This is a genomic window from Streptomyces sp. NPDC126510 (assembly GCF_040302345.1).
Taxonomy (GTDB): Bacteria; Actinomycetota; Actinomycetes; order Streptomycetales; family Streptomycetaceae; genus Streptomyces.
Genome location: NZ_JBEORR010000011.1, coordinates 229122 through 285534, shown reverse-complemented (window position 1 = coordinate 285534; position 56413 = coordinate 229122). Strand labels below are relative to the sequence as shown.

49 protein-coding genes, 1 tRNA gene and 1 pseudogene (2 of these 51 only partly in view) are annotated in these 56413 nt (G+C 70.3%); 28 read left to right on the top strand and 23 right to left on the bottom strand.

Translation table 11 applies throughout. The features are described from left to right. Both ABTX60_RS18475 and ABTX60_RS18470 read left to right on the top strand, forming a co-directional pair. Positions 1-935 carry the 3' portion of a PucR family transcriptional regulator gene (locus ABTX60_RS18475; protein ID WP_352098082.1) on the top strand. 547 nt of this gene lie to the left of the window's left edge, so the window shows 935 of its 1482 coding nt (coding positions 548-1482); the start codon falls outside the window, past its left edge; the stop codon is at positions 933-935. 112 nt (positions 936-1047) lie between these two features. After that, positions 1048-1836, top strand: a complete 789-nt coding sequence (locus ABTX60_RS18470) for a phosphatase (protein ID WP_352098081.1) — start codon at positions 1048-1050, stop codon at positions 1834-1836. Here ABTX60_RS18470 and ABTX60_RS18465 read toward each other — a convergent pair. The 3 genes from ABTX60_RS18465 to ABTX60_RS18455 all read right to left on the bottom strand — a co-directional run bounded on the left by ABTX60_RS18465 (position 1829) and on the right by ABTX60_RS18455 (position 5175). Continuing rightward, positions 1829-2710: an acyl-CoA thioesterase gene (locus ABTX60_RS18465; protein ID WP_352098080.1), complete on the bottom strand. Its 882-nt coding sequence runs from the start codon at positions 2708-2710 to the stop codon at positions 1829-1831. The genes ABTX60_RS18470 and ABTX60_RS18465 overlap by 8 nt on opposite strands. A 35-nt stretch (positions 2711-2745) precedes the next feature. Next, the gene (locus ABTX60_RS18460; RefSeq protein ID WP_053674038.1) at positions 2746-3903 is read right to left on the bottom strand and encodes an acyl-CoA dehydrogenase family protein; all 1158 of its coding nucleotides are present in this window, start codon (positions 3901-3903) and stop codon (positions 2746-2748) included. 669 nt (positions 3904-4572) lie between these two features. Next, positions 4573-5175, bottom strand: a complete 603-nt coding sequence (locus ABTX60_RS18455; RefSeq protein ID WP_352098079.1) for an SACE_7040 family transcriptional regulator — start codon at positions 5173-5175, stop codon at positions 4573-4575. 87 nt (positions 5176-5262) lie between these two features. Here ABTX60_RS18455 and ABTX60_RS18450 point away from each other — a divergent pair, with 87 nt between their 5' ends. From ABTX60_RS18450 to ABTX60_RS43240, 5 genes are read left to right on the top strand one after another with little or no spacing between them, the layout of a single operon-like run. After that, positions 5263-6879, top strand: a complete 1617-nt coding sequence (locus ABTX60_RS18450) for a carboxyl transferase domain-containing protein (RefSeq protein ID WP_352098078.1) — start codon at positions 5263-5265, stop codon at positions 6877-6879. A 14-nt stretch (positions 6880-6893) separates the two neighbouring features. After that, entirely contained in the window at positions 6894-8810 is a 1917-nt protein-coding gene (locus tag ABTX60_RS18445) for an acetyl/propionyl/methylcrotonyl-CoA carboxylase subunit alpha (protein ID WP_352098077.1), read from the top strand. Then, positions 8807-9757, top strand: a complete 951-nt coding sequence (locus ABTX60_RS18440; protein WP_352098076.1) for a hydroxymethylglutaryl-CoA lyase — start codon at positions 8807-8809, stop codon at positions 9755-9757. The genes ABTX60_RS18445 and ABTX60_RS18440 overlap by 4 nt, the downstream gene beginning before the upstream one ends. Before the next feature lie 5 nt (positions 9758-9762). Further along, complete coding sequence (locus ABTX60_RS18435) at positions 9763-10923, top strand: acyl-CoA dehydrogenase family protein (RefSeq protein WP_352098075.1); 1161 nt, start codon at positions 9763-9765, stop codon at positions 10921-10923. Between the two features lie 48 nt (positions 10924-10971). After that, positions 10972-11469 carry a hypothetical protein gene (locus tag ABTX60_RS43240; RefSeq protein ID WP_502992349.1) on the top strand — a complete coding sequence of 166 codons (498 nt, stop codon included), beginning with the start codon at positions 10972-10974 and terminating at the stop codon, positions 11467-11469. Positions 11470-11499: 30 nt separating this feature from the next. Here the strand turns inward: ABTX60_RS43240 and ABTX60_RS43235 are convergent. Continuing rightward, a pseudogene (locus ABTX60_RS43235) lies at positions 11500-11865 on the bottom strand (GNAT family N-acetyltransferase); the annotation flags it as partial. 177 nt (positions 11866-12042) lie between these two features. Between ABTX60_RS43235 and ABTX60_RS18425 the strand changes: the two are divergent. Next, positions 12043-13107, top strand: coding sequence for a helix-turn-helix transcriptional regulator (locus ABTX60_RS18425; RefSeq protein WP_352098073.1), 1065 nt, complete (start codon positions 12043-12045; stop codon positions 13105-13107). On the opposite strand, the gene ABTX60_RS18420 is transcribed toward ABTX60_RS18425, so the two are convergent. The 5 genes from ABTX60_RS18420 to ABTX60_RS18400 form a co-directional block, all read right to left on the bottom strand. Continuing rightward, positions 13102-14133 (bottom strand): aspartyl/asparaginyl beta-hydroxylase domain-containing protein, encoded by a 1032-nt coding sequence (locus tag ABTX60_RS18420; protein ID WP_352098072.1) that lies wholly within the window; start codon positions 14131-14133, stop codon positions 13102-13104. The genes ABTX60_RS18425 and ABTX60_RS18420 overlap by 6 nt on opposite strands. Positions 14134-14144: 11 nt before the next feature. Then, positions 14145-15419, bottom strand: a complete 1275-nt coding sequence (locus ABTX60_RS18415) for an MFS transporter (RefSeq protein WP_352098071.1) — start codon at positions 15417-15419, stop codon at positions 14145-14147. Beyond that, positions 15416-16798: a cytochrome P450 gene (locus ABTX60_RS18410; protein ID WP_352098070.1), complete on the bottom strand. Its 1383-nt coding sequence runs from the start codon at positions 16796-16798 to the stop codon at positions 15416-15418. The genes ABTX60_RS18415 and ABTX60_RS18410 overlap by 4 nt, the downstream gene beginning before the upstream one ends. A gap of 112 nt (positions 16799-16910) precedes the next feature. After that, on the bottom strand, positions 16911-17045 hold the full coding sequence (locus ABTX60_RS18405) for a hypothetical protein (protein ID WP_352098069.1): 135 nt from the start codon (positions 17043-17045) through the stop codon (positions 16911-16913). Between the two features lie 383 nt (positions 17046-17428). Beyond that, positions 17429-18361, bottom strand: a complete 933-nt coding sequence (locus ABTX60_RS18400; protein WP_352098068.1) for a hypothetical protein — start codon at positions 18359-18361, stop codon at positions 17429-17431. Between the two features lie 636 nt (positions 18362-18997). Here ABTX60_RS18400 and ABTX60_RS18395 point away from each other — a divergent pair. The 6 genes from ABTX60_RS18395 to ABTX60_RS18370 all read left to right on the top strand — a co-directional run bounded on the left by ABTX60_RS18395 (position 18998) and on the right by ABTX60_RS18370 (position 26305). Beyond that, positions 18998-20041 (top strand): ABC transporter substrate-binding protein, encoded by a 1044-nt coding sequence (locus tag ABTX60_RS18395; RefSeq protein ID WP_352098067.1) that lies wholly within the window; start codon positions 18998-19000, stop codon positions 20039-20041. A gap of 146 nt (positions 20042-20187) precedes the next feature. Next, the gene (locus tag ABTX60_RS18390) at positions 20188-21042 is read left to right on the top strand and encodes a siderophore-interacting protein (RefSeq protein WP_352098066.1); all 855 of its coding nucleotides are present in this window, start codon (positions 20188-20190) and stop codon (positions 21040-21042) included. Between the two features lie 236 nt (positions 21043-21278). Next, positions 21279-22721 carry a lysine decarboxylase DesA gene (gene desA / locus ABTX60_RS18385; RefSeq protein WP_352098065.1) on the top strand — a complete coding sequence of 481 codons (1443 nt, stop codon included), beginning with the start codon at positions 21279-21281 and terminating at the stop codon, positions 22719-22721. Next, positions 22705-23991 carry a lysine N(6)-hydroxylase/L-ornithine N(5)-oxygenase family protein gene (locus ABTX60_RS18380; RefSeq protein WP_352098064.1) on the top strand — a complete coding sequence of 429 codons (1287 nt, stop codon included), beginning with the start codon at positions 22705-22707 and terminating at the stop codon, positions 23989-23991. Before desA ends, ABTX60_RS18380 begins: the two co-directional genes overlap by 17 nt. Then, positions 23988-24539: a GNAT family N-acetyltransferase gene (locus tag ABTX60_RS18375; RefSeq protein ID WP_352098063.1), complete on the top strand. Its 552-nt coding sequence runs from the start codon at positions 23988-23990 to the stop codon at positions 24537-24539. The genes ABTX60_RS18380 and ABTX60_RS18375 overlap by 4 nt, the downstream gene beginning before the upstream one ends. Next, positions 24536-26305, top strand: coding sequence for an IucA/IucC family protein (locus ABTX60_RS18370; protein ID WP_352098062.1), 1770 nt, complete (start codon positions 24536-24538; stop codon positions 26303-26305). Before ABTX60_RS18375 ends, ABTX60_RS18370 begins: the two co-directional genes overlap by 4 nt. Positions 26306-26352: 47 nt before the next feature. Here ABTX60_RS18370 and ABTX60_RS18365 read toward each other — a convergent pair whose 3' ends face one another. From ABTX60_RS18365 to ABTX60_RS18355, 3 genes are all read right to left on the bottom strand, one after another. After that, positions 26353-26928 (bottom strand): SMI1/KNR4 family protein, encoded by a 576-nt coding sequence (locus ABTX60_RS18365; RefSeq protein WP_352098061.1) that lies wholly within the window; start codon positions 26926-26928, stop codon positions 26353-26355. Between the two features lie 95 nt (positions 26929-27023). Further along, complete coding sequence (locus tag ABTX60_RS18360; RefSeq protein ID WP_352098060.1) at positions 27024-28613, bottom strand: beta-N-acetylhexosaminidase; 1590 nt, start codon at positions 28611-28613, stop codon at positions 27024-27026. Positions 28614-28816: 203 nt separating this feature from the next. Further along, the gene (locus ABTX60_RS18355; RefSeq protein WP_352098059.1) at positions 28817-30382 is read right to left on the bottom strand and encodes a purple acid phosphatase family protein; all 1566 of its coding nucleotides are present in this window, start codon (positions 30380-30382) and stop codon (positions 28817-28819) included. A 186-nt stretch (positions 30383-30568) separates the two neighbouring features. Here ABTX60_RS18355 and ABTX60_RS18350 point away from each other — a divergent pair, with 186 nt between their 5' ends. Together ABTX60_RS18350 and glmS are read left to right on the top strand one after the other, a co-directional pair. Further along, positions 30569-30826: a hypothetical protein gene (locus ABTX60_RS18350; RefSeq protein WP_352098058.1), complete on the top strand. Its 258-nt coding sequence runs from the start codon at positions 30569-30571 to the stop codon at positions 30824-30826. Positions 30827-30838: 12 nt separating this feature from the next. Next, positions 30839-32656, top strand: a complete 1818-nt coding sequence (gene glmS, locus ABTX60_RS18345; protein WP_352098057.1) for a glutamine--fructose-6-phosphate transaminase (isomerizing) — start codon at positions 30839-30841, stop codon at positions 32654-32656. A 155-nt stretch (positions 32657-32811) separates the two neighbouring features. On the opposite strand, the gene ABTX60_RS18340 is transcribed toward glmS, so the two are convergent. Together ABTX60_RS18340 and ABTX60_RS18335 are read right to left on the bottom strand one after the other, a co-directional pair. Beyond that, positions 32812-33372: a GPR1/FUN34/YaaH family transporter gene (locus tag ABTX60_RS18340; protein ID WP_352098056.1), complete on the bottom strand. Its 561-nt coding sequence runs from the start codon at positions 33370-33372 to the stop codon at positions 32812-32814. A 135-nt stretch (positions 33373-33507) separates the two neighbouring features. Continuing rightward, complete coding sequence (locus ABTX60_RS18335) at positions 33508-34035, bottom strand: universal stress protein (protein ID WP_351642850.1); 528 nt, start codon at positions 34033-34035, stop codon at positions 33508-33510. 306 nt (positions 34036-34341) lie between these two features. Between ABTX60_RS18335 and ABTX60_RS18330 the strand changes: the two genes are divergently transcribed. From ABTX60_RS18330 to ABTX60_RS18305, 6 genes are all read left to right on the top strand, one after another. After that, a complete protein-coding gene (locus tag ABTX60_RS18330; RefSeq protein WP_352098055.1) occupies positions 34342-34674 on the top strand; it encodes a hypothetical protein in 333 nt (110 codons plus the stop codon). Between the two features lie 377 nt (positions 34675-35051). Beyond that, on the top strand, positions 35052-36296 hold the full coding sequence (locus ABTX60_RS18325; RefSeq protein ID WP_352098054.1) for a helix-turn-helix domain-containing protein: 1245 nt from the start codon (positions 35052-35054) through the stop codon (positions 36294-36296). A gap of 103 nt (positions 36297-36399) precedes the next feature. Further along, positions 36400-37002 carry an oligoribonuclease gene (orn, locus tag ABTX60_RS18320; RefSeq protein WP_352098053.1) on the top strand — a complete coding sequence of 201 codons (603 nt, stop codon included), beginning with the start codon at positions 36400-36402 and terminating at the stop codon, positions 37000-37002. 117 nt (positions 37003-37119) lie between these two features. Beyond that, positions 37120-37192: transfer RNA gene (locus ABTX60_RS18315), tRNA-His, on the top strand. A gap of 96 nt (positions 37193-37288) precedes the next feature. Continuing rightward, positions 37289-38479, top strand: coding sequence for an MFS transporter (locus tag ABTX60_RS18310; protein ID WP_352098052.1), 1191 nt, complete (start codon positions 37289-37291; stop codon positions 38477-38479). Positions 38480-38500: 21 nt separating this feature from the next. Continuing rightward, positions 38501-39028 (top strand): NUDIX domain-containing protein, encoded by a 528-nt coding sequence (locus tag ABTX60_RS18305; protein ID WP_352098051.1) that lies wholly within the window; start codon positions 38501-38503, stop codon positions 39026-39028. 118 nt (positions 39029-39146) lie between these two features. Here the strand turns inward: ABTX60_RS18305 and ABTX60_RS18300 are convergent, their stop codons facing one another. Next, entirely contained in the window at positions 39147-40202 is a 1056-nt protein-coding gene (locus ABTX60_RS18300) for a LacI family DNA-binding transcriptional regulator (RefSeq protein WP_352098050.1), read from the bottom strand. 409 nt (positions 40203-40611) lie between these two features. On the opposite strand from ABTX60_RS18300, the gene ABTX60_RS18295 reads away from it, so the two are divergent. The 4 genes from ABTX60_RS18295 to ABTX60_RS18280 all read left to right on the top strand — a co-directional run bounded on the left by ABTX60_RS18295 (position 40612) and on the right by ABTX60_RS18280 (position 45397). Then, on the top strand, positions 40612-41934 hold the full coding sequence (locus tag ABTX60_RS18295; RefSeq protein WP_352098049.1) for an ABC transporter substrate-binding protein: 1323 nt from the start codon (positions 40612-40614) through the stop codon (positions 41932-41934). Between the two features lie 5 nt (positions 41935-41939). Continuing rightward, positions 41940-42947, top strand: a complete 1008-nt coding sequence (locus tag ABTX60_RS18290; RefSeq protein WP_352098048.1) for a carbohydrate ABC transporter permease — start codon at positions 41940-41942, stop codon at positions 42945-42947. A gap of 12 nt (positions 42948-42959) precedes the next feature. Continuing rightward, on the top strand, positions 42960-43868 hold the full coding sequence (locus tag ABTX60_RS18285) for a carbohydrate ABC transporter permease (RefSeq protein ID WP_351641080.1): 909 nt from the start codon (positions 42960-42962) through the stop codon (positions 43866-43868). Positions 43869-43960: 92 nt separating this feature from the next. Further along, on the top strand, positions 43961-45397 hold the full coding sequence (locus ABTX60_RS18280) for a GH1 family beta-glucosidase (protein ID WP_352098047.1): 1437 nt from the start codon (positions 43961-43963) through the stop codon (positions 45395-45397). Positions 45398-45488: 91 nt separating this feature from the next. Here ABTX60_RS18280 and ABTX60_RS18275 read toward each other — a convergent pair whose 3' ends face one another. The 6 genes from ABTX60_RS18275 to ABTX60_RS18245 all read right to left on the bottom strand — a co-directional run bounded on the left by ABTX60_RS18275 (position 45489) and on the right by ABTX60_RS18245 (position 53894). Beyond that, positions 45489-48011 carry a hypothetical protein gene (locus tag ABTX60_RS18275; RefSeq protein ID WP_352098046.1) on the bottom strand — a complete coding sequence of 841 codons (2523 nt, stop codon included), beginning with the start codon at positions 48009-48011 and terminating at the stop codon, positions 45489-45491. Positions 48012-48403: 392 nt separating this feature from the next. Next, the gene (locus tag ABTX60_RS18265; protein WP_352098045.1) at positions 48404-49291 is read right to left on the bottom strand and encodes a carbohydrate ABC transporter permease; all 888 of its coding nucleotides are present in this window, start codon (positions 49289-49291) and stop codon (positions 48404-48406) included. Continuing rightward, positions 49288-50271 (bottom strand): carbohydrate ABC transporter permease, encoded by a 984-nt coding sequence (locus ABTX60_RS18260; protein WP_352098044.1) that lies wholly within the window; start codon positions 50269-50271, stop codon positions 49288-49290. Before ABTX60_RS18260 ends, ABTX60_RS18265 begins: the two co-directional genes overlap by 4 nt. 30 nt (positions 50272-50301) lie before the next feature. After that, entirely contained in the window at positions 50302-51615 is a 1314-nt protein-coding gene (locus tag ABTX60_RS18255) for an ABC transporter substrate-binding protein (protein ID WP_352098043.1), read from the bottom strand. 186 nt (positions 51616-51801) lie between these two features. Further along, complete coding sequence (locus ABTX60_RS18250) at positions 51802-53199, bottom strand: sensor histidine kinase (RefSeq protein ID WP_352098042.1); 1398 nt, start codon at positions 53197-53199, stop codon at positions 51802-51804. Continuing rightward, positions 53196-53894, bottom strand: coding sequence for a response regulator transcription factor (locus tag ABTX60_RS18245; RefSeq protein ID WP_352098041.1), 699 nt, complete (start codon positions 53892-53894; stop codon positions 53196-53198). Before ABTX60_RS18245 ends, ABTX60_RS18250 begins: the two co-directional genes overlap by 4 nt. A 131-nt stretch (positions 53895-54025) precedes the next feature. On the opposite strand from ABTX60_RS18245, the gene ABTX60_RS18240 reads away from it, so the two are divergent. After that, entirely contained in the window at positions 54026-54538 is a 513-nt protein-coding gene (locus ABTX60_RS18240) for a hypothetical protein (RefSeq protein WP_352098040.1), read from the top strand. Between the two features lie 72 nt (positions 54539-54610). Here ABTX60_RS18240 and ABTX60_RS18235 read toward each other — a convergent pair whose 3' ends face one another. Both ABTX60_RS18235 and ABTX60_RS18230 read right to left on the bottom strand, forming a co-directional pair. Beyond that, positions 54611-55480, bottom strand: a complete 870-nt coding sequence (locus tag ABTX60_RS18235) for a spermidine synthase (protein WP_352098039.1) — start codon at positions 55478-55480, stop codon at positions 54611-54613. An 83-nt stretch (positions 55481-55563) separates the two neighbouring features. Continuing rightward, positions 55564-55959: a hypothetical protein gene (locus tag ABTX60_RS18230; RefSeq protein WP_352098038.1), complete on the bottom strand. Its 396-nt coding sequence runs from the start codon at positions 55957-55959 to the stop codon at positions 55564-55566. Positions 55960-56255: 296 nt separating this feature from the next. Here ABTX60_RS18230 and ABTX60_RS18225 point away from each other — a divergent pair, with 296 nt between their 5' ends. Further along, a protein-coding gene (locus tag ABTX60_RS18225; protein WP_352098037.1) for an NsdA family TPR-like regulatory protein crosses the window boundary here: on the top strand, positions 56256-56413 show its start. 1294 nt of this gene lie beyond the right edge of the window; the window shows 158 of its 1452 coding nt (coding positions 1-158); the start codon lies at positions 56256-56258; its stop codon lies off the right edge, out of view.

The window sequence follows — 56413 nt, the reverse complement described above, 5'->3', positions numbered from 1 at the left end:
TGTACGGGCCGGAGGGGACGGAGATCGCGAGAGCCGGACGGGAGGCCGGGGACGAGGCGCGGGGAGCGCTGACACGGCTGGCGGAGGTGGTCCGGCCCGCCGAGGGCCCGGGTGAGCGCCCCGCCCCGGCCTCCGCCACCGACTCCGTCAACGGGCTCCACCTCGCCGCCTACAGCCTGGGGGCCGGGCACGGGTTCGTGCTGGGCGTCGCCGCGGCGCGGCGGGCGCCCGGCGATCACACCGTCGCCTCCGTCGCGGCCGTCCTGCTGTCGCTGCTCACAGGGGAGCAGCAGAGCGGCACCGGAGCCGCCCGGTCCTCCGCGCTGGTGCGGCTGCTGCTGGGTGCGCCGCCCGAGGAGGTCGCGGCGCTGCTGGGCGACGGGCCCTGGATCGTCGTACACGCCCGGCCGGAGAGGGACGGCGCCCCCGACCCCGTCGCGGCCTCCGCGCTGGGCGCCGCGCTCGGGTCCGCCCTGGTCGACCCGGCGGACGACGCCGTACGCGTCCTGGTCCCGGCCGGCCGGGCACCGGCCCCGCTGCCGGGCTGGACCCTGGGCGTCAGCGCCGCCGTCGACCCGCACGACTGGCCCGCCGCCGACACCCAGGCCGCCCGCGCCCTGGCCCGTGCCCGAGCCACCCGGACCCCGCTGCTCCGGCACGGTCCGCGTCCCGCCTTGGCCGACCTCGTCCCGTCCGGCGAGGCGGCGGCCCACGCCCAGGCCCTCCTCGCTCCCGTCGCGGCCCACCCCGCGCTCACCGAGACGCTGCGCACCTGGCTCTCCCTGCACGGCAGCTGGGACCGCACGGCCGTCGCCCTGTCCGTGCACCGCAACACCGTGCGGCAGCGCGTCGCCCGCTGCGCGACGCTGCTGGAGACGGACCTCGACGACCCGGACGTACGGATGGAACTCTGGTTCGCGCTGCGGCACGTCTGAGTGGCTGCGGCATGTCTGAGTAGGTGAGCGGGGTCCCTCTGAGTACGTGACGCACGTCCCAGCGCTCGATACGCCAGGGACTCCCCCCGTCGGCTGCCTCACAATGGATGCCATGCCGATATCCGGGACACCCAGCCGCGCCGAACTCGTCGAACACCTCGTCAGGACGCGCATCGCGGGCGACGTCGCCACCCCACGCGAGAACAACCTCTCCCACTACCGCAAGCTGGCGAACAGCGACCGCCACTACTGGCTCGGACTGGAACTCGGCGACCGGTGGAACGACGAGCAGGACGTCCTCGCGGTGATGGCGGAGCGGGTCGGCGTGAACGACGACCCCGAACACCGGTACGGCCAGGACACCATCGACCCGGAGCTGACCGTCGACGGCCTGGAGCGGATGGCCGGGCGGCTGCGCAAGGCGGCGGACGGGCAGCAGCGCGTCCTGTTCGCCACCGGCCACCCCGGCGGCCTCCTCGACGTGCACCGCGCAACCGCGTCGGCGCTGCGCGCGGCCGGCTGCGAGATCGTCGTCATCCCGGACGGGCTGACGACCGAGGAGGGTTACGTCATGCAGTTCGCGGACGTGGCGGTCCTGGAGCACGGCGCCACCCTGTGGCACACCCACTCGGGCGAACCCATGAAGGCGATCCTGACGGCCCTGGAGCGCGCGGGCCGCCCGCTGCCCGACCTGGTCGTCGCCGACCACGGCTGGGCCGGCTACGCGGGACAGCACGGCGTGGACTCCGTCGGCTACGCCGACTGCAACGACCCGGCCCTCTTCATCGCCGAGGCCGAGGGCACCGTGCAGGTGACGGTCCCCCTCGACGACCACGTGATCAGCCCCCGCCACTACGACCCGATGACGGCGTACCTGCTGGCGGAGGCGGGCCTCAGCTGAGGTCCCGCTCGCGCGGGACGCGGACCACGCCCTCCTGGATCACGGTGATGGCCAGCCGCCCGTCCTGCGTGTAGATCCGCGCCTGCCCCAGTCCCCGGCCGCCGTACGCGGACGGGGACTCCTGGTCGTACAGCAGCCACTCGTCGGCGCGGAACGGCCGGTGGAACCACATCGCGTGGTCGAGTGAGGCCCCGACGACGTCCCCGACGGCCCAGCCGCCGCGCCCGTGCGCGAGCAGCACGGAGTCGAGCAGCGTCATGTCGGAGACGTAGGTGGCGAGGACGACGTGCAGCAGCGGATCGTCCGCGAGCTTGCCGTTGGTGCGGAACCACACCTGCGAGTGCGGCTCGCGCGGCTCGCCGAACCGGCCGTAGGGCGGCTCGTCGACGTACCGGAGATCGACCGCGGCCCGGGCCTCGAGGAACTTCTCCACCACGGCGGGATCGAGATGCCCGTACGCGCGCAGCCGCTCCTCGCCGGTCGGCAGAGTCACGGGATCGGGCGAGGCGGGCATCGGCTCCTGGTGATCCAGCCCGTCCTCGTGCACCTGGAACGATGCCGAGAGGTGGAAGATCGGCTTGCCGTGCTGGACGGCGACCACCCGGCGGGTGGTGAAGGAGCGGCCGTCGCGGATCCGGTCGACGGTGTAGACGATGGGCGCGCCGGGGTCGCCGGGGCGCAGGAAGTACGCGTGCAGCGAGTGGGCGGGCCGGTCCTCGGGGACCGTGCGCCCGGCGGCGACGAGTGCCTGGGCCGCGACCTGCCCGCCGAAGACCCGGGGGACGACGGCGGACCGGGACCGGCCGCGGAAGATGTCCTCCTCGATCTGCTCGAGGTCGAGCAGATCGAGGAGGCTCTGGAGTGCATTGCTCATGGCAACTGTTGTACCGGCCAATGACTGCGGTCGGCTTACAGGCCCATGTTCTTCGCGATGATCGACTTCATGATCTCGCTGGTGCCGCCGTAGATGCGGTTGACGCGGTTGTCCGCGTACAGGCGGGCGATGGGGTACTCGTTCATGAAGCCGTAGCCGCCGTGCAGCTGGAGGCAGCGGTCGATGACGCGGTGGGCGACCTCGGTGCAGAACAGCTTGGCGGAGGCGGCCTCGGCGGGGGTGAGCTCGCCGGCGTCCAGGGCCTCGGTCGCGCGGTCGGCGACGGCCTCGGCGGCGTCCACCTCGGCCTGGCAGGCGGCCAGCTCGAACTTGGTGTTCTGGAACGACGCGACGGTCTTGCCGAAGACGGTGCGGTCCTGGACGTACTGCTTGGCGAACCGCACGGCGGCCTTGGCCTGGGCGTAGGCGCCGAAGGCGATGCCCCAGCGCTCGGAGGCGAGGTTGTGGCCGAGGTAGTAGAAGCCCTTGTTCTCCTCGCCGAGGAGGTCCTCGACCGGGACCTTGACGTCGACGAACGCCAGCTCGGCGGTGTCGGAGGTCTTCAGGCCGAGCTTGTCGAGCTTGCGGCCGACGGAGTAGCCCTCGGACTTGGTGTCCACGGCGAAGAGGGAGATGCCGTGGCGGCGGTCCTCGGCGGTCGGGGCGGAGGTGCGGGCGCAGACGATCATGCGGTCGGCGTGGACGCCGCCGGTGATGAAGGTCTTGGCACCGTTGAGGACGTAGTGCGTGCCGTCCTCGGAGAGCTTGGCGGTGGACTTCATGCCCGCGAGGTCGGAACCGGTGCCCGGCTCGGTCATCGCGATGGCCCACATCTCCTCGCCGGAGACGAACTTCGGCAGGAACCGCTTCTTCTGCTCGTCGTTGGCGAGCATCTTGATGTAGGGCAGGGCGAGCAGCACGTGCACGCCGGAGCCGCCGAAGGCGACGCCCGCGCGAGCGGTCTCCTCGTACAGCACGGCCTCGAACTTGTGGCTCTCCAGGCCCGCGCCGCCGAACTCCTCGGGCACGTTGATGCCGAAGATGCCCAGCTCACCGAGCTTGTAGTAGAAGTCGCGGGGCGCCTGGCCCGCCGCGAACCACTCGTCGTACACGGGTACGACCTCGGCCTCGATGAAGGCGCGAAGGGTCTCCCGGAACGCCTCGTGATCCTCGTTGAACACCGTACGGCGCACGCCGCCACCTCCAGGACTCCGCATGTCTAAGCGCTTGCTCAGTCCAAGATACCGGCGAGTATCGAGGAGCGTCCAGGGTTGGGGTGGGGAGACGCTCGTCACGCCTTGGGGCGGGGGTGGGGAGAGGGCGCCTCCGCCGGGAGGCGGGGCGAAGCCCGAGGGGTGCAAGGGGCGAAGCCCGCGGCCGGGACGCGGGGCGAAGCCCGAGGGGCACAGGGGGCGAAGCCTGCGGCCGGGACGCGGGGCGAAACCCGAGGGGCGCAAGGGGCGAAGCCTGCGGCCGGGACGCGGGGCGAAACCCGAGGGGCGCAAGGGGCGAAGCCTCCGGCCGGGACGCGGGGCGAAGCCCGAGGGGCACAGGGGGCGAAGCCTCCGGCCGGGACGCGGGGCGAAGCCCGAGGGGCGCAAGGGGCGAAGCCGCCGCCGGGGTCCGGGGCGGAGCCCCGAGGCGAGTCCGGCCCCTGTCCAACAGTTACGGGCGGGTGGGCGGGAAGCTCCCGGGGGAGCGAAGCCCCCGCCGCGGCGCAGGGCGAAGCCCCGAGGCGAGTCCGGCCCCTGTCCAACAGTTACGGGCGGGTGGGCGGGAAGCTCCCGGGGCGCGGGGCGGAGCCCCGGGGCGAGTTCGGCCTCCTGGCAGACAGCTCCGGGCGGGTGGGCGGGAAAGGCCCGCTAAACCCCCGCCGCAGCGAACGCCCCCCGAGCCATCCGGTGCAGCAACTCCGCCGTAGCCCCCCGCCCGGACAACGACCCACCCCTCCCCAGATGCGGAGTCGAGTTCAGCAACCCGAACACCGCGTGCACGGCCGACCGTGCCGCCGGCTCCCCCAGCCCCGGGTACACCTCCCGCACGACCCCCACCCACAGCTCCACGTACTGCCGCTGCAGCTGCCGCACCATCTTCCGGTCGCTGTCCCGGAGGCGATCCAGCTCCCGGTCGTGCAGGGTGATCAGAGGCCGGTCATCGAGCGCGAAGTCGATATGCCCCTCGATCAGCGAGTCGAGGACCACCTCCGCCCCCGCACCCCCGTCCGCCTCCGCGTCCGCCAGCCTCCGCTTCGCCCCCGTCAGCAACTGCCCGCTGATCCCCACCAGCAGCTCCGCGAGCATCGCGTCCTTGCCCGCGAAGTGCCGGTACAGCCCGGGCCCGCTGATCCCGACCGCGGCACCTATCTCGTCGACTCCGACCCCGTGGAAGCCCCGCTCGGCGAACAGCCGCGCGGCCTCGTTGAGGATCTGCTCACGGCGGGTGGGGGCGTCGGTTCTGGTGGCCATGAAATCAATTCTAGACAGGGAGGTTAGCGGTCGTTAACCTGAAGGAAATGCGTTAACGCTCATTAACAAGGTGAGGGGACCCGCAGGATGCACGAGGCACCGGAGCTCACGAGCGCGGCAGACCCCGCGTCGGAGGCCTTTCGGGCCAACGAGGAGGCGCACCACGCCCTCGTCGAGGAGCTGCGCACCAAGCTCGCCGCCGCCGCACAGGGCGGCGGCGAGAAGGCCCGCGCGCGCCACACCGCGCGCGGCAAGCTGCTCCCCCGCGACCGCGTCGACACCCTCCTCGACCCGGGCTCGCCGTTCCTGGAGCTGGCCCCGCTCGCGGCCGACGGGATGTACGAGGGGCAGGCCCCGGCCGCCGGCGTCATCGCCGGCATCGGCAGGGTCAGCGGCCGCGAGACGGTGGTCATCGCCAACGACGCCACGGTCAAGGGCGGCACCTACTACCCGATGACCGTGAAGAAGCACCTCCGCGCCCAGGAGGTCGCCCTCGACAACCGCCTCCCCTGCGTCTACCTGGTGGACTCCGGCGGCGCCTTCCTCCCCATGCAGGACGAGGTCTTCCCCGACCGGGACCACTTCGGCCGCATCTTCTACAACCAGGCCCGCATGTCCGGCGCCGGCATCCCCCAGATCGCCGCCGTCCTCGGCTCGTGCACGGCCGGCGGGGCGTACGTCCCGGCGATGAGCGACGAGGCGGTGATCGTCCGCAACCAGGGCACGATCTTCCTGGGCGGCCCGCCCCTGGTGAAGGCGGCCACCGGCGAGGTCGTCACGGCGGAGGAGCTGGGCGGCGGCGAGGTCCACTCGCGCGTCTCGGGCGTCACGGACCACCTCGCGGAGAACGACGCGCACGCCCTGCGCATCGTCCGCACCATCGCCTCCACCCTCCCCGCCCGAGGGCCGCTCCCCTGGGAGGTCACTCAGGCGACGGAACCCAAGGTCGACCCGCACGGCCTCTACGGCGCGGTCCCGGTCGACTCCCGCACCCCCTACGACGTGCGCGAGATCATCGCCCGGGTCGTCGACGGCTCCCGCTTCGCGGAGTTCAAGTCCGAGTTCGGCCAGACCCTGGTCACGGGCTTCGCCCGGATCCACGGCCACCCGGTGGGCATCGTCGCCAACAACGGCATCCTGTTCGCCGAGTCCGCGCAGAAGGGCGCCCACTTCATCGAGCTGTGCGACCAGCGCGGCATCCCGCTGGTGTTCCTGCAGAACATCTCGGGCTTCATGGTCGGCAAGGACTACGAGGCGGGCGGCATCGCCAAGCACGGCGCCAAGATGGTCACGGCGGTGGCCTGCACGCGCGTCCCGAAGCTCACGGTCGTGGTCGGCGGCTCCTACGGCGCGGGCAACTACTCGATGTGCGGCAGGGCCTACTCCCCCCGCTTCCTGTGGATGTGGCCGAACGCCAAGATCTCGGTCATGGGCGGCGAGCAGGCCGCCTCGGTCCTCGCGACCGTCAAGCGGGACCAGCTTGAGGGCCGCGGCGAGTCCTGGCCGGCCGAGGCCGAGGACGCCTTCAAGGCCCCGATCCGCGCCCAGTACGAGCGCCAGGGCAACGCCTACTACGCGTCGGCCCGCCTCTGGGACGACGGAGTGATCGACCCGCTGGACACCCGCCAGGTCCTGGGCCTGGCCCTGACCGCGTGCGCCAACGCGCCTCTGGGTGACCCCCAGTTCGGCGTCTTCCGGATGTGAGGGGACGGACGACGATGTTCGAGACAGTACTGGTGGCCAACCGGGGCGAGATCGCCGTACGCGTCATCCGGACGCTGCGGTCGATGGGCGTGCGCTCGGTGGCCGTCTTCTCCGACGCGGACGCCGACGCCCGGCACGTCCGCGAGGCGGACACAGCGGTCCGGATCGGCCCGGCCCCCGCGTCGATGAGCTACCTCTCGGTGGAACGCCTGCTGGAGGCAGCGGCCCGCACGGGCGCGCAGGCCGTCCACCCGGGCTACGGCTTCCTCGCGGAGAACGCCGCCTTCGCGCGCGCCTGCGCCGAAGCCGGCCTGGTCTTCATCGGCCCCCCGCCGGACGCGATCGCGCTGATGGGCGACAAGATCCGCGCCAAGGAGACGGTCCAGGAGGCCGGGGTGCCGGTGGTGCCCGGCGGACGTGACCCGGACCTGGCCGAGGCGGCCCGCGGGCTGGGCGCGCCGGTGCTGCTGAAGCCCAGCGCGGGCGGCGGCGGCAAGGGCATGCGCCTGGTGCGGGACCTGACGCGGCTGGAGGACGAGATCGCGTCGGCCCGCCGTGAGGCCCGCGCCTCCTTCGGCGACGACACGCTCCTGGTGGAGCGGTGGATCGACCGCCCGCGCCACATCGAGATCCAGGTCCTGGCGGACGGCCACGGCAACGTGGTCCACCTCGGGGAGCGCGAGTGCTCCCTCCAGCGCCGCCACCAGAAGATCATCGAAGAGGCGCCGAGCGTGCTCCTCGACGAGGAGACGCGTTCCGCGATGGGCGAGGCGGCGGTCCAGGCGGCCCGCTCCTGCGGCTACCGGGGCGCGGGCACGGTGGAGTTCATCGTCCCCGGCAACGACCCGTCGTCGTACTACTTCATGGAGATGAACACCCGCCTCCAGGTGGAGCACCCGGTCACCGAGCTGATCACCGGCCTCGATCTGGTCGAGTGGCAGCTGCGCGTGGCGGCCGGAGAGCCGCTCGGCTTCACCCAGACGGACGTACGGCTGACCGGCCACGCGGTGGAGGCCCGCATCTGCGCCGAGGACCCGGCCCGCGGCTTCCTTCCCTCCGGGGGCACGGTCCTGAGGCTGCGTGAGCCGCAGGGCGACGGCGTCCGCACCGACTCGGGCCTCACCGAGGGCACGGAGGTCGGCAGCCTCTACGACCCGATGCTCTCCAAGGTCATCGCGTACGGCCCCGACCGTGCGACGGCCCTGCGCAAGCTCCGCGCGGCCCTGGCGGAGACGGTCACGCTCGGCGTGCAGACGAACGCCGGGTTCCTGCGCCGTCTGCTCGCCCACCCGGCGGTGGTCTCCGGCGACATGGACACCGGCCTGGTCGAACGCGAGGTCGAGGACCTGGTCGCGACGGACGTGCCGGAGGAGGTGTACGAGGCGGCGGCGGCCGTACGCCTGGAGGCCCTGAAGCCCGAGCCGGGCGGCTGGACGGACCCCTTCTCGGTCCCGAGCGGCTGGCGCCTGGGCGGCGCACCGAAGCCGCCGGTCTTCCACCTGCGGGTGCAGGAGCCCGAGGAGTACACCCCGCGCGGCACGGCCACGGTCACCACCGACCGGGTCTCCGTCACGCTGGACGGCGTCCGCCACACCTTCCACCGCGCCGCCGACTGGCTCGGCCGCGACGGCGACGCCTGGCACGTACGCGACCACGACCCGGTCGCCGCGTCCCTCACCCGCGCCGCCCACGCGGGTGCCGACTCGCTGACCGCCCCGATGCCCGGCACGGTGACGGTGGTGAAGGTCGCGGTCGGGGACGAGGTGGGCGCCGGTCAGAGCCTGCTGGTGGTGGAGGCGATGAAGATGGAACACGTCATCTCCGCGCCGCACGCCGGAAAGGTCACCGAACTGGACGTGGCCCCCGGCACCACGGTCGCCATGGACCAGGTGCTGGCGGTCATCGCACCGCACGAGGAGGCGGCGGAATGACAGTCCCCGGACTTCCGATGGTCGTCCCGAGCAGGGACCTGCCCACCCGGGTCCGCATCCACGAGGTCGGCGCCCGGGACGGTCTGCAGAACGAGAAGGCGACGGTCCCCACGGAGGTCAAGGCGCGGTTCATCCACCGCCTGGCCGAGGCCGGCCTGACGACGATCGAGGCGACGAGCTTCGTCCACCCCAAGTGGGTCCCCCAACTGGCGGACGCGGAAGCACTGTTCCCGATGGTCGCCGACCTGCCCGTCGCGCTCCCGGTCCTCGTCCCGAACGAGCGTGGCCTGGACCGCGCGCTGGCGCTGGGCGCCCGCCGGGTGGCCGTCTTCGCCAGCGCCACGGAGTCCTTCGCCAAGGCCAACCTCAACCGCACGGTGGACGAGGCGCTGGCGATGTTCGAGCCGGTGGTGGCCCGGGCGAAGGCCGATTCGGTCCACGTCCGCGGCTACCTCTCGATGTGCTTCGGCGACCCCTGGGAGGGCGCGGTCCCGATCGACCGGGTGGTGCGGGTCTGCCGCGCCCTGCTGGACATGGGCTGCGACGAGCTGAGCCTGGGAGACACGATCGGTGTGGCGACCCCGGGCCACGTGGTCGCACTCCTCGCGGCCCTGGACGAAGCGGGGGTGCCACCCGCCACCCTCGCGGTCCACTTCCACGACACCTACGGCCAGGCCCTCGCCAACACCCTCGCGGCGCTCCAGCAGGGCGTGGCGACGATCGACGCCTCCGCGGGCGGCCTGGGCGGCTGCCCGTACGCCAAGTCGGCCACCGGCAACCTCGCCACCGAAGACCTCGTGTGGATGCTGCGGGGCCTCGGCATCGACACCGGAATCGACCTCGGCCGCCTCGTCGCCACGAGCGCGTGGATGGCCGCCCACCTGGGCCGACCCAGCCCGTCCCGCACCGTCCGAGCCCTGTCCCACGAGGACACCGAGGAGCACTGATCACCATGGACTACCGTCTCTCCCCCGAGCTGGAGGAACTCCGCCGTACGGTCGAGGAGTTCGCGCACGAGGTGGTGGCGCCGAAGATCGGCGACTTCTACGAGCGGCACGAGTTCCCGTACGAGATCGTCCGCGAGATGGGCCGCATGGGCCTGTTCGGCCTGCCGTTCCCCGAGGAGTACGGCGGCATGGGCGGCGACTACCTGGCCCTCGGCGTGGCTCTGGAGGAACTGGCGCGGGTCGACTCCTCGATCGCCATCACCCTGGAGGCCGGCGTCTCGCTGGGCGCGATGCCGATCCACCTCTACGGCACCGAGGCGCAGAAGCGGGAGTGGCTCCCGCGTCTCTGCTCGGGCGAAGTGCTGGGCGCGTTCGGCCTGACGGAGCCGGACGGCGGCAGCGACGCGGGCGCGACCCGTACGACGGCCCGCCTGGACGCCGCCACGAACGAATGGGTGATCAACGGCACCAAGTGCTTCATCACCAACTCGGGCACGGACATCACGGGCCTGGTGACGGTCACGGCGGTCACCGGCCGCAAGCCCGACGGCAAGCCGCAGATCTCCTCGATCATCGTCCCGTCCGGCACGCCCGGCTTCACGGTCGCGGCCCCCTACTCGAAGGTCGGCTGGAACGCCTCGGACACCCGTGAGCTGTCCTTCACGGACGTCCGGGTCCCGGCGGAGAACCTCCTGGGCGAGGAGGGCCGCGGCTACGCCCAGTTCCTGCGCATCCTCGACGAGGGCAGGATCGCGATCGCGGCCCTGGCGACGGGCCTGGCGCAGGGCTGCGTGGACGAGTCGGTCAAGTACGCCAAGGAACGCCACGCGTTCGGCAAGCCGATCGCCGCCAACCAGGCCATCCAGTTCAAGATCGCGGACATGGAGATGAAGGCCCACACGGCCCGCCTGGCCTGGCGCGACGCGGCGGCCCGCCTGGTGTCCGGAGCCCCCTTCAAGAAGGAAGCGGCCCTGGCGAAACTCCACTCGTCCACGGTCGCGGTCGACAACGCCCGCGAGGCCACCCAGATCCACGGCGGCTACGGCTTCATGAACGAGTACCCGGTCGCCCGCATGTGGCGGGACTCAAAGATCCTGGAAATCGGCGAGGGCACGAGCGAGGTCCAGCGCATGCTGATCGCCCGGGAGTTGGGGCTCGTCGGCTGAGCTCCTGATCAGGGCCCCGCAGACCCGACAGCAGCCCCCGTCGCGACCATGGCGACAGGGGCTGCTTATGCTTCGCTGTCCCTCAACGAGGTAGTCGGGTGGCGCGCGATCCTGGTCGGCTGCGCGCTGGCGGGCCTGACGGCCACGATCCCGCTGCTGCTCGCGCTCGCCCCCTGCACCTGGCTGCTGGTCGTGGCCAACTTCGTGGCAGGAACGGCGTCCGTATTCCCTCCGCGGCTCATCCTCCTCGCCACCCTCGCCATGGTCGCCACTCCCTCCTCCGCGCGCTGGTCCCGAAGACCGCAGAACCGCTGCCAGCCACCGAAGATCCGGTGCCTCGCTGAGTTCGACTCTCACGCGCGTGAGGGCCTGTCGTCATCTGTCCGCCAACTTCTTGATCAACAGGTCATGACCAATACTCCGTGGTCGTTCATCGTGCAAGATCCGCTGGAAGAGAAGGTGATCGCGCCAGGCTCCATTGGCGTACAGATACTTCGGCGCGCAGCCGTACTGGGCGAATCCGGCCTTCGTCAGAACCCGCTGTGAGGCCATGTTGTCCACCATCGTCCCTGCCTCGACGCGATGCAGTGCGAACTCTTCTCGGGCGGCCAGGCACACCGCTTCGACAGCGGCAGTGGCAATGCCGCGCCCGGCTCGCTCCGCGTCGACCCAGTAACCGACGCTCGCACTGCACAGGGGACCGAGGGCGATCCTTGACAGGGAGATGGCGCCGACGAGCCGCCCGCCATCTGTCTCAACGAGCACCCAGAGCATGGCCTGCCCGACTGCCCGCTGAGCGAGCTGCTCTCTCAACCGGGTCCGTTGCCCGCCTTCGGTGAAAAAGGTCCAGTGCCGGTCGGGTTCCCAGGGGTGCATGTACGTACGGTTCCGCAGCAGCGCCCCCGCAAGTGCTCCGGCATCGTCCAGGACGGCCGCCCTCATCTCCACGCCCTCAGTGATCACACCCATATTTCCTCGGCTTCCCATCGGATGTGGCGTCTGCGGTTGGCGCCTTTCGAGTCCCTTCAAGCCTTTCAGCATGCCGAGCCACTGCGTTACCCGTCGAGCATGATTACCCGGCACTAAGCTGCATGCAGGATCTCTCCAGGGGGGCAAACGGTGGAGAACATCTCCATAGCAGGCATGAGTCGGCTGAGTGACGTCGAAATCGGCGTCTTCCGCTGGATCGCGCAACACGGCCACTTGACCATCGAAACAGCGGCTCAGGATCTGGGGCTCACAGTCGAGACCGTAGAACACGCCGCCTCCGTGCTCACCGCCCGGCACTTGCTTCGACCACTGCAAGGGCCTACAGCGGAGACCCGGCTCATATCCGTTGCTCCCGAGACAGCGGCAGCGACCTTGCTCAGCCCCATCGAGACCGCACTTCGCAGCCAGTTGGCACGCGCTGAGGAGCTGCGAGGGGAATTCAACGCGCTCGGCCCCCTGTACGCCGAGGTACGGCAAACCCAGCGGTACCACACTCCGATCGAAGAGGTCCACGACACCAAGGCCTTTGTCGAACGGATCGACGACGCGATCGCACAGTGCCGAGCAGAGGTGCTCACCTGCCAACCCGGCCGCGAGCACCCCACAGGACCGGCGGAGTTGGCGAGCGCCCGCGACCTGGCCCTTCTCCGGCGCGGCGTACAGATGCGCACCCTCTACCAACACACGGCTCGCCATGACACAACGACACAGGACTACGTCAGGAAGCTCGCCTCGACGGGAGCCCAGATCCGGACCCTGCCCGAGCTCTTCGGCCGGATGACTGTGATCGATGAGAAGGTCGCGTTCGTCTCTCGCCACGATCCGCAGGATGGTGCGGCCATCATCCACGACCCGTTCACGGTCAGTTACCTTTGCTCGGTCTTCGAGCACTCCTGGGTTCTCGCCACTCCGCTCAACCCAGGCCATTTCGGCACGCCGACCATCAGTACCGAGGCCAAACAGGCGATTGTGCGGCTGCTGACCGAAGGCCTCAAGGACGAAGTCATAGCCCGCCGGTTGAACATGTCCCTACGAACCTGCCGGAAGCACATCAGGGAAATCATGGAGAGCTTCCGTGCCGAGAGTCGATTCCAGCTCGGTTACCTCATCCGCGCGAGGCTGGGCGATGCCGGCAACCCCGGTTCCGGTCACATCGACAGCGTGGTTGATGCCGCCTGCTCCCATCGATCATGACTCTCCAAGTCCGGTGGGATCGACCGCGCGAACGTTACGGACGACGTGCTCGGTGAGCGACCGGCCGCAGCGGACCCTGAAGCGTGCGGTGGGACCGGGCCGTTCGAGGTCCAGGAGCAGGGTGCGTTCGTCGGTCCAGCCCTGCAACCGGAATTCGGCGTTGCCAATGTGGATGAGTCCGAAGCGCGGTTCGCCGGCGATACAGAGGACTAGGCGCCCGTCGATCTGCTCAATCCTGCCGGGGAGGCTGTCGGAGGGGTCGGCGCCCGAGTCGTCGGACCAGTCCGGGAAGGTGGCGGGCACATCGAGCTCGCAGGTCAGGCCCTCCTTCTCGAATGGCTGGAGTGGAACCTCTTCCCGGGCGAACAGGACGTCGCTCCAGGGCAGCGCGGCGCGGAATTCGGCCGGGAAGAGACCCATCAGTTCCGGGGTGGGAACGCAGTCGACAACCAGGTGGATACGTCGCTGGGCGCTGCGATTGCGGGCGATGTGCAGGCGGTCGAAGTCCGCGTACCACAGTTGCCCTGCGTCCCAGTGATAGGTCTCGCCGCCCACGAGAAGTTCCGCTCCGAGCTGGGTCACGATCGGGATGTGCAGCCGGAGGGAGCCCCAGGGAAAGTTTGTGCGGCCGTCCCGGTGCTCATGGGTTTCGGCTCCCGGCCCGAGTGCCATGAGTCGGACGCTGTGGAGTGGAGCGGGGATCCTGCCCAGCACCTCGGCATGGTAGGGGCTGCGGGCCAGAGCCTCGGTGTCGAGGTGGTCTTCCAGCCCGGCGCCGCCCGGGTCGGTTCGCGCCAGGCTCCCGTTGGGGCCGCGCAGGGGGATGATCTTCCAGTCGAAGGCGTCCTCCGCGCCCAGGCCGTTCTGGCTCACCGGACGGTTGGGGCGCCATGTGAGATCCGACAGAGCGGCGACCTCTGCAGCGAGCCGTACGGCGTCGACGGTGAAATCCAGTGGTGCGGCCGGCGGCAGATGCGCCCACGTAGCGTTGTCCACAGAGGTCAGAGGCTCGGAAGACACGGGCATTCTGGAGTTCCTCACTTGTCACTGTGCTGTGGTAATTGGTCCGTAACAGCCTGGTCGGCCGAGGCCGTCTGCATCACGGTGTGCGGATCGGCCCGCCATGGGCGAGTCCTGCCGGCCGCGGCCGCCGCCGCGAGTGCGGTGAGTCCCCCGGCCACGAACACCCAGGGTGCGGAGATCCACTCGGCCAAGAGCCCGCCGATTGCCAGTCCGGTGCCCTGAGTGGTGATGGAGCCGGTACCGGCGAGGGTCATGGCGCGGCCCCGCAGATGTGGAGGCACATTTTCGATGAAGAGCTGGTCGAGTGGGAGGGCGTAGGCGGTTCCCGCTCCGCTCAGCAGCAGCAGGGCGAGTGCCCAGGGCAAGGTGGGCTCGACGGCGAAACATGCGAGCGGAGCCACTGCGAGAAGCAACAGGGCGGGAACGCTCCGGGCGCGCCTTTCGGCTCTGACGAATCGGGCGACTGCCGCCTCGCCGAGTGCGGTGCCGACGGCCGGGGCCGCCAGGAGAAGGCCCACTGCGGTGGGTCCTCCTCCCAACTGCTCGGCGTAGGGGGCTGCGAGTCCTTCCGGCATGACGACCAGCGCGGTGGGCAGCCACTGCAGGAACAGCAGACGCCGCAGCAGCGGCGTGGTCAGGATCATCCGGTTGCCCTGCACAGTGGCACGGATGACACCCGTGCTCTCCTGACGCCCGGCGGACGTAGCAGGCCGGGGGCGGACTGTCAGGAGCACGACCACGATAGCGAAGGCGAAAGTCGCCGCGTCCAGGAACAGAGCGGCTCGCGGAGTGACCAGGAGCAGCATGAGACCACCGAGGCCGAAGCCCAGAGTCTGGCCAATCTGAATAGTGCCCGAGAACATCGAGCGGGCCAGGGCGTAACCTTCCATGCCGACGATCTCGGGGAGCATGGTCTGGCGGGCCGCCCGGAACGCGGGCGTCAGCGCCCCGGATGCCGTAACCAGGCACAGCAGGACAGCAACCGACATGCCGGGCAAAGTCATCAGCAGCACACACACCAGGCGCGCGGCATCGCCGATGAGCATCACCCGGCGGGCCGGAAACCGGTCCACCACGGAGGACAGCAGGGCCGCCGTCAACACCTGGGGCACGAAGCCCAGAGCGTACGTCAGCGCGGCGGCCAGGGCGGACCCCGTGCGGTCGTACACCAGGACCGACAGTGCAATCTTCGTGAGAACGTCACCGAGGATGGACACCGTGTGGGCCGCGAACAGACCGTTGAACTCACGGTTGCCGAGCAGCACCTTGTAGGTGATCGGCCCGCTCATGTGGGCGAGCCGATCGACATCGGGCAGCCGGTCGACGCAGGGCCCTGCCGGGCTGATCCGGTACGGGCAGTGTGAACAGGTGCGGGGCGCGCGGTGAGGTTCACCATGAGTCCGCTGGGCGTCAGCTCCCGGGCGGGATCGGGAACCACGGTCGTCCCGGGAGCGGCATCCACGCGGAAGTCGCGGAGCAGCAGCGCAGTGCCCAGCGTCATCTCGATCAGGCTCCAGGAGAGTCCCATGCACACCAGGGGGCCCGCGCCGAAAGGCAGATACGCATGGGGCACAGCCGTGGTACCGGATCCATCGGAGAGCCAGCGATCCGGGTCGAAGGACAGCGGGTCGGGGAACCACTGGGCGTCACGCTGGATTACGTAAGAGGGGACCATCACCTTGGTGCCGCGGGCCAGAGTGTAACCGCCGAGCTCGGTGTCATGAAGCGTGTGGCGGGCGTACACCCAGTTCGGTGGCCACAGGCGCAGCGCCTCCTTGACCGCTCGCCCGGTGTACTCGAGCTGCTCGTAGTGGGCATGCGTGATCGGGTCCGACGGCGGGAGCACGGCGGCGGCCTCGGTCGCGATGCGCTCTTGGGCCTCCGGGTTCTTGATCAGCTCGTGGATGATCCAGCCGAACCCGGAAGAGGGCGCGCTCTGAGCGGCCAGCAGGGTGGCCGCCAACGTCTCGAGGATGACCCGGTCGGTAAGCACTCCATGCCGACCTGTCGGTTTCATCAACACGCCGAGCAGGTCATCCGCTTCCGTCCGCCCTTCCTTCCGGCGGACGTCGATCACCCGGGCTATTCCGTCCTCCAACGCCCGGTTGGCGCGTGCCACGCGCCGGTGACGCGGCAGCGGCAGCCAGGAGGGCAGCGCGATCGTGCTGCGGATGACCGGAAGGAGGGCGTCGAACAGTTCCTGCTCCAAGCCCTCCGCTATCGGCGCATCCTGCGAGAAACAGATCATCGCGCCGAGACGGGAGGTAAGGCGCCGCATGTCCGCGACGATCTCGATGTCACTGCCGGAATCCCAAGACGGAATCGCGGCCCGCATCTCAGTCCCGATCATGGGGATCTTCGCCTGCATTGTGGACGGGCGCATTCCGCGCATTCGCGCAGCACGCGAAGAGGACCACTGCTGCCGTGTCGCCTCATCCTCTTTCTGCTTCCGGTGGAGGAAGTCCACCTCTCCGCCGAAGTCGTTGTTGGTGCGCAGGAGAACCTCGCCCGCCAGGGCCGGGTCGGACACGACGACGATGTGGTGGTCGAAGGACCAGATCGCTCCATACCGTTCGGACATACTGGTCATGAAGCCAAGCCGGTCCTCGTCGTAGGCCGGCCCGTTACCGGCGAGACGCGCGCCACGCGGGCCTGGAGGTCGTTTCATCGGATCCCCTTGGTTGGTCGGTCCGGCTTGAGCGCCCGTGGGGCTGGACAGGAGCGAAAGCTCTGCCCAGCCCCAAGAATCAGCGCCCTGACTGCAGATCAGGGGGAGCTGCTCAGTACTTGTAGAAGCCGGCCAGGGCGGTCATCTTCGTGCGGCGGGCAATCGCGTACGAGGCAGTCTTGAGCAGGGCCATCGTCAGCACCTTCTTCCATGACAGGGGGCCGTCCCGGAACGGGAAACGACCCAAAGTGGTTGCGTTTTCAACTCCGTGGATTTTCCTCGGAATTGCCGTTGCCCCCACAGACTGCCGACTGCCCAGGGAGAGAGTCCAGCGTGATCGGGCGGCAGAAGCTGCATGCATCAAATAACCAGGGGTTGCTTGTGGAGATCCCGGACATTGCGCCGCCGCGCGCTCGCGGAATGCGCAACGAGGACTTCGGCGACACCGTTTGAGCGTCCTTCACCGGCGACGTGACCGTGAAGGACGCGAGGACGGCGTTCGGGCTGATGAGCGACGTCATGTCGGTGCCTCATCTCGGGTCGATGAGCCACTGACCCTTGCCGCTGCGGCGGGCCGAGAGGACCAGGCATGCGCCAATTCCATGGCCCGCCAGAGGGGTTCGGCAGGGCTCAGGTACGGGGCCAGCCCTTGCCGACGGTCACCTCGCGTGCGATGCGACGCCACTGCCCTTCCCCGCCCGGCAGGGGCCAGGCCCAGGTCGGCTGTTCCGCGGTGTTCACATCATCGAGGAGGCGGACGAGCTGTAGCCCGGCGGTGGCGGCGCCGTCCGGGACGGTGGGACCGTGGATGGCGCGGAGTTCGGCGAAGCGTTCCAGTTCGTACTCATAGAAGCCCACAGCGTCATCGATCCGTGCGGTCAGGTCTTCGCCCGGCACCGTGCGGTGCAACCGCAGCAGCGGAGGCTCGACGGACTCGGCGATCGCCGCGGCAAGTCGTGCGTGACCATCCAAGATCAGATGACAGTCCAGTCCACTGACCCGCCACAACAGAACGGGTGGGAGCGTCCCCTCGCGGACTTGCCTGCGGTAGGCCTTGACTCGGCCGTCGCCCGGGCCGGGCATCGGCCGCAGGGGCAGGACCTCGAACGATGTGGAGTGCGGAAACCAGTCGATGTATCCGTCCGGATGGCCCTCGACGAGCATCGACCTCCAGTACTCGGCATGCGAAGAGGCAGCGGGGCGCCAGCGCTGGAGCGGGCTCTCGCAAGAGAGTAGCCATCGGCCATCGTGCAACGGGCTGCCCGGGGAGTCGATGAGGTATCGCGCGAAGCGGTGAGCCCACCGTTCCGGGCTGCCCGACAGGGCCCGCCCCACGCCAGCGCGCAGCGGCGGGACGAAGGAGCGGTATTCGTCAGTGCGCCAGAAATCCACGCCCTGTAGGGGCTCTTCGACAACGGCGAGCAGCACAGGCCGCGACAGCTGGGAGACCAGCAGCCGCGGCCCAGCACTGAAAACACACAGCTCCGGCTGGTGGCGGTCCTGTACCTCCAAGGACAGGCCCACCCATGTGCCGTCGCCTCGCGTGACATCACTGCGCCGCATGCCAAGAGCGTAGGCGGCGACTACGAGGCGCCAGTGACGCCCCTGGCCGGGCGGCTGACCCGCACAAGCCGCCCCGGTCGAACGCGGCCCCTTCGCGAGCATCATCGGCCGCACGGGCACAGCGAGATCAGCTCGGTACGAGTAAGCGGGGCGATCGCAGGCACGCTGCGGCCGGGTCTCGCACGTCCAGCAGCGCAGCAGAGGGCGGCATCGGCGGCGCACCGCAACGCGGACGGGTCGCGGGCGTTGACTATGTCGCGCCGCGGGCCGTGGACACTCGGCTCGCCGCCGCTCCCCCAGGACCTTCAGCCGGCCAAGTGGCGCCGCCGTGGGCTTCCTTGGTACGCCAAGCCCGCACCCGGTCAGGGTGACGAGTTCGTGTTGCAGGTCGCTCGCACCGACCTGGTCCGGGCCCTGACCGGCCGTCTCACGTCGTAGCGATCGCGCCGAGCCGGACTCAGGCTGCCTGGTGACGGGGCTCACCGCACCCCCGGGCATCCCCACCCCCACCCTCGGGCACACACCCCACGTCCCCCTGGACAGATTCTCAGGTTAGGCTAACCTAATCACGATCTCAGCCACGAGGTTGTCGGCCATGCCTGCAGTGGCTCCGTACGCACGAAAGCAGACCCAGTCATGTCGAACGCCAGAACCGCCCGTTTCTCCCGTCGCGGCCTGCTCGCCGCCGGTGGTGCTCTCGGGCTCGGCGCCCTCGTGACCGCGTGTGGCAGCGAAGACTCCAAGGACGGCGGCTCGGACGCGAAGGGTGTCGCCAAGTCCGGCCCCTGGTCCTTCAAGGACGACCGCGGCAAGACCGTGAGCCTGGACAAGGCCCCCACGAAGATCGTCGCGTTCACCGGCGTCGCCGCCGCCCTGTACGACTACGGCATCGACGTCAAGGGCGTCTTTGGCCCGACGAAGACCAAGGACGGCAAGGCCGACGTCCAGGCCGGCGACATGGACGTCAGCAAGCTGACCGTCTTCGGCAACCGCTTCGACCAGTTCAACGTCGAGCAGTACGCGGCCTTCCAGCCCGAGGTGCTCATCACCACCACCTTCGACGCCGCCGGCACCCTCTGGTACGTCCCGGAGGCCTCCAAGGACAAGATCGCCAAGCTCGCCCCCAGCGTGGCCGTCTCGGTCTTCGACCGTCAGATGCCGAAGCCGCTGCAGCGCATGGCCGAGCTCGCCGAATCGCTCGGCGCCGACCTGAAGGACGCGAAGGTCGTCGAGGCGAAGAAGCGTTTCGAGGCCGCCTCCGAGCGTCTGCGCAAGGCCGCCAAGTCCCGCCCCGAGATCAAGGTCATGGCCGGGTCCGCCTCGGACGCCATCTTCTACGTCTCCGGCTCCAACTTCTCCATCGACCTGGAGTACTTCAAGGCCCTCGGCGTGAACCTCGTCGAGCCCCCGAAGAAGGCCATGGAGGCCAACGGCGGCTGGTTCGAGAACCTCAGCTGGGAGAACGTCGACAAGTACCCGGCCGACATCATCATGATGGACGACCGCGCCTCGACCATCCAGCCGGCCGACATCACCGAGGCCACCTGGAAGAAGCTGCCCGCGGTCAAGGCGGGTCAGGTCATCGCGCGTTCGCCCGAGCCGATCCTGTCGTACGACAAGTGCGTGCCCCTGGTCGAGAACCTCGCCAAGGCGATCGAGAGCGCGAAGAAGGTCGCCTGACGCGCCGCCCGCGGGGCGCTTGAGGGGGTGTCGCGGGAGCGGGCCGGATGCGGCTCGTCGCGCCCGCGCGGCCGAGCCGCATGCCGACACGGCCCCACGTCCCCCAGGTGCCTCCACTCACCCCTGACGATGAATCAGGAGTCGACATGACCACCGCCGTAGCCGCCCCGTTCCGTTTCTTCTCCCTCCAGGTCCTGCGGACGAGGCGGCTCGGACCGTCCCTCGTGCGTGTCACCTTCGGGGGCCCCGATCTGCACGCGTTCCACTCCGACGGCCAGGACCAGTCCCTGTCCCTGTTCCTGCCGCACCCGGGGCAGCCCGAGCCGGTCGTCCCGCTCGAGCTCGGGGACGGCTGGTGGCAGGGCTGGCGTGAACTCCCGGACGACGTACGGGCCGTGATGCGCTCGTACACCCTGCGCGGCCTGCGCCGGGACCCGGACGAGATCGACATCGACTTCGCCCTGCACGGCATCGGACCGGACGCCTCCGTCCAGGCCGGCCCCGCCTCCCGCTGGGCGGCCCGCGCCACCGCCGGGGACCGGGTCCTGCTGCTCGGTCCCGCCGTCGCCGACAACCGGGCGATCCGTTTCCGGCCGCCCGAGGACACCGACCTCGTCGTCGTCTGGGGCGACGAGACCGCCGTCCCGGCCGCCTCCGCCATCGTCGAGTCGCTGCCGGCCGGCACCCGCGCCCGGGTCTGGCTGGAGGTCCCGCACGCCGGCGACATCCAGGACCTGGTGACCCTGGCCGACGCCGAGATCACCTGGCTGGTCAAGGAGGAGGGGACCGCCGAGGGGTCCCCCATGGCCCTCGGCGCCCTTGGCGACACCCCGCTGCCGTCGGCGGAGCGGCCGTACGTCTGGATCGCCGGCGAGTCCGGGTGCGTCAAGGAGCTGCGCCGGCACTTCGTGCGCGAGCTCGGGATCGACCGGCGCAGGGTGACGTTCGTCGGCTACTGGCGCCGCGGCGTGAGCGAGGAGCAGCTGCGGGCGGAGGCGTAGCCACCGCCCCTCACCGGCCGGAAGCCGCAGCCCGTCAGGAGCCGCGGCCTCATCCTTGGCCGCCCCTCCCCCAACGGGCCGCAGCCGCAGCCGTACACGACCGAAGTGACACGAGTGACCACAGTCACGGCAGGGGCCACTCCCGCGCTGATCGACTTAGGTTAGGCTTGCCTAAGTTGGACGGAGCCCAGCCCATCCTGTCCCGCACCGGACCGTCCCCACCGGAGGACCCCCACATGCGCTCGCACCTGCTCAACGACACCACCGCGGAGCAGTACCGCCGCTCCGTGACCGAAGGAGTCGAGCGGGTGGCCGCCAAACTCGCCGCCACCGACCGGCCGTTCACCGGCATCAGCGTCGACGCCCTCTCCCCCCGCATCGACGAGATCGACCTCGACCAGCCGCTGCACGACACCGCCGCGGTGCTGGACGAACTGGAGGACGTCTACCTCCGGGACGCGATCTACTTCCACCACCCCCGCTACCTGGCCCACCTGAACTGCCCGGTCGTCATCCCGGCCGTGCTCGGCGAGGCCGTCCTGTCCGCCGTGAACTCCTCCCTCGACACCTGGGACCAGTCGGCCGGCGGCACGCTCATCGAGCGGAAACTGATCGACTGGACGACCGAGCGGATCGGCCTCGGCCCCGCCGCCGACGGCGTGTTCACCTCCGGCGGCACGCAGTCCAACCTCCAGGCCCTGCTGCTGGCCCGCGAGGAGGCCAAGAGCAACGACCTCGCCGAACTGCGCATCTTCGCCTCCGAGGTCAGCCACTTCAGCGTGAAGAAGTCCGCGAAGCTCCTCGGGCTCGGCCCGGACGCCGTGGTCTCCATACCCGTCGACCACGACAAGCGCATGCAGACCGTCGCGCTCGCCCGCGAACTGGAGCGCTGCGCGACGGACGGCCTCGTCCCCATGGCCGTCGTCGCCACCGCCGGCACCACCGACTTCGGCTCCATCGACCCGCTGCCCGAGATCGCCGAACTGTGCGAGCAGTTCGGCACCTGGATGCACGTCGACGCCGCCTACGGCTGCGGCCTCCTCGCCTCCCTGAAGCACCGGGACCGCATCAGCGGCATCGAGCGCGCCGACTCGGTCACCGTCGACTACCACAAGTCCTTCTTCCAGCCGGTGAGTTCCTCGGCCGTGCTCGTGCGGGACGCCGCCACGCTCCGCCACGCCACGTACCACGCCGAGTACCTGAACCCGCGCCGCATGGTGGAGGAGCGCATCCCCAACCAGGTGGACAAGTCCCTGCAGACCACCCGCCGCTTCGACGCCCTCAAGCTGTGGATGACCCTGCGGACCATGGGCGCCGACGGCATCGGGCAGCTCTTCGACGAGGTGTGCGAGCTGGCCCGGGAAGGCTGGAAGCTGATCGCCGCCGACCCGCGCTTCGACGTCGTCGTCGAGCCGAGCCTGTCCACGCTGGTCTTCCGCTACATCCCGGCGGCCGTCACCGACCCGGCCGAGATCGACCGCGCCAACCTCTACGCCCGCAAGGCCCTGTTCGCCTCCGGTGACGCCATCGTCGCGGGCACCAAGGTCGGCGGCCGCCACTACCTGAAGTTCACCCTGCTGAACCCCGAGACGCAGGTGTCCGACATCGCCGCCGTCCTCGATCTGATCGCCGGCCACGCCGAGCAGTACCTGGGAGAGTCCCTTGACCGCGCGTCCTGACAACCCGGCCCCTTCTCCCGCGACTCACGACTTCGTGGGGATCGGGCTCGGCCCCTTCAACCTCGGCCTGGCCTGCCTGACCGAGCCGATCGACGAACTCGACGGCGTCTTCCTGGAGTCGAAGCCCGACTTCGAGTGGCACGCCGGCATGTTCCTGGACGGTGCCCACCTCCAGACGCCGTTCATGTCGGACCTGGTCACCCTCGCCGACCCGACGTCCCCGTACTCCTTCCTGAACTACCTGAAGGAGAAGGGCCGGCTCTACTCGTTCTACATCCGCGAGAACTTCTACCCGCTGCGCGTCGAGTACGACGACTACTGCCGCTGGGCCGCGGGCAAACTGAGCAGCATCCGCTTCGGCACGACGGTCGCCGAGGTGACGTACGAGGACGAGCTCTACGTCGTGCGGACCACCGCCGGAGACATCTACCGGGCCCGTCACCTGGTCCTCGGCACCGGCACCCCGCCCTACATACCCGAGGCCTGCCAGGGCCTGGGCGGTGACTTCATCCACAACTCCCGCTACCTGGCGGGCAAGGCGGAGCTTCAGAAGAAGGACTCGATCACCCTGGTCGGCTCGGGCCAGTCGGCGGCCGAGATCTACCACGACCTGCTCAGCGAGATCGACGTCCACGGCTACCGGCTGAACTGGGTCACCCGCTCCCCGCGCTTCTTCCCGCTGGAGTACACCAAGCTCACGCTGGAGATGACGTCCCCGGAGTACGTCGACTACTTCCGGGAGCTGCCCGAGGCGACCCGCTACCGCCTCACGGCCGAGCAGAAGGGCCTGTTCAAGGGCATCGACGGCGACCTCATCAACGAGATCTTCGACCTGCTCTACCAGAAGAACCTCTCCGGCCCCGTCCCCACCCGGCTGCTCACCAACTCCTCGCTGAACAGCGCGCGTCACGAGAACGGCACCTACACCCTCGGCTTCCGTCAGGAGGAGCAGGGCAAGGACTTCGAGCTGGACTCGCAGGGCCTGGTCCTGGCCACGGGCTACAAGTACGCCGAACCCGAGTTCCTCGCGCCGGTCAAGGACCGCCTGGTCTACGACTCACGGGGCAACTTCGACGTCGCCCGCAACTACGCGATCGACGTCACCGGCCGCGGGATCTTCCTGCAGAACGCCGGGGTCCACACGCACAGCATCACCAGCCCCGACCTGGGCATGGGCCCCTACCGGAACGCGTACATCATCCGCGAGCTGCTTGGCAGCGAGTACTACCCGGTGGAGAAGACGATCGCGTTCCAGGAGTTCGCCGTATGAGCGCCGCCACCGGTATCGGAACACTCACCGTCCGCCCCCTCGACCCCCTGAAGGACGCCGGGCTGCTGCACTCCTGGGTCACCCACCCCAAGGCGGCCTACTGGATGATGCAGGACGCCGAACTCCAGGACGTCGAGCGCGAGTACATGCGGATCGCGGCGCACGAGCACCACGACGCCTACCTCGGTCTGCACGAGGGCCGGCCCGCGTTCCTCATGGAGAAGTACGACCCCCGGTACGTCGAGCTGGTCGGCCTGTACGACCCGGAGCCCGGCGATGTCGGCATGCACTTCCTGGTCGCGCCGACCGACCGGCCGATCCACGGCTTCACCAAGGCCGTCATCACCACCGTGATGGACGAGCTGTTCGCCGACCCGCGCACCCGCCGGGTCGTGGTGGAGCCCGACGTGAGCAACAAGGCAGTCCACGCGCTCAACGAGGCCGTCGGCTTCGTGGCCGAGCGCGAGATCGACAAGCCGGAGAAGCGCGCGCTGCTCAGCTTCTGCACGCGCGCACAGTTCCTGGCCGCCCGAGGAGTGACCGTATGACCCTGTCCGACGCCGTAGCGCATCTGTCCCCCCACCGCTGGGCGCGGGCCAACCGCCTCCTGATCCGCAAAGCACTCGCCGAGTTCGCGCACGAGCGGCTGATCACCCCCGAGCAGGACGGGGAGAGTTACGTCGTCCGCAGCGACGACGGCCTGACGAGCTACCGCTTCTCCGCGTCCCGCCGCGCCCTGGACCACTGGCAGGTCGACGCCGACTCGATCACCCGCCACCGGGACGGCGCCGAGGTCCCGCTGGCCGCGCTGGACTTCTTCATCGAGCTGCAGAAGTCCCTCGGCCTGAGCGACGACATCCTGCCGGTCTACCTGGAGGAGATCTCCTCCACGCTCTCCGGCACCTGTTACAAGCTCACCAAGCCGAAGACCACGGCGGCCGAACTGGCCCGCGGCGACTTCCAGGCCATCGAGGCCGGCATGACCGAGGGCCATCCCTGCTTCGTCGCCAACAACGGGCGGCTCGGCTTCGGCATCCACGAGTACCTGTCGTACGCGCCGGAGACGGCGAGCCCGGTTCGCCTGGTATGGCTGGCCGCGCACCGGTCGCGTGCCGCGTTCACAGCCGGTGTCGGCATCGAGTACGAGTCGTTCCTGCGTCAGGAACTGGGCGCGGAGACCGTCGACCGCTTCCAGGGCGTCCTGCGCGAGCAGGACCTGGACCCCGGCGAGTACCTGCTCATCCCGGTCCACCCCTGGCAGTGGTGGAACAAGCTCAGTGTCACCTTCGCGGCCGATGTGGCCCGCCGGCACCTGGTGTGCCTGGGCGAGGGCGACGACGAGTACCTGGCCCAGCAGTCCATCCGGACGTTCTTCAACAAGACCAGCCCCGAGAAGCACTACGTCAAAACGGCGCTCTCGGTCATCAACATGGGCTTCATGCGCGGCCTGTCGGCGGCCTACATGGAGGCGACCCCGGCGATCAACGACTGGCTGGCCCAGCTCATCGAGGGCGACCCGGTGTTCAAGTCCACCGGCCTGTCGATCATCCGGGAGCGCGCGGCCGTCGGTTACCGGCACCTGGAGTACGAGCAGGCCACGGACCGCTACTCGCCGTACCGCAAGATGCTCGCCGCGCTGTGGCGGGAGAGCCCGGTGCCGTCGCTGGACGAGGGCGAGTCCCTGGCCACCATGGCGTCCCTGGTCCACGTCGACCACGAGGGCGCGTCCGTCGCGGGCGCGCTGATCGAGCAGTCGGGCCTCGCCCCGAAGGAGTGGCTGCGCCGCTACCTCCAGGCCTACTTCACGCCCCTCCTGCACAGCTTCTACGCCTACGACCTGGTGTTCATGCCGCACGGTGAGAACGTCATCCTGGTGCTGAAGGACGGGGTGGTGCAGCGCGCGATCTACAAGGACATCGCCGAGGAGATCGCGGTCATGGACCCGGACGCGGTGCTGCCGCCCGCGGTGGAGCGGCTCCGGGTGGAGGTCCCGGAGGACAAGAAACTCCTGTCGATCTTCACAGACGTCTTCGACTGCTTCTTCCGCTTCCTCGCGGCGAACCTCGCCACCGAGGGCGTCCTGCAGGAGACCGACTTCTGGCAGACGGTCGCGGACGTCACCCGCGCCTACCAGGAGTCGAAGCCCGAACTCGCCGACAGGTTCGAGCAGTACGACATGTTCGCCCCCGAGTTCGCCCTCTCCTGCCTCAACCGCCTCCAGCTCCGCAACAACGCGCAGATGGTGGACCTGGCAGACCCGTCCGGAGCCCTCCAGCTGGTGGGCAACCTGGAGAACCCGATCGCGGGCTTCTGACCCGGAGACGGACGGGCACCCCGGAGTACGGTCCTCCGGGGTGCCCGTCACCTTGCCTTCGTCGTGGCCGGCCAAGCCAGGTACCACTCCCGGAAGTCCGGCCCCGGTGTCAGGCCGCCCCAGTCAGGATCGTCGAACCAGACCTGGCCGGCGCTCCTCCCCGTGACGACCAGCCGGTGGAACATGCCGCAACCGCGCTCCCCGATGACCAGACTCCCTGCGACCGAGTAGCGGGCATCACCGTCCTTGCCCGGCCCCGGCCACGCGTCAGAGTGCGGAAACGGCGTGGCCAGGAAGCCCGCGCGTCGGCCCTCCGCCCGAAGGTCGTGCAGAGCCTCTTCCTCGTCCACTTCCTCGGTGAGGCCCAGGAGCCCGTAGTCCGGTCCCGCTCCTCCGTCGGCGACCTCCATGAGGAAGCCGCGGTAGGAAGCGGGGAGCCGGACACCATGCTGCTGCTCGAACAGCCGGATCGTGTCCTCTGCCAGCGGAGGCCGAAGCAGATATCCGTGGCGTGAGGATCCGAAACGCTCACGTCCAGGGTCTCCTTGGGCCATGGCGGCGACACGGGCACGGACCGCGACGCCGTCCCAGAGCCCGCGGCGGTCGGCCTTGTCACTGGTCACAGCAACACGGTACTTGCGTTCCGGCATCTCCAACGCGGCCTTTTTTGGGGGGCGCGGGGAACCGCGTGAGCAGCCCCCACGCACCGGCGGACGCGTCACCGCCCGCCAGAACCCCACGGCACCTGCGGCGACCGGTAATACCCGATGCCCAGGGCATCCCACCGCTCGGCCTGCGCAGCCAACCGCGCCTTGTAGCGCTCCCAGTCATGCGTACCGGCCGGCGACCACCCCAGCTCCGCGACCCCCGGCAACCGCGGAAACGCCATGAACTCGATGTGCCCGGAGTTCTCCAGCGTCTCCGACCACATCGGCGCCTCGACCCCCTTCACCGCACCGCCCGGCACCCCTGGCAGATAGGCCCCCGGATCCCAGTCGTACGACCGCCGCACCTCGACATACCCCGCCCAGGACAGCCCCAGCGGCGTCTCCTTCGTGTACTTCATGTCGAGGTACACCCGGTCCGCCGGGGAAAGGATCAGCCCGGTCCCGCTCTGCGCGGCCTTCACCACCCGCGCCTTCTCCTGCGCACCGGTGCCGTCCAGCCCCCAGTACTGGGCGAGAGCCCCCTTCACCGGGTTCGCCCCGGTCAGCTGGTGCCAGCCGACGACCGTCTTGTCGTACTTCTGGACGATTCGCTGCACCCGGTCCATGAACGTCACGTAGTCCTCATGGCTGGTGGAGTGCGCCTCGTCGCCCCCGATGTGGAGGTACCCGCCGGGTGTGAGCGCGGCGATCTCACGGATCACGTCGTCCACGAAGTCGTACGTGATCTCCTTGCCGACGCACAGCGAGCTGAAGCCGACCTCGGTGCCGGTGTAGAGCGGCGGTGCCACGCCGTCGCAGTTCAGGCCGGCGTAGGAGGCGAGGGCGGCGTTGGTGTGGCCGGGCAGGTCGATCTCGGGGACGACCTCCAGGTGGCGCGAGGCGGCGTAGCGCACGATCTCCCGGTAGTCGGCCTTCGAGTAGAAGCCGCCGGTGCCGCCACCCACCTCCGTGAAACCGCCGTAGGTGGCCAGGCGCGGCCAGGAGTCGATCGCGATGCGCCAGCCCTGGTCGTCGCTGAGGTGCAGATGCAGTTTGTTGATCTTGTAGAGGGCGAGCTGGTCGACGTAGCGCTTGACCTGCCCGACGGTGAAGAAGTGCCGGGAGACGTCGAGCATGGCCCCGCGCCAGCCGTAGCGCGGCGTGTCCGTGATGGTGCCGCCCCCGACCAGCCAGGGGCCGGGCTGCACGGAGTCCTTCTCGACGGCCGCGGGGAGCAGCTGGCGCAGGGTCTGCACGCCGTGGAAGAGGCCGGCGGGCCGGGCGGCGGTGATGGTGACGCCGCCCCGGCCGCTGTCGAGCCGGTAGCCCTCGGCGCCGAAGGGGCCATCGGCGATGCGGAGCCGGATGCCGCCCGCGCCCTCGTCGGTGACGGGGAAGCGGTAGCCGGTCGAGGGACGCAGAATCCTCGCGAGGTACTCGGCGACGCCGCGGGTCTCGCGGGAGCCGTCGAAGCGGATGTGCGTGCCGCGGGTGAGCCGGTACGGGGATCCGCCCGGGGCGACCGAGGCGGGTGCGGGGACCACCCGGTCGAGCGGGGTGGGCGATGCCGGTGGCGCGGGGGCGGCCCCGGTCGCCGAGGCGGCCATCGCGACGAGCAGCAGGCATCCGAGAAGGCGGAGCGTTCTGTGGTGCGGTCTCACAGGGCCGACTCTCACAAGCGTGTCCCTTCACGAGCCGTTGAGCTCCAAGAGGTCTGGACCACTCTCTCGTGAGTCGGGCGCAACAATCCACCCCGTGGCGGCAATCAGATGCCCCCGCACCCGGAACCGGGCCGTCGAGGACCCGGCGGACACGCGACCGGAGCCGCCTTCTGCTCCGGTCGCGTCCGCCGAGGCGCTCGCGGCTACTTCGCCCGGCGGGCCACCGTGAAGTGGTCGACCTGGTCACCGCTCTCGGCGATGCCGCGCACCGTCAGTGTGGCCAGGCGTCCCTTCGGCGCGGGCGTGACGTCCACGCGCAGGAAGGAGTAGTCGAGGTAGCGCACCCGGGACCAGGCGACGGTTTCGTTCTGCTTGCCGCCCTTGACGTTGACGAACGAAGCCACGGAGTCCACGTCGTGCTCGTTGCCCTCGTACGACAGCGGGGCGGTGAACGCGTACAGGCTGCGTCCGGCCGCACCGGCCGTCACGTAGACCACGCCGTCGGTCTCGGGGTAGGCCGTGCCGCCGATCGGGAGCTTCTTGGCGACCTTGTTCCCCTTGATCACGTCGGTGCGCTCGTACTGGTGGTTGTGGCCGTTGATGACCAGGTCCACGGTGTACTTCTCGAACAGCGGCACCCACTCCTGCCGGACCCCGCCCTCGGAGGCGTGGGAGGCGGAGGTGCAGTAGGCGCAGTGGTGGAAGAAGACGACGATGAAGTCGATGTCGTGGGAGGCCCGGTACTTCTTCAGCTGGGCCTCCAGCCACTTCGTCTGGGTGCCGCCGGAGATGCCGAGGTTCGCCGGGATCTCGAAGGAGATGTCGTTGGCGTCGAGCGAGATGATCGCCGTGTTGCCGTGGACGAAGGAGTAGACGCCCGGCAGGTTCTTCTTGTCGGGGCCGTTGCCGGGCAGTGTCCAGCGGGCCTCCTCGCCGCCGTAGCCGTTGGGCGAGTACCAGGCCTCCATGTCGTGGTTGCCGAAGGCGGGCATCCAGGGGACGGACTTGGCGACGGATTCGGTCTGGGCGAGGAACTGGTCCCAGATCCGTGAGTCGAAGCCGGTGTCGGAGGTCTGGCCGGAGCCGGACGGATCGGCGTAGGCGATGTCGCCGGCGTGCAGGTGGAAGGCCGGGTTCTGGCCGAGCAGCAGGCTGTTGTTGGCCAGGCCGTGGTAGCTGACGCCCTCGTCGCCGAAGGCCGTGAAGGTGAACGGCGCCTTGTGCGCGGGGGCGGTGGTGAAGGTGCCCAGGGTGCCCAGCAGGTGCGGTGCGGCCGGGTCGAAGCCCTGGTGGCCGACGCCGTAGTAGTACGTCCGGCCCGGCTTCAGATGGGTCAGCTCGGCGTGGACGTAGTACTGGGTGTGATTGCCGCTCGCGCCGACTCCGGCGGGCGTGAAGAGGGTGCGGACCTCGGCGTCGATCTTGCGGGAGAGGTCCCAGGGGTGGGCGCCGATGCGGATGAACGGCTTCTTGACGGCGACGGGGACCTGCCAGGAGACGGTCATCTCCGTGCGCGGGTCGGTGCCGTAGGCGAGGTGGCGGCCGAAGGGGGCGACGAGAGCACCGTCGACGGATGCGGTCGCCGGGGCGGTGCGGGCGGTCGGAACGGCGGCCTGGGCGGTGGCGCCGGGCACGAACGCGCCACCCGCGACGGCGCCGAGCGTGACGGCTCCGCCTCTGATCATCGTGCGGCGGGAGAATTTCGCGCGCAGGTACTCGTGCTGCTCGGCCATGCTCATGCGCTCGGCGAGCCGCTCGGGTACGCCCATACGAGGAGTGTCCATGGCGTCCAAAAATCGACGCCTCGGGCAACGGGACCCCGGACGTCCGGTGGACGGATGACGAACAGGCACTCATGACAGGTTCAACGTTCCCCCAAAAGCTCCCCACAGAGCTCTGCCCGAAATCGGGCAGAATTCTTGCGAAAGCGACGCCGGTGGCCCAAGATCTAGCGAGTGCACGACGAACTCGTTGATCATCTGACGCGGTCCACCGCCCTCGGCCGGGGCGAGGCGCTGCGTGTGATCCAGGACGTGCTCGCCTACTTCGACGAGACGACCGAGGAGTACGTCCGTCGCCGCCACCGCGAGCTCCAGGCCCAGGGCCTGGTCAACGCGGAGATCTTCGAACGGATCGGGGCGGACCTCAAATACCGCGCGGTGGCCCCGCCGGAGCTCTCGCTCCGGCAGCTGCGGCGCATCGTCTACGGCTAGGAATACGTAAACATGTGCGGAATCGTCGGTTACATCGGGAAGCGTGACGTCGCGCCCCTCCTCCTGGAGGGCCTCCAGCGCCTGGAGTACCGCGGCTACGACTCCGCGGGCATCGTGGTCACCTCCCCGAAGACGTCCGGCCTGAAGATGGTCAAGGCCAAGGGCCGCGTCCGCGACCTGGAGGCGAAGGTCCCGGCCCGCTTCAAGGGCACGACCGGCATCGCCCACACCCGCTGGGCCACCCACGGCGCCCCCTCCGACGTCAACGCCCACCCGCACCTGGACGCCGAGGGCAAGGTCGCCGTCGTCCACAACGGCATCATCGACAACGCCTCCGACCTGCGCCGCAAGCTGGAGGCGGACGGAGTCGAGTTCCTCTCCGAGACCGACACCGAGGTCCTGGTCCACCTCATCGCCCGTTCGCAGGCGACCAAGCTGGAGGACAAGGTCCGCGAGACCCTCCGGCTCATCGAGGGCACGTACGGCATCGCCGTCATGCACGCCGACTTCCCCGACCGGATCGTCGTCGCCCGCAACGGCTCCCCGGTCGTCCTCGGCATCGGCGAGAAGGAGATGTTCGTCGCCTCGGACATCGCCGCGCTGGTCTCCCACACGCGGCAGATCGTCACCCTCGACGACGGCGAGATGGCCACCCTCAAGGCCGACGACTTCCGCACTTACACCACCGAGGGGACCCGCACCACGGCGGAGCCCACCACCGTGGAGTGGGAGGCCGCCTCCTACGACATGGGCGGCCACGACACGTACATGCACAAGGAGATCCACGAGCAGGCCGATGCCGTGGACCGCGTACTGCGCGGCCGGATCGACGACCGCTTCTCCACCGTGCACCTGGGCGGCCTGAACCTGGACGCCCGCGAGGCCCGCCGCATCCGCCGAGTGAAGATCCTCGGCTGCGGCACCTCGTACCACGCGGGCATGATCGGTGCCCAGATGATCGAGCAGCTGGCCCGTATCCCCGCCGACGCCGAACCGGCCTCGGAGTTCCGCTACCGCAACGCGGTCGTCGACCCCGACACCCTCTACGTCGCGGTCTCCCAGTCCGGCGAGACCTACGACGTGCTGGCCGCCGTGCAGGAGCTCAAGCGCAAGGGCGCGCGCGTCCTCGGCGTGGTGAACGTGGTCGGCTCGGCCATCGCCCGTGAGGCGGACGGCGGCATCTACGTGCACGCCGGCCCCGAGGTCTGCGTCGTCTCCACCAAGTGCTTCACCAACACCACGGTGGCCTTCGCCCTCCTCGCCCTGCACCTCGGCCGCACCCGCGACCTGTCGGTCCGGGACGGCAAGCGGATCATCGAGGGCCTGCGCAAGCTGCCCGCGCAGATCGCCGAGATCATGGAGAGCGAGGAAGACGTCAAGAAGCTGGCCCTGCAGTTCGCCGAGGCCCGCTCGATGCTCTTCATCGGCCGTGTCCGGGGCTACCCGGTGGCCCGCGAGGCCTCCCTGAAGCTCAAGGAGATCTCCTACATCCACGCCGAGGCCTACCCCGCCTCGGAGCTCAAGCACGGCCCGCTGGCCCTGATCGAGCCGGCCCTTCCGACGGTCGCGATCGTCCCCGACGACGACCTCCTGGAGAAGAACCGCGCCGCCATGGAGGAGATCAAGGCCCGCAGCGGCAAGATCCTCGCCGTGGCCCACCAGCCCCAGGAGAAGGCCGACGAGACGATCGTCGTCCCCAAGAACGAGGACGAGCTGGACCCGATCCTGATGGGCATCCCGCTCCAGCTCCTGGCGTACCACACGGCTCTGGTCCTGGGCCGCGACATCGACAAGCCCCGCAACCTCGCCAAGTCGGTGACGGTTGAGTAAGTGACCCTCTTTTAGGGGCGCGGGGAACCGCGCGAAGGCCCCCACGCACCCGCACAGGCCACTCAAGAAGACGGACCCCCACGTGCTGCCACCTTGCACGGGGGGGTCCGTTTCATCGCCGGGAAGCCGCCCAACTCCCCGGCCTCGGCTGCCGTTCAGCCGGTGGCCGTCACCCCCCGGCCGGCAGCCCGCCGCGGAAGCGCCGCAGGCCAGTGCGCCAGCACCGCGGTCGCCGCGTACCAGGCCACCGCCCCCGCGGCGACGGCGAACCAGCCGCCCACCTTCACGAGCCCGTCGTTGCCGGCGAAACTCGCGATCGCCATGAGCAACAGGGCGACGAAGAACAGCCCGTACACGCCCTGCCCGAGCTGATCCCCACCCGCGAGCGTCAGGGACAGCGCCACCAGGGCGAACAACAGCAGGAACAGCCCTGCCCCGTTGCCGGAGGCGGTCTCGGACACCGCCCACGTGAACCACAGCGCCCCGAGCACCGAGAACGCCGTCCCACCGGCGGCGTCACCCTCCCGCAGGGCCACGAGCCCGGCGACGAAGAGCGCAATGCCGCCCACGTATTGGGCGATTGACGCGGCGTCAGCGACTGACACACCGTCGATCACAGCGGTATGACCCAGCCCGAAGGCCAACAGAGTGATCCCCAGGGCGAGTCGACCGGCCACGGTCGTGATTCCGCTTCCCGCGGGAACGTCTTTGTCCACGGCGGGCTCCCTTCGTGCATGTGCAGTTGTGCGGTGTTCCGTATATGCCCTTCACAAAGACACAAACACCTCTGCGCGCGAGTGGATTCGCGCGTGGCGCAAAGGGAGTTGGAACTGCGCAAGGAGAGTCGGAACTCAGGGGATGACGATGACGGGCCGCTGCGCCCGCTTGGCGAGCCGCCCGGCGACGGAGCCGAAGAGGCGCCCCACGAGACCGTGGGTGGAGCCGACGACGATCGCGTCGGCCTCGTACTCCCGGCCGACCTCTTCGAGTTCGTGGCAGATGTCACCGCCGCGCTCGACCAGGATCCAGGGCACCTCGGCGAGATAGTCCGCACAGGCCAGCTCGAGTCCGAGTACCTCGGTGCGGTGGTCCGGCACGTCCACGAACACCGGCGGCTCGCAGCCGGCCCACACCGTGGTCGGCAGCCGGTTGGCGACATGGACGATGATCAGACCCGACCCGGAACGATGGGCCATGCCGATGGCGTAGGCCAGGGCGCGCTCGCTGGACGTGGAGCCGTCGAAGCCGACGACGACCCCGTGCTTGAAGGCGGGATCGCAGGAGTGGCGTGGCTCTTTCGCCGCCAGGGGCTCGGCCGCCGTGGGATCGGCGACGGGCCGCTTGCGGTCCGCGGGTTCGAAGAATTCGTGACCGGCCATGGCTGTCTCGGCGTTGTGATCCTTATACGGGAGGGACGACAGTGTGCGGCGGAGCTGTGTCCGGGAATGGTCTTCCCAACCCCATACCCTCAAGGGTACGGCGCCACGCCTCCTTAGCCCAGATCCCGCTCACGGTGCGTGCGGGTTCCAGGGAGCATGCACGAGGCACCGCCCGTAACGCAATGGTTGCTGCGCTGTACAGGCGGTTTGCGCGGGATTCAATGACCTGCGGCGCGACCCGGCCGGCCAGTGACCGACGCCCCGGCCGCGCGTTGAACCCCGTGAGTCACGCCACAGGGAGCCCGCATGTCCGCACCACGCCGCGCCGCCGAGGCGGACCGCGCGACCCCGCCGCCGCGGGACACCGCGACGGATGTGGTTCGCTGGGCTGCCTTCAGCTGCCTGCTCGTCCCGGTGGTACTCCTCGGCTGCGGCGCCTCTCTCGCCGGCGCCGCCGGCACGGCCCTCGGGCTCGCCGCCGTCACGGGCGCCTGCCGGGTCCTGCTGCGCCAGTCCGAGCGCGGCGCGGCCCGGCTCGCGGCCGAGGACCGGGCACCCCACCGGGGCCGGCGGCACCGCACCGGAACGGGGTCGCACCGTGGCGGACGGCACACCGGGGGAGATACACCGGTCGGCTGACCGGTTTCAGCGCACGCACACAGCGCTTTTCAGCCAACTTCTCGTACCTGTGCATCACCCCGTCCAACCACCCCCCAACCCCCGTTCGACCTGCACGGAAAGGGCCTCGGGGGGTCAGCGCACCCTACGTGGATTGGCCACTGCGACGAGGCGCACTTCCCTGCACGGCCCACGAGTGCAACGCTTCGTGATCGAATGCTTCACGCCAAGTTGCCAAGTCGACAATGTGCCGAGTGGTGAACCGGCCACTGCGGCACAACGGCACACAGTAGATTCGATCTTGACTGTCTACGGCGGGGGACTCGTGCAGGACCGAGGGGAAACGTGCAGGAGCGACACAACCGAGGAGCCGCGACCACCGAGGGGGGCTTAGCAGTATGAGCCACGACTCCACTGCCGCGCCGGAAGCCGCGGCCCGGAAGCTTTCCGGGCGACGCCGCAAGGAGATCGTCGCGGTGCTGCTGTTCAGCGGCGGCCCCATCTTCGAGAGTTCCATACCGCTGTCGGTGTTCGGGGTTGACCGCCAGGACGCCGGCGTACCGCGCTACCGCCTGTTGGTGTGCGGGGGCGAGGAAGGTCCGCTACGGACCACCGGGGGACTCGAACTCACCGCGCCACATGGCCTGGAAGCGATCTCGCGTGCGGGCACGGTCGTCGTACCGGCCTGGCGTTCGATCACTTCTCCGCCACCGGAGGAGGCGCTCGACGCGCTGCGCCGCGCCCACGAGGAGGGCGCCCGCATCGTAGGGCTGTGCACCGGCGCTTTCGTGCTCGCCGCGGCCGGCCTGCTGGACGGCCGTCCCGCGACGACACACTGGATGTACGCACCGACGCTGGCCAAGCGCTATCCGTCGGTGCACGTGGACCCGCGTGAGCTGTTCGTCGACGACGGCGACGTGCTGACGTCGGCGGGCACCGCGGCGGGCATCGATCTGTGCCTGCACATCGTGCGCACGGACCACGGGAACGAGGCGGCCGGGGCCCTGGCCAGGCGACTCGTCGTGCCGCCGCGCCGCAGTGGCGGGCAGGAGCGCTACCTCGACAGGTCTTTACCCGAGGAGATCGGCGCCGACCCGCTCGCCGAGGTCGTCGCCTGGGCGCTGGAGCACCTCCACGAGCAGTTCGACGTGGAGACACTGGCGGCCCGCGCGTACATGAGCCGGCGTACGTTCGACCGCCGCTTCCGCTCGCTGACCGGGAGTGCTCCGCTGCAGTGGCTGATCACGCAGCGGGTCCTCCAGGCGCAGCGCCTGCTGGAGACGTCGGACTACTCGGTCGACGAGGTGGCGGGGCGCTGCGGCTTCCGGTCGCCGGTCGCCCTGCGCGGGCACTTCCGCCGCCAGCTGGGTTCGTCCCCGGCCGCGTACCGGGCGGCGTACCGCGCCCGGCGTCCGCAGGGTGAGCGCCTCCAGGAGACCGAGAGCGCACCGGGCGGCCCCGGGTCCGGCATGCCCGGCCATCCGGGCCACGCGGGGCACCCGGGCCAGCACGGCCAGGCACCGGCCGCGCTGCACCCGGAACACCCGGTGCCGCTGCAGTCCCGCCGTACGGCGGCGGCGAGCGCGGTCGGCCAGTCCCCGGCCCTCTCGGCGAGCCTGCCCGGGCAGCGCAGCGCGCCGTGAACCGGTAGCCGCAGGGCCCGCGAGGAGCATGCCTCCCGCGGGCCCTGCGGCTTTCGCGGTACGGGCGGCCCGGCCTGGGGCGGTGGGCCGTAAGGTTAGACACATGAACGATCGCATGGTGTGGATCGACTGCGAGATGACCGGCCTCTCGCTGTCGGACGACGCGCTCATCGAGGTGGCCGCCCTCGTGACCGACTCCGAGCTGAACGTGCTCGGTGAAGGCGTGGACATCGTCATCCGGCCGCCGGACCAGGCGCTGGAGACGATGCCGGACGTGGTGCGTCAGATGCACACCGCCTCCGGGCTGCTCGAAGAGCTCGCCGCGGGCACCACCCTGAAGGACGCCGAGGACCAGGTCCTGACGTACGTGAGGGAGTTCGTCAAGGAGCCGGGCAAGGCGCCGCTGTGCGGGAACTCCGTCGGCACGGACCGCGGTTTCCTGCTGCGCGACATGCCGACGCTGGAGAACTACCTGCACTACCGGATCGTCGACGTGTCGTCGGTCAAGGAGCTGGCGCGCCGCTGGTACCCGCGGGCGTACTTCAACAGCCCGCAGAAGAACGGCAACCACCGTGCGCTCGCCGACATCCGCGAGTCGATCGCGGAGCTGCGGTACTACCGCGAGGCCGTGTTCGTCCCGCAGCCCGGGCCCGACTCGGACACCGCGAAGACGATCGCTGCGAAGCACGTTCTGCCTGCGCAGTAGGCGGGGCGGGGGCCCGTCGGGGGCTGCGCGGCGAAAGCCGTGCGCGAGCACCCCTTCGGACCCTGTACACTTTTTCTCGGCCGGTCAGGGAAGTCACTGACCTCCAAGCCGGTCATGGTGGGTGTAGCTCAGCTGGTAGAGCACCTGGTTGTGGTCCAGGATGCCGCGGGTTCAAGTCCCGTCACTCACCCTGAGTAATCAGCCGGTGGCTTCGGAAGAAGCCACCGGCTGAAGCTTTTTGCGCGCCTCTCCGGGGCGACACGGCAGGCTGGCTACCGTCGGCGGCATGGACGGTCGACGCCCGGGATGGCGCGCGTGTGTGCTCAGCGGGGCGGTGTTCGCGGTCTGTATGGCCGGCACCACGCTGCCGACTCCCCTCTATCCCCTCTACCAGGACAAGTTCGGCTTCTCCGAGCTGACGGTGACCGTGGTGTACGCCCTGTACGCCTTCGCGGTGATCGGTGTACTGCTGCTGGTCGGCAACGCCTCGGACGCCGTGGGCAGGCGCCCGGTGCTGCTGTGCGGCCTGGGGTTCGCGGCGTTGAGCGCCGTCTGTTTCCTGAGTGCCGACGGTCTCGGCTGGCTCTACGCGGGGCGGCTGCTGTCGGGGCTGTCCGCCGGGCTGTTCACCGGGGCCGCCACGGCGTACGTGATGGAGCTGGCGCCCGAGGGCGGTGCCTCCCGGGCCACCTTCGTGGCGACCGCGACCAACATGGGCGGGCTGGGCTGCGGTCCCCTGCTCTCCGGGCTTCTCGCCGAGTACGCACCCTGGCCGCTGTACCTGCCGTTCGTCACCCACCTCGCCCTGGTCGCCGCCTCGGCCGCCGTCCTGTTGTGGCTCGCGGAGACGGTCGGGGAGCGGCGGCCGCTGCGCGCCGTACGGACGCAGCGGCCGTCACTGCCCCCGCAGGTGCGGGCGGTGTTCGGTCCCGCCGCCACCGCCTCCTTCGTCGGATTCGCCCTGTTCGGGGTGTTCACCTCGGTCAGCCCGGCCTTCCTCGTGGAGTCACTGGACGTGGACGACCACGCCGTGAGCGGGCTGATCGTCGCGCTGGCCTTCTTCTCGTCGACGGCCGGGCAACTGGCGGTCGGCCGGGTCGGCGCCCGGAACTCCCTGCCGCTCGGCTGCGCCGGGCTCCTCGCCGGGCTGGCGCTGCTCGCCGGTGCGCTGCGGTGGGACCAGATGACCCTGCTGATCGCGAGCGCGCTGGTCGGCGGGATCGGCCAGGGCCTGGCGTTCCGCGGTGCCCTGTCCGACGTGGCCGAGGCCTCTCCCGCGCACCAGCGCGCGGCGGTGATCTCGACCCTGTTCGTGGTCGCCTACGCGGGCATCTCCCTGCCCGTGATCGGCGTCGGCCTGCTGACCGGCCCGATCGGCCTGGAGGGGGCGGGGCTGGTGTTCATCGCCTGCATGGCGGTGCTGGTCGTGACCGCGGCGGTGTACCTGGTGCGCCGGCCGGCACCGGCCAGGGTGTGAGCGCGTGCGATCGTGAGGCCCGTGGGTGAGCTGGTGGAACGGGTCGACGAACTGGACCGGGTCGTCGGGGTGGCCGACCGGGACGAGGCGATCCGCAACGGCTGGCTGCACCGGGTCGCCACGACGGTCTGCCGGGACACGCGGGGACGCGTGCTGGTGCACCGCAGGCCGGAGCATCTGTCCCGCTTCCCGGGTCACCACGACTGGCTGATCGGCGGGGGCGTCGCGGTCGGCGAGTCGTACGAGGAGGCGGCGGCCCGGGAGCTGGCGGAGGAGCTGGGCGTCCGGACGCGGGTCCGGTTCGTGTTCTCGTTCCTCTGCCGTGGGGCGATCAGCCCGTACTGGCTCGGGGTGCACGAGGCCGTCGTCCCGGAGCGCCTCACCCCCGCCCCGTCCGAGATCGCCTGGCACGGCTGGTTCAGCGAGGCGGAGTTCCGGGAGGTGGTCCGGGAGCGGCTGTTCGTGCCCGACGGTCTGGATGCCCTGCGCCGCCACCCCGGCCTCGGCTCACCGACCGCCACACCGCCGCCAACTCCGCGACGGCAGTGAGTCGTTCACGCGGTTCGGCCCGTACGGCCCGTTAGACGAGCGCCAGTTGCTCCGCCGTGCCGCCCAGACAGGGCTCGGTCCGGGCGACCTCGGTGACGTCCCAGGAGCGGGTGGCCCCTCACGACGACGACCGGGACACCAGCTCCGTGGCCAGGACCAGTTGCCGGCGGTCCAGGCCCCGGGACGCGAGCGGGCGGCGGTCGGCGACCTCGGTGAGCAGGAGGTCTATCATCCGGCGGCCCATCTCCTCGATGGGCTGGCGGACGCTGGTCAGGGGCGGCTCCATGTGGCGGGCGATGGCGGAGTCGTCGTAGCCGACGAGCGCCACGTCCTCCGGGATGCGGCGGCCCGCATCGCGCAGCGCCCGGCGGGCGCCGGACGCGGTGACGTCGGAGGCGGCGAAGACCGCGTCGATGTCGGGGTGGCGCTCCAGCAGGGCCGCCATGGCCCGGTGCCCGCCCTCCTCCGTGAAGTCCCCCGCCTCGATCAGTCCCTCGTCCACCCCGAGACCGGCGTCGCTCATGGCCTCGCGGTAACCGTCGACACGGCGCTGGGCACCGTAGACGTCGAGGCGGCCGGTGATGTGGGCCACCCGGCTGCGGCCCCGGGCGAGCAGGTGCTCGACGGCCTGGCGGGCACCGCCGTAGTTGTCCGAGTCGACCGACGGCAGCGTCTCCGCCGCCGAGCGCGGGCCGCTGATCACCGCCGGGATCTCCAGCTGGGCCAGCAGGTCGGGCAGAGGATCGTCGGCGTGCACCGAGACCAGCAGGACGCCGTCCACGCGGTGGGCCGCCAGGTACTGGGCGAGCCGGGCGCGCTCACGGTCGCTGCCCGCGAAGATCAGCAGCAGCTGCATCTCCGTGTCGGACAGTGCCGCCCCGACGCCCTTCAGCATGTCCGAGAAGTACGGCTCCGCGAAGAACCGGGTCTCCGGCTCGGGTACGACGAGCGCGATCGCGTCCGTACGGTTGGCGGCCAGGGCGCGGGCCGCGGTGTTGGGGACGTAGCCGAGCTCCGCGACCGCCGCCTCGACGGCGGCGCGCGTCGCGTCGCTGACCCGGGGCGAACCGTTGATCACCCGCGAGACGGTGCCGCGGCCGACACCGGCGCGCGCCGCCACCTCTTCGAGGGTGGGCCGGCCACCACTTCGGCCCCGCGCTCCGTGGGTTGCCATGGGCTCCGCCTTCCCGTTCACACCCGCACTCTGCGACTGGCCTGGAATTTAACAGGCCCGTCCGTCGTGACGACCGTCGCCGAGGGCTCGCCGCCCCGGCCTTCCGTTTCGGCCGGACGATCCGGTGCGACCGGTGGTCCGACTGGCTCGATTCAACCGGCCCGGGACCCAACCGGGGCCGGTCCGGGTCCAGTTAACAGCCCGATAACTGAACGCATCTCTCCCTGTCCGGTCCCTTGACACCCCCGCCGCGACCGGGGACTCTTCAACACATCACTGGTGGGAGCGCTCCCACGGTACCTGACATATACACAACCCGCACGTTCCCCGCCCGAGCCTTAAGCGCGTAAAACGGTCCGACACAGCAGTTGGCCGGGGGGTCGGCACGTCAGGGCAACAGGAGGACGACATGCGAGCACGCATCCGAACCGCCCGCAAGGCGATGGTCGTCGCGGCCGTCGCATCGCTGGGCGCCGGGCTGCTGGCCGGCTGTGCCGACGACGGCGGAAACGGCGGCTCCTCGTCGGGCGGCAGCGGCGGCAGCGGCGGCAAGACCAAGATCACCCTGGGACTCTTCGGCACCTTCGGGTTCGAGGAGGCGGGCCTCTACAAGGAGTACGAGAAGCTCCACCCGGACGTCGACATCCAGCAGACGGTCGTCGAGCGGAACGAGAACTACTACCCCACGCTGGTCAACCACCTGACCACCAACAGCGGCCTGCAGGACATCCAGGGCGTCGAGGTCGGCAACATCGCCGAGATCGTCAAGACCCAGTCCGCGAAGCTGCTGGACCTCTCCAAGTACGGCAAGAAGAGCGACTACCTGGAGTGGAAGTGGCAGCAGGCCACCACCGAGGACGGTCAGACCGTCGGCCTGGGCACGGACGTCGGCCCGATGGCCATCTGCTACCGCAAGGACCTCTTCCAGAAGGCCGGTCTGCCCACCGACCGCGAGGAGGTCGCCAAGCTGTGGGCCGGTGACTGGAACAAGCTGGTCAAGGTCGGCGAGGACTACAAGAAGAAGGCGCCGAAGGGCACCACCTTCCTCGACTCCCCCGGCGGTCTGCTCCAGGCGATCCTCAGCAGTGAGAAGGACCGCTTCTACGACTCCTCCGGCAAGGTCATCTACAAGTCGAACCCGGCCGTGAAGGCCGCCTTCGACCTCACCGCCAAGGCAGCCGAGGACGGACTGATCGGAAACCAGACACAGTTCCAGCCCGCCTGGGACACCACGATCGCCAACAGCAAGTTCGCGGCGATGTCCTGCCCGCCGTGGATGCTCGGCTACATCAAGGGCAAGTCGAAGCCGGAGGCCAAGGGCAAGTGGGACGTGGCCGCGTCGCCGAAGTCCGGCAACTGGGGCGGTTCCTTCCTGGCGGTTCCCAAGTCGGGCAAGAACGCCGAGGAGGCCGCGAAGCTGGCTGCCTGGCTGACCGCGCCCGAGCAGCAGGCCAAGCTCTTCGCCGTGCAGGGCAGCTTCCCGAGCACCCCGGCCGCCTACGAGTCGGAGGCGGTGAAGAACGCCAAGAACGAGATGACCGGTGACGCGCCGATCGGCACCATCTTCGCCGCGGCCGCCAAGAGCAGCCCCGTGCAGACGATCGGCCCGAAGGACCAGATCATCCAGCAGGGCCTGACGGACAACGGCGTCATCCTCGTCACCCAGGGCAAGTCGCCCAAGGAGGCGTGGGACACGGCCGTCAAGACCATCGACAACAACCTGGACCAGTGACCGGAATGGCGACCAGGCACGACACCGCCGCGCCCCCCGTGAAGGAGGGGGGCGCGGCCCCGGGCCGCCCGCCGGCCGACGCGGAGGCGGCGCGGAAGAAGCGCGCCCGGCTCTCCCGCCGCTGGCAGCGCGACATGCGGTGGAGCCCGTACGCGTTCGTCTCGCCGTTCTTCCTGCTCTTCCTCGCGTTCGGCCTGTTCCCGCTGCTGTACACCGGCTGGGCCTCGCTGCACCAGGTGGAGCTGACCGCGCCGACCGACATGAACTGGGTCGGGCTGCGCAACTACACCCGGATCTTCGACGACGACTTCTTCTGGAACGCGGCGAAGAACACCCTGACCATCGGCATCATCTCCACGGTTCCTCAGCTGCTGATGGCCATGGGCCTGGCGCACATCCTCAACTACAAACTGCGCGGCTCCACCTTCTACCGCGTGGTGATGCTCGCCCCCTACGCCACCTCGATCGCCGCCGCCTCGCTGGTCTTCGTGCTGCTCTTCGGGCGGGACTACGGCATGATCAACTGGGTGCTGAACGCCGTCGGCATCGACCACGTCGACTGGCAGAACGACAAGTGGCCGTCCCAGATCGCCGTGTCCAGCATCATCATCTGGCGCTGGACGGGCTACAACGCGCTGATCTACCTGGCCGCGATGCAGGCGATCCCGCAGGACCTGTACGAGTCGGCGGCACTGGACGGAGCCAGCCGCTGGCGGCAGTTCCTCCACGTCACGCTGCCCTCGCTGCGTCCGACGATCCTGTTCACGGTCGTGGTGTCGACCATCGGCGCCTCACAGGTGTTCGGTGAACCGCTGCTGTTCGACGCGAACAAGGGCGCCTCCGGCGGATCCCAGCACCAGTTCCAGACGCTCGGCCTCTACCTGTACGAGCAGGGCTGGATCAACCAGCACCTGGGCCGCGCCTCCGCCATCGCCTGGACGATGTTCCTGATCCTCATCGTGATCGGGATCGTCAACTACGTCATCTCGCGCCGGCTGCGCGCCAGTAGCTAAGGAGAACCGGCCGTGACGACGACCCTGACGAAACCCCCGGCCGACGCGGTCCCCGAGCCGCCGAAGCGCTCACGTGGCATGAAGGCCGCACGAGCGGGCGGGCAGCTGCACGCCGGCCCGGTGGCGTACGTCATCCTCGCCCTCTTCACCGTCATCTCGCTGTTCCCGCTGGTGTGGACGGCGATCGCCGCCTCGCGCGACAACCAGCGTCTGGCGCAGACCCCGCCACCCTTCTGGTTCGGCTCCGGCCTCTTCGACAAACTCGAAGTGGCCTGGACGGACGCCAACCTGGGCGAGGCGTTCCTCAACACCACCCTGGTGGCCGGCATTTCGTCGTTCACCATCGTGTTCCTGTCGACGATCGCCGGGTTCGCCTTCGCCAAGCTGCGCTTCAAGGGCCGCGGTGCGGCGATGCTGATCGTGATCGGCACGATGATGGTGCCGCCGCAGCTCAGCATCATTCCGCTCTACATGATGGTCGCCAAGCTCGACTGGACGGACCAGCTCCAGGCGGTGATCTTCCCGTCGCTGGTGAGCGCGTTCGGTGTGTTCTTCATGCGGCAGTACCTGATCCAGGCGCTGCCTGACGAGATCATCGAGGCCGCCCGCGTCGACGGGGCGAGCAGCTGGCGTGTGGTCTGGCATGTGGTGTTCCCCACCGCGCGGCCCGCGATGGCCGTGCTGGGAATGCTGATGTTCGTGCAGACCTGGAATGACTTCCTATGGCCGTTCCTGGTGCTGACGCAAACCGGCAACCCGACCGTGCAGGTCGCGGTCGCGGGTCTGGGCCGCGGCTACACCCCCGACCAGTCCCTGATCATGGCGGGCGCGCTGCTGGGCACGCTGCCGTTGCTGCTGGTCTTCGCGATCTTCGGCAAGCAGATCGTGGGCGGCATCATGCAGGGCGCCGTCAAGGGCTGAGTCCTGCTTTCCCGGGGGCCGAGCCAGTGCCGCCTCGGCCCCTTTCCCCCATCCGCCCGTCGGTCCACACGACCCCTTTTGGGAGCGCTTCCATGCCTGACTCCGAGAACCCGGCCACTCCGGTGACCTTCCCGCCCGCCTTCCTGTGGGGCGCGGCGACGTCCGCGTACCAGATCGAGGGTGCGGTGCGGGAGGACGGCCGGACGCCGTCGATCTGGGACACCTTCAGCCATACACCGGGCAAGACCGTCGGCGGCGACCACGGTGACATCGCTGTCGACCACTACCACCGCTACCGTGACGACGTGGCGCTGATGGCGGAGCTGGGCCTGGGCGCCTACCGCTTCTCCATGTCGTGGTCGCGGGTGCAGCCGACCGGCCGGGGCCCGGCCGTGCAGAAGGGTCTGGACTTCTACCGGCGGCTGGTGGACGAGCTGCTGGCCAAGAACATCAAGCCGGCCATCACGCTGTACCACTGGGACCTGCCGCAGGACCTGGAGGACGCGGGCGGCTGGCCGGAGCGCGACACGGCGTACCGGTTCGCGGAGTACGCGCAGATCGCGGGCGAGGCGCTGGGCGACCGGGTGGAGCAGTGGATCACGGTCAACGAGCCGTGGTGCAGCGCGTTCCTGGGGTACGCCTCCGGGGTGCACGCCCCGGGCCGTACGGACCCGGCGGCCTCGCTGCGCGCCGCGCACCATCTGAATCTGGCGCACGGGCTGGGCGCGTCCGCGCTGCGCTCGGTGATGCCGGCCCGCAACACGGTGGCGGTGAGCCTCAACTCCTCGGTGGTGAGGCCGCTGTCGCAGGACCCGGCGGATCTGGACGCGGTCCGCAGGATCGACGACCTGGCCAACGGTGTGTTCCACGGGCCGATGCTGCACGGTGCCTACCCGGAGTCGCTGTACGTGGCCACCGCGGGCCTGACGGACTGGAACTACGTCCTCGACGGCGACCTGGAGCTGATCAACCAGCCGCTGGACGCGCTGGGTCTCAACTACTACACGCCGGCGCTGGTCTCGGCGGCGGACGTGTCGGCGAGGGCGCCGCGCGCCGACGGCCACGGGGCGAGCGACCACTCGCCGTGGCCGGCCGCCGACGACGTCGCGTTCCACCAGACGCCGGGAGAGCGCACGGAGATGGGCTGGACGATCGACCCGACCGGTCTGCACGAGCTGATCATGCGCTACACGCGTGAGGCGCCGGGCCTGCCGCTGTACATCACGGAGAACGGCGCGGCCTACGACGACAAGATCGACTCCGACGGCCGGGTGCACGACCCGGAGCGGGTCGCCTACCTGCACGGCCACCTCTCGGCGGTCCGCCGCGCGATCGCCGACGGCGCGGACGTCCGGGGCTACTACCTGTGGTCCCTGATGGACAACTTCGAGTGGGCGTACGGCTACGGCAAGCGCTTCGGCGCGGTGTACGTGGACTACGCGACGCTGGAACGCACGCCGAAGACGAGCGCCCGGTGGTACGGACAGGCGGCACGGACCGGCGCACTGCCCGAGGCCGAGGCGGTCTGACCGACGGGGGACGGGGGGCGGGGCGCGGCGCGATTAGGGGAGCGCCGCGCCCCGGCATGAGCGCGCCGCCCGCCCGATACGGGCCAGGCCGTCATGCGTCGAGGGCCGGGACGCCGAGTCCCAGGTGCGCGATCACGACGTCCCCCACCCGCAGTACGGCCGCGGGGTCGACGCGAGCCAGCACCGGCAGGGCGTGGTGCCAGCCGTCCGGGGTGAGGGCGTCCGCTAGGAGCGACTTCGCCACGGAGAGGCCCGGGTCGCAGGTCAGCGGGAGATAGTGCGCGGCGAGACGCCGGGAGATCGTCTCGTACGTTCTGCCCGCTCCGTCGAGTGGGCTGCCCACCGGGTCGGCGGGTGCGTCGGCGGCGCGTGCGGCGAGGGCGGTGAAGGCCCTGGCGCGCTGCCCCTCCGCTGTGATGCGAAGGGCAACGTCCCGGGCCGCCTTGTGGTCGCCGAGCACGGCCCACCCGAGTGCTTCCGCGGTTCCCGGCTGGGAGAGCAGCGACGACGGCGGGTGATCGGCTGCCAGTCGGTCAAGGCGCTGCCGGGCGGCTTCCGGGTCGACGGCCGCGGTCAGGAGGGCGAGCAGCGTCTCCTCGTGGTAGCCGTGCGCCGGGAGGTCGGCGCTGTCGGCCTCGTGCAGGAGTTCCATAACGCGGTCGGCGCGTCCGCTGTCGTGCGGGGCGACTGCGGCGAGGAGCCGTCCGAGCTCCGGCACGGATCCGGGGGGCAGCTCCGCCAGCACGGCGTCAGCCATGCGTGCCGCCGCTTCGGGATGGTGCCGCCAGAGGCATCCGGCCACCTCCGTGCGCGCGATCCTGGCGTGCCGGGCGCCCATCCGGCCGTTGCGGAGCTCTTTCAGGAGCCGCTGCGTCTCCTCCTCGGCCCGTTCCACCGCTCCGGCACACGCCCAGGCCTGGACGACGGCCGTCAGCATCTCGGCACGCATGACCCAGTCGCAGTAGTCGCCGACCACGGGCACCGCGAGAGTCGCCTGTTCCGCGAGCCGCAGTGCTCGAGGAGGCTCCGCGTCCGCCACGGCCACGGACACCATGGCCCAAGCCCAGGCGCGCACGTCGGGTGTACCGATCGCCTCGACGAGACGCTCGGCCCGGTCGGGCCGGCCCGCGACCGCCAGCGCTCGCGCGAGCGCCGCCAGACACCCGTCTTGAGTGGAATCGTCTGGTCCGACCGTCAGGGACCGCGCGTGCTCCGCCTGGCGCAACAGCCGCACCGACCGGTCGGGGTCGGTACCGGCGAAGTGCCCGGCGAGTTCGGCGAGCGCCACGGCCACACCCCGCCACCACCAGGTGTCGGTGCCGGTGAGCAGTACGGTCTCCAGCTCGTCGGCGGCCCCGGCCTCGGCGAGCAGCCGGACGACGTGCGCGGCGAAGTCGTCCTCCTCCGCGGGCGCCTCCGTCTCCCAGGCTGCTTCGAGTTCCGCCCACGCCTCGGCAGCCCGGCCCTGTCGGGCCCGTGCCGCGGCGAGAGCGCGCCCGACACTCGGTGGCGGCAGGGCCTTCGCGTGCAGCAGGTCCCTGAGCTGGTCGGCTTCGTCCAGGCGGTCGGTCGCGGCGAGGGCACACACGGCTCCGAACGCCGCCTCGGAGTGGTCGGCCAGGTTGAAGGAGTGCAGGTACCAGTCCGCATGCTCCCGTGCCAGGCGGACCATCCGCTCAGCCGTGCTCGGCCGGACCAGGTGCAGGACCTCCGCAGCCGTCGCGGGGACGTTGCCCGGGTCTTCCGTGTGCTCCTCGGCGAGGGCGACCACCTCGTCGTACAGGTGTGCCGCCCGGTCCGTCCGGGTGCGGGCCGCCCATGCTCCGGCGACGGCGGCCAGGGCGCGGACGCGGTCGGGCACGGACGCCATTCCCCGCGCCAGCGGCTCCGCCCGGTCCAGCAGGTCGGCCGCGAACTCCAAGTCCCGGGCCGCCCCGGCTGCCGAGACGAACGCCTCCACGCCCGGGCCGGTGTCCGGCCGCCGCAATTCGCCGAGTCTGCGCAGCGCCTCGTCCTCGTTCCCGGTCGCCGCGAGGACGACGGCCAGGGTGCCCAGCACGGTGTCGGCCTCCTCGTCGCCGCCCAGCCACGGGCGCTCCGCCGCCGCCTCCCGCGTCAGGGCCAGCGACTCCCGGGCCAGCCCCACCGCGCGCCGGTCCCCGGCGTTCGCCAGGACGTGGGCCACCGCCGCGAGCGCCCGGGCGCGGTCGATCGGCCGGAAGACGCTGCGGGCGAGGCCGATGGCATGGCGGACGCGGCCGGTACGGGCGTAGCCGGCGGGTACGTCCGGGTGGAGCGTTCTGTTGCGGCGGGCCACGAGGTCCGCGAGAGCCGCGAGAGCCGCCGCCGCGCTCAGGTCGTCGGGGGTGTCCCGGGTGACCAGCCTGCGTGCCGCCGCGATTTCCGCGAGGCACGCGGCATCGCTGCCGGTCGCCTCGCGCAGCAGGTCGCGCCGCCGCGTGTTCGTGGCGACGGCGACCGCGCGGCGCGTGTCACGGCGGTGGGCGAGCAGACGTCCGTACGGCTGGAGCAGGTAGGGCGGGGTGTCCTGCGGCCAGCCCCGGTGCTCGTACGACTCGGCCCAGGCGTGCAGCCGTTCCAGGTACCCGTCCACGTCCGGTCCGAGTTCCTCCTGGGCGGCGGTGAGGAGGGTGTCGTGGGCGAAGAGGAGATCACGCTGTCCCCCTCGTGTCGCGGTGCTCGAATGTTACTGGTCACCGCATCGCACTCCTGCCCGGCTTCAGCGCGCCGCTCCCGGCAGCAGGCGCCGGGTCGTCTCCACGCCCCACGGGTCCAGGGGCAGCAGGCGGTCGGCTGGTAGCCGTGGTCGGTCTGCACGACCTCGACGGGCAGGCCGAGGCCGGTGGCCCGGTCACCCAGGACCGACTGGATGTCCGGGCCCGTCCGCTCCTTCACCGGGCCGTCGGCGCTGATCCCGGCGACCCGCCCGTCCCCGCCGGTCAGCCGGATCGACGGGGGTCGGCTCGGCCGCCGCCCAAGCGGGCGTCAGCCCTTGTTGGCGCCCAGGGTCAGTCCGCTGACGAACTGGCGCTGGAGCGCGAAGTACACGATCAGGGTGGGGATCGCGGTGAGCAGGGCGCCTGCGGCGACCAGGTTGGGGTCGGTGAAGTACTGGCCGGAGAGGTTGTTCAGGGCCGAGGTGATCGGCATGTTCTCGCCGGTGGAGATCAGGACGATGGCCCAGAAGAAGTCGTTGTAGATCCAGATGGAGAGCAGGGTGGCCAGGGCGGCCATGGCGGGCTTGCACAGCGGCAGCACGATCTGCCAGTACAGGCGCCAGACGGAGGCGCCGTCGACGAGGGCGGCCTCGGTGAGCTCGTGCGGCAGTGAGCGCATGTAGTTGCTCAGCACGAACGCGCAGAAGCCGGACTGGAACGCCACGTGGATCAGCACCAGGCCGAGCGCGGAGTCGTACAGCTTGCCGCTCATGGTGATGCCGGGCAGGTCGATCAGCAGGTACAGCCGGTACAGCGGGGTGATGATGACTTGCTGGGGCAGCAGGTTGCCGGCCGTGAAGACCAGCAGCAGGAACAGGTTGATCCGGAAGTCGAAGCGGCTGACGTAGAAGGCGACCATCGACGACAGCAGCAGCGTCAGCAGCACGGCCGGGATGGCGATCAGCAGCGTGTTGCCGAAGTAGTGCAGCATGTCCGACTGCTGGAAGGCGTTGGTGAAGTTGTCGAAGGTGAGCTTGTCGGGCCAGGAGACGTAGCCCTTGGTGCTGGTCTCCGCGTACGGCCGCATCGCCGCGAGCAGGGCCCACAGCAGGGGCGCGAGCCAGGCCAGCGCCGTGACGACCAGGAAGGTGTGCAGCAGGATCCGGGCGGGGCGGATCGGGGTGCGCTGCTTGCGCGGGACACTCAGGGTGCTCATGCGCGCCGCTCCTTCCGGAAGGTGGCGATCAGATACGGGATGATCACCGCGAGCGAGATCACCAGCAGGACGACGGCGATCGCGGAGCCGTATCCGATGCGGCTGGACTCGCCGATGATGTTGTTGGTCACCAGGATCGACAGCAGTTCGGTGCCCTGTGCGCCCTTGTTGAAGACGAAGACCAGGTCGAAGGCGCGCAGCGCCTCGATGATCGTGACGACCAGGACGACGGTGTTGGTCGGGCGCAGGGTCGGGAAGATGACGTTCTTGAACGTCTGCCACTCACTGGCGCCGTCCAGGGCGGAGGCCTCGCGCAGGGCGGGGTCGACGCTCTTCAGACCGGCCAGGTACAGGATCATCATGTAGCCGGCGTGCCGCCAGGAGGCGGCGACGAGGATGGCCCACAGGTTGAGGTTCGGGTCGCCGATCCAGTCGATGTAGTGGCCGGGCTTGTTGGCGCCGATGATGCTGTTGATCAGACCCGTGTCCGGGTTGTAGATCAGCTGCCAGACGAACCCGATGACCGCCAGCGACATCACGACCGGCAGGAAGAACGCGGTCTGGTAGACGCGGCTGAAGCGGATCTTCTTGTCCAGCTGCACGGCGAGGAACAGGCCGAAGGGCGTGGGCAGCACGATGAGCACCACGAACCAGATGACGTTGTGCTCGACGGCGGGCCAGAACTGCGGGTTGCTGGTGAACAGCTCCCGGAAGTTCTGCAGGCCGACCCACGTGATGGAGCCGAAGCCGATGCCGTCCCAGGTGGTGAAGGCCAGCGCGATCGAGGCGAGGGCCGTCAGCCACACCAGGGCGACGTGCAGGATCGTGGGCACGCCGGCCATCAGGCCGAGCGTGAGGCGGTCGCGGCGGGTGAGCAGCCGCCGGTGTCCGTGGGGCGTCTTGGCGGGCGGGGACGCGGGGCGGGGCCCCGGAGCCGGCGGGGCGGCCGGCTCCGGAGCCTTCGCGGGGGTGGCAGTCATGTCAATCCGAGTCGTCGAGTCTCCGGTGGATCAGGAGGAGGCGAAGATCGTCTTCTTCTGGCGTTCGATCGACGAGAGGATGCTGTCGACGTTCTTCGGGTTGCGGATGAAGTTCTGCAGCGCCGGCTGCATCACCGTGGACGTGAAGTCCGGGCGGGAGTCGCGGTCCATGAACTGGGTGAGGCTCTTCGCGCCGGAGATCATCTCGAAGCTCTTCTTCTGCAGCGCGGTGTAGCTGGAGGTGTCGGCCTTGGTGGAGGCGGCGACCACGCTGGAGTCGGCCTTCAGGTAGATCTGCTCGGCCTCGGGCGTGCCCAGGTACTGCAGGAGCTTGATCGCGCCGTCGCGGTTCTTCGGGGCCTTGGAGAGCATGAAGCCGTCGGTGGGCGCCTCGACGGTGTCCTGCCCGAACTGCGGGTCGATCTCCGGGAAGGCGAAGAAGTCGAGGTCGTCCAGGTCGGCCTTGTTGGTGAACTGCTGGCCGACGAACGTACCCAGCAGGTACATGCCGGCCTTCTTGGCCACCAGCGACTGCGCCGCGTCCTGCCAGGTGCGGCCCACCGCGCCCTCTTGGTGGTAGGGAAGGATCTCCGACCAGTGGTCGAAGACCTTGCGCACCTTGGCGTCGGTCCAGGATGCCTTGCCGGCCATCAGCTCGACGTGGAAGTCGTAGCCGTTGGTGCGGAAGTTGATCTGGTCGAAGGTGCCCATCGCGGGCCAGGCGTCCTTGTCGCCGAAGGCGATCGGGACCAGCCCGTCCTTCTTCATCCGCTTGCACAGGGCGACGAAGTCGTCCCAGGTGGTGGGCACTGTGTAGCCGTGCTGCGCGAAGACGCTCTTGCGGTAGAAGACGGCCCACGGGTACGTGTACAGGGGCACGAAGTAGTACTTGCCGTCCTCGCCCTTGCTGAGCTTCTGCATCGCCGCGGGGAAGTTGGCGCCGATCTTCTGCCACACGTCGTCGATCGGGGACGCGAGCTTCTTCGCCGCGAAGAACTGCATGCGGTAGCCGGCGAACCAGGTGAACACGTCGTCGGGCGTGCCCTGCAGGTAGGAGTTGATCTGCTCCTGGAAGGTGTTGTGGTCCTTGGTGTTCACGTCGACCTTGACGCCGGACTTCTTGGTGAAGGCGGCATAGATCTCGGCGAACGCCTTCTTCGGCACGGCGTCCGAGGAGTTGGAGCCGAGACTGACCGTCTTCGGGTCGGCGGACGAGCCACTGCCGCCACAGGCGCTCAGCAGGGGTATTCCGCCGCCGAGCAGGGCCGCGCCGCCCATTCCGCGCAGCAGGGTGCGGCGGCTGGTGGCCGGGAGGGAGAGACCGGAGGGAGAGAGGTCGTGCATGAACTGCTCCTGAAGGCAGGGTTCGGCCATGAGGGTGTGGCGTGAAATCCAGTCGCAATCGACCAGAAACCAACTTGACCGAACACGGTGGCGCAATGACAGCCGTATGTCCGCTCACGCGTCAAGAGCCGTTGCCTTCATTTGTCGAAACGTGACCGTCCCGTGAAGACGCGGTGTCGGGACTGCTCAGCGGGACCGGGAGCGGTTGTACACGGCAGCGAGCCTGCCGGGGCGGCGCCGCCGCGTCTGCCGGTGCCCGCTGCCGGCCGGGGCGCGGCCGTCCAGCTGGATCCAGATCCGCACCTCGGCCCCGCCGAGCACCGAGGAGCCGATCCGTACGTCCCCGCCGGTGGACTCCGCCAGCCGGCGCACGATGTCCAGGCCGAGCCCCGTCGAGCCGTCGCTCCCGGAGCCGCGGCCCCGCGCCATCGCCGTCTCGGGGTCGGGTATGCCCGGGCCCGCGTCGGAGACGAGGACGATCACCGCGTCCTCGCCGTTGTGCACGTCGACCGCGAAGGCCGTGCCCTGCGCGGTATGCCGGAAGACGTTCCCGAGCAGCGCGTCGAGCGCGGCGGCCAGGTCGGCGCGGGCCACGGGTATGCGCACCGGCCGGTCGGCCCCGGCCACCCGCCACTTCCGGCCCTCGTCCTCCGCGAGCGCCGACCAGAACGCCATCCGCTCCCGGACCACCTCGGCCGCGTCGCACCCGGCGCCCGGACCGGCCGCGGCCGTCTGCGGCTTGGCCTCCCGGGCCGTACGGATGATGGTGTCGACCTCGCGCTCCAGCTGCTCGACCGCGGTCCGGGTCTGGTCGGCGGCCGGTCCCTCGCCGAGCGAGGCGGTGTTGAGCCGCAGCACGGTCAGGGGCGTCCGCAGCCGGTGGGACAGGTCGGCCGCCAGCTCCCGCTCGTTCGCCAGGAGCTGGACGACCTGGTCGGCCATCGAGTTGAACGCGACCGCCGCGAGCCGCAGCTCGCTCGGGCCCTCCTCGGGCACGCGTGCGCCCAGCCGGCCCTCCCCCAGGTCGTGCGCCCCCTCGACCAGGCGCCGCGCGGGCCGGACCATGCGCACGCCCAGCCGGTCGGCGACCGCGACCGAGCCGAGGATCAGCGCCACCCCTACCGCGGCGAGTACGGCCCAGGCCGTGCCCACGCCGTTGGTGACGCCGGACTCCGGCACGTACACCTCGACGACCGCGATCTTGCCGGTGCTGAGCGCGACCGGCTGGAGCAGCGTCGAGCCGCCGGGGACGGTCGTGGTGGAGGCGCGGCCCAGCTTGCGCACGGCCGCGATGTCCTCGTCGGCGGCGCGCCGCCGCCCCAGTTCGAGGGCTTCCTGGCCGCCGCCCGCCGGGAGGTGCACGGCCATCCCGGCGTCGGAACCGGCGGCGGCGACGACCCGTTCGAGCTGGTCGCGGTCGGTGGTGATGGACAGGGCCGGGGCGACGGCGGCGGCCTCCCGCTCGGCGTTGGAGAAGGCGCGGTCGCGGGCCATCTCGCGGATGACGAGTCCGAGCGGCACCGCGAAGGCGACCACGACCATGGTGGTCACCGCCAGCGACACCTTGACCAGGGCCCACCTCATCGCGGCGCCCCCGGTGGTTCGAGCTTCACACCGACGCCCCGAAGGGTGTGCAGATAACGCGGGTTGGCCGCCGTCTCGCCCAACTTCCGGCGCAGCCAGGACAGATGGACGTCGATGGTCTGGTCGTCGCCGTAGGACTGCTGCCACACCTCGGCGAGCAGCTCCCTGCGGGGGACGACGACGCCGGGCCGCCGGGCCAGGAAGGCGAGCAGGTCGAACTCGCGGCGGGTGAGGTCGAGTCGCGCGCCGTCCAGCTCGGCCTGACGGCGCAGCGGGTCGACGGTCAGGCCGCCGACCCGGATCGCGGGGGACGGCTCCCCTTCCGCGGCGCCGGAGCGGGCACGGCGCAGCACGGCCGCCATGCGGGCCGAGAGGTGCTCAACCGAGAAGGGCTTGGTCAAGTAGTCGTCCGCCCCGGCGTTCAGCAGCCGGACGACCTCCGTCTCGTCGTCCCGGGCGGTGGCGACGATCACCGGTACGTCCGTGATCCCGCGCAGCATCTTCAGGGCCTCGGACCCGTCGAGATCGGGCAGTCCGAGGTCCAGGATCACCACGTCGAAGCGGACATGGGCGACCTCGCGCAGCGCCTCCAGTGCCGTCCCGACACTGCGCACGGTGTGCGAGGCGTCGGTCAGGTGGCGGATCAGCGCCGAGCGTACGAACTGGTCGTCCTCGACCACGAGCACACTTGCCATGCGCCGCACCGTACGCCATCTCGAACAGCCGGGTGCGGGGCTGTGGACAACTGTCCGGCTGGGGACAACGGGCCCCCGCGGGACGCCGTTTGCGGTCTACGCGTGGGGCGCGTGAGGCAGTATGGCCCGCGATGCGCAGAGGACTCGTACACGTACTGGCCTGGCTGCTCGCCACGGGCGCGGCGGTCACGCTGTCGTGGTGGGGTGTCCACACGGTGATGGCGGGGACGGCCTACGACCCGCCGCGCGCCCTGCCCATCCAGGCCGCCGACACGTCGTCCACACGGGAGCCGAAGGTACCGGCCACGCCGCCGGAACGGACGCCTGCGCCCAAGCGGCGGCAGCCGAGCACGCCTCCGGCGGACGGCGGACCGGGCCCCTCCCCCACGCCGTCGGCCGGCACCGCCGCCCCCACCGGCTCCGGCCGGGTCAGGAGCTATGACACCGACGGCGGCCGGGCGGTCCTCGACCTCGGGAAGACGTCCGCCTCGCTGGTCTCGGCGACGCCCGGGGCGGGCTGGTCCATGCAGGTGTGGAAGACGGAGTCGTGGATCCGCGTGGAGTTCTCCTCGGGCGCGGACCGCGTGACGGTGTTCTGCACCTGGCACGACGGGCCGCCGCGGGTGGAGATCGGGACCTATTGAGTGCCGTGGGCGGCCGTCGGCGCCCGTTGAGCGTCGCGGCCGGTCATCGCGCCTGCCGAGCGCCGTGGCCGGTCATCTGAACACCGAGGCGGGCGGTGCCGGTGACGCCACCGCCGCGAGGTCGGTGACGGGTGCGGCCCCGCCGGTGAAGTCGGTGAGGGTCCTGCCGTGTTCGACGCGGGCGGGATGCGGGTCGGAGGCGGCGAGGCGGGTCAGCTCGGCGACGGGCAGCGGCTGGTCGGAGGCGACCAGAACGGCGTTGCCGAAGCGCTTGCCGCGCAGCACCGCCGGATCCGCGACCAGCGCGAGCTGCTCGAAGCGGACGGCGGCGGTGGCGATCTGGCCGCGCAGGTGGGCGAGCGGCGGCCCGTCGGCGAGGTTGGCGGCGTAGACACCACCGGGCCCGAGCGCCCTGCGCACGTCGTCGAGAAACTCGGTCGAGGTCAGGTGGGCCGGTGTCCGGGCCCCGCTGAACACGTCGGTGATGACGAGGTCGGCCCAGCCGTCCGGCACCTTGGCGAGGCCCGCGCGGGCGTCGGTGGAGCGCACCCGTATGCGCGCGTTCGGATCCAGGGGCAGCTCACGGCGGACCAGTTGGACGAGGGCGCCGTCGCGTTCGACGACCTGCTGGGTGGAACGGGGCCGGGTGGCGGCGACGTAGCGGGCGAGGGTGAGGGCCCCGCCGCCGAGGTGCACGGCGTGCAGGGGCCGTCCGGGCGGGGCGACGAGGTCGATCACATGCCCGAGGCGGCGCTGGTACTCGAAGGACAGGTACGCCGGGTCGTCCAGGTCGACGTGCGACTGCGGGGCCCCGTCGATCACCAGCGTCCAGGCCCGGGCCCGCTCGCGGTCGGGGATGAGCTCGGCGAGCCCGCCGTCGACGCTCTCGACGACGGCCTCCGCACCGGTCTGTCTGCGCCGGCCGCCCTTGGACTTTCCCATGAGCTCATTATCGGGGCGGGCCGGTGAGCGGGGAGTACACCCCGGCCGCCCGGGGCGGGGGCTCAGCGGCAGGCGAGGTGGCCTCAGCGGCAGCTGTCCGCCGCCCTGATGATCCGGGCGGCCTCCCCCAGGGCTTCGCGCAGCACCGCGGGGTCGGTCGCGAGGTCCGTCTCGCCGGGCGGCAGCAGCCAGTCCGAGCCCTCGACGGGGGGCTCGGGCGCCAGGGCCGGTCCGCGTCCGTCGGTCCCGGTGCAGGTGCTCCCCGGCACGTCCCACGCGGCGGCCGTCCCCGGGGGCACCAGGAAGCCCAGGGTGTCGCCGCCGTCGTCGTGCAGGACGGGGCCCACCGCGTCCGCCGGTCCCCGGCGCAGGATGTCGACCGCCTCCAGCCCCTGCCGGGCCGGCACCGTCACCACATCGCAGCCGGCCGCCGGTCTACCCGGCGGCGTACGAGGATCGCTGATCCGGCTGGTCTCCATCCGGCCTCCACCACGAAAACCCCTGCTTGGACGAGCGGTCGGGAGCGGGGGCCTCCCGGTCCGCGAGGTTAAACGCGGCGAGACGTCAACGGCTACGGCGGAAGTCAGCCGCAAAGGATGGCAGTTCATGGCAGATCACGCGTGAGATATCCGGTTTGTAGCCAAACCCAGCGTGGCGACTCCATCACAGCAGGTACGTTCTTGCTCGCTGGACACGGGGTGGACCATGCGGACAAGCCACCGCAAGTCGCCCCGCGTCCGGCATGGTTCGACGGTTCGCACGGGAGGACCCGGCCATGGCGTCGTCAACGGTGACCTCGTCTCAACCCAACCGGCCACCACGGCCGAATCTCGCCTTCCGGCGGCTGCGCGGACAGCGCTCGCCGGCCGAGTTCGCCGCGGCGATCCGCCGGGCCGGGCTCGAGATCGGTGAGCAGGTCAGCTGTGACGCGCG

Excerpts from the sequence above, each read along its gene's own strand:
- ABTX60_RS18470 (WP_352098081.1), top strand. The coding sequence starts at position 1,048 with ATGCCGATATCCGGGACACCCAGCCGCGCCGAACTCGTCGAACACCTC.
- ABTX60_RS18465 (WP_352098080.1), bottom strand. The coding sequence starts at position 2,710 with ATGAGCAATGCACTCCAGAGCCTCCTCGATCTGCTCGACCTCGAGCAG.
- ABTX60_RS18455 (WP_352098079.1), bottom strand. The coding sequence starts at position 5,175 with ATGGCCACCAGAACCGACGCCCCCACCCGCCGTGAGCAGATCCTCAAC.
- ABTX60_RS18450 (WP_352098078.1), top strand. The coding sequence starts at position 5,263 with ATGCACGAGGCACCGGAGCTCACGAGCGCGGCAGACCCCGCGTCGGAG.
- ABTX60_RS18445 (WP_352098077.1), top strand. The coding sequence starts at position 6,894 with ATGTTCGAGACAGTACTGGTGGCCAACCGGGGCGAGATCGCCGTACGC.
- ABTX60_RS18440 (WP_352098076.1), top strand. The coding sequence starts at position 8,807 with ATGACAGTCCCCGGACTTCCGATGGTCGTCCCGAGCAGGGACCTGCCC.
- ABTX60_RS18435 (WP_352098075.1), top strand. The coding sequence starts at position 9,763 with ATGGACTACCGTCTCTCCCCCGAGCTGGAGGAACTCCGCCGTACGGTC.
- ABTX60_RS43240 (WP_502992349.1), top strand. The coding sequence starts at position 10,972 with ATGGCGACAGGGGCTGCTTATGCTTCGCTGTCCCTCAACGAGGTAGTC.
- ABTX60_RS18420 (WP_352098072.1), bottom strand. The coding sequence starts at position 14,133 with ATGCCCGTGTCTTCCGAGCCTCTGACCTCTGTGGACAACGCTACGTGG.
- ABTX60_RS18415 (WP_352098071.1), bottom strand. The coding sequence starts at position 15,419 with ATGAGCGGGCCGATCACCTACAAGGTGCTGCTCGGCAACCGTGAGTTC.
- ABTX60_RS18410 (WP_352098070.1), bottom strand. The coding sequence starts at position 16,798 with ATGAAACGACCTCCAGGCCCGCGTGGCGCGCGTCTCGCCGGTAACGGG.
- ABTX60_RS18400 (WP_352098068.1), bottom strand. The coding sequence starts at position 18,361 with ATGCGGCGCAGTGATGTCACGCGAGGCGACGGCACATGGGTGGGCCTG.
- ABTX60_RS18395 (WP_352098067.1), top strand. The coding sequence starts at position 18,998 with ATGTCGAACGCCAGAACCGCCCGTTTCTCCCGTCGCGGCCTGCTCGCC.
- ABTX60_RS18390 (WP_352098066.1), top strand. The coding sequence starts at position 20,188 with ATGACCACCGCCGTAGCCGCCCCGTTCCGTTTCTTCTCCCTCCAGGTC.
- desA (WP_352098065.1), top strand. The coding sequence starts at position 21,279 with ATGCGCTCGCACCTGCTCAACGACACCACCGCGGAGCAGTACCGCCGC.
- ABTX60_RS18375 (WP_352098063.1), top strand. The coding sequence starts at position 23,988 with ATGAGCGCCGCCACCGGTATCGGAACACTCACCGTCCGCCCCCTCGAC.
- ABTX60_RS18370 (WP_352098062.1), top strand. The coding sequence starts at position 24,536 with ATGACCCTGTCCGACGCCGTAGCGCATCTGTCCCCCCACCGCTGGGCG.
- ABTX60_RS18355 (WP_352098059.1), bottom strand. The coding sequence starts at position 30,382 with ATGGGCGTACCCGAGCGGCTCGCCGAGCGCATGAGCATGGCCGAGCAG.
- glmS (WP_352098057.1), top strand. The coding sequence starts at position 30,839 with ATGTGCGGAATCGTCGGTTACATCGGGAAGCGTGACGTCGCGCCCCTC.
- ABTX60_RS18335 (WP_351642850.1), bottom strand. The coding sequence starts at position 34,035 with ATGGCCGGTCACGAATTCTTCGAACCCGCGGACCGCAAGCGGCCCGTC.
- ABTX60_RS18330 (WP_352098055.1), top strand. The coding sequence starts at position 34,342 with ATGTCCGCACCACGCCGCGCCGCCGAGGCGGACCGCGCGACCCCGCCG.
- ABTX60_RS18325 (WP_352098054.1), top strand. The coding sequence starts at position 35,052 with ATGAGCCACGACTCCACTGCCGCGCCGGAAGCCGCGGCCCGGAAGCTT.
- orn (WP_352098053.1), top strand. The coding sequence starts at position 36,400 with ATGAACGATCGCATGGTGTGGATCGACTGCGAGATGACCGGCCTCTCG.
- ABTX60_RS18310 (WP_352098052.1), top strand. The coding sequence starts at position 37,289 with ATGGACGGTCGACGCCCGGGATGGCGCGCGTGTGTGCTCAGCGGGGCG.
- ABTX60_RS18300 (WP_352098050.1), bottom strand. The coding sequence starts at position 40,202 with ATGGCAACCCACGGAGCGCGGGGCCGAAGTGGTGGCCGGCCCACCCTC.
- ABTX60_RS18295 (WP_352098049.1), top strand. The coding sequence starts at position 40,612 with ATGCGAGCACGCATCCGAACCGCCCGCAAGGCGATGGTCGTCGCGGCC.
- ABTX60_RS18290 (WP_352098048.1), top strand. The coding sequence starts at position 41,940 with ATGGCGACCAGGCACGACACCGCCGCGCCCCCCGTGAAGGAGGGGGGC.
- ABTX60_RS18280 (WP_352098047.1), top strand. The coding sequence starts at position 43,961 with ATGCCTGACTCCGAGAACCCGGCCACTCCGGTGACCTTCCCGCCCGCC.
- ABTX60_RS18265 (WP_352098045.1), bottom strand. The coding sequence starts at position 49,291 with ATGAGCACCCTGAGTGTCCCGCGCAAGCAGCGCACCCCGATCCGCCCC.
- ABTX60_RS18260 (WP_352098044.1), bottom strand. The coding sequence starts at position 50,271 with ATGACTGCCACCCCCGCGAAGGCTCCGGAGCCGGCCGCCCCGCCGGCT.
- ABTX60_RS18255 (WP_352098043.1), bottom strand. The coding sequence starts at position 51,615 with ATGCACGACCTCTCTCCCTCCGGTCTCTCCCTCCCGGCCACCAGCCGC.
- ABTX60_RS18250 (WP_352098042.1), bottom strand. The coding sequence starts at position 53,199 with ATGAGGTGGGCCCTGGTCAAGGTGTCGCTGGCGGTGACCACCATGGTC.
- ABTX60_RS18245 (WP_352098041.1), bottom strand. The coding sequence starts at position 53,894 with ATGGCAAGTGTGCTCGTGGTCGAGGACGACCAGTTCGTACGCTCGGCG.
- ABTX60_RS18240 (WP_352098040.1), top strand. The coding sequence starts at position 54,026 with ATGCGCAGAGGACTCGTACACGTACTGGCCTGGCTGCTCGCCACGGGC.
- ABTX60_RS18235 (WP_352098039.1), bottom strand. The coding sequence starts at position 55,480 with ATGGGAAAGTCCAAGGGCGGCCGGCGCAGACAGACCGGTGCGGAGGCC.
- ABTX60_RS18230 (WP_352098038.1), bottom strand. The coding sequence starts at position 55,959 with ATGGAGACCAGCCGGATCAGCGATCCTCGTACGCCGCCGGGTAGACCG.